The 57059-nt window shown below is 73.2% G+C and carries 53 protein-coding genes (2 of these 53 only partly in view); 26 read left to right on the top strand and 27 right to left on the bottom strand.

What is annotated here, in order from left to right; translation table 11 throughout:
- The 3 genes from C1N91_RS13505 to rimK form a co-directional block, all read right to left on the bottom strand.
- Window positions 1–2658, bottom strand: the 5' portion of a protein-coding gene (locus tag C1N91_RS13505) for an alpha/beta fold hydrolase (protein ID WP_137768142.1). It extends 129 nt beyond the left edge of the window; 2658 of the gene's 2787 nt are visible here — the first part of the coding sequence; it begins with the start codon at window positions 2656–2658; the stop codon falls past the left edge of the window.
- Window positions 2655–3728 (bottom strand): 3-oxoacyl-ACP synthase III, encoded by a 1074-nt coding sequence (locus C1N91_RS13510; protein WP_137768842.1) that lies wholly within the window; start codon window positions 3726–3728, stop codon window positions 2655–2657. Before C1N91_RS13510 ends, C1N91_RS13505 begins: the two co-directional genes overlap by 4 nt.
- Window positions 3729–3796: 68 nt before the next feature.
- On the bottom strand, window positions 3797–4975 hold the full coding sequence (rimK, locus tag C1N91_RS13515; protein ID WP_137768143.1) for a 30S ribosomal protein S6--L-glutamate ligase: 1179 nt from the start codon (window positions 4973–4975) through the stop codon (window positions 3797–3799).
- Between the two features lie 68 nt (window positions 4976–5043).
- On the opposite strand from rimK, the gene C1N91_RS13520 reads away from it, so the two are divergent.
- The 4 genes from C1N91_RS13520 to C1N91_RS13535 all read left to right on the top strand — a co-directional run bounded on the left by C1N91_RS13520 (window position 5044) and on the right by C1N91_RS13535 (window position 9073).
- A complete protein-coding gene (locus tag C1N91_RS13520; protein ID WP_066656091.1) occupies window positions 5044–5505 on the top strand; it encodes an ATP-dependent zinc protease family protein in 462 nt (153 codons plus the stop codon).
- Window positions 5506–5755: 250 nt separating this feature from the next.
- On the top strand, window positions 5756–7606 hold the full coding sequence (locus C1N91_RS13525) for an alpha/beta hydrolase (protein WP_137768144.1): 1851 nt from the start codon (window positions 5756–5758) through the stop codon (window positions 7604–7606).
- A gap of 83 nt (window positions 7607–7689) precedes the next feature.
- Window positions 7690–8277 carry a hypothetical protein gene (locus tag C1N91_RS13530; RefSeq protein WP_137768145.1) on the top strand — a complete coding sequence of 196 codons (588 nt, stop codon included), beginning with the start codon at window positions 7690–7692 and terminating at the stop codon, window positions 8275–8277.
- Between the two features lie 124 nt (window positions 8278–8401).
- Window positions 8402–9073, top strand: a complete 672-nt coding sequence (locus tag C1N91_RS13535; protein WP_137768146.1) for a peroxiredoxin-like family protein — start codon at window positions 8402–8404, stop codon at window positions 9071–9073.
- A 125-nt stretch (window positions 9074–9198) separates the two neighbouring features.
- Here the strand turns inward: C1N91_RS13535 and C1N91_RS13540 are convergent, their stop codons facing one another.
- A complete protein-coding gene (locus C1N91_RS13540; RefSeq protein WP_137768147.1) occupies window positions 9199–9753 on the bottom strand; it encodes a TetR/AcrR family transcriptional regulator in 555 nt (184 codons plus the stop codon).
- 23 nt (window positions 9754–9776) lie between these two features.
- On the opposite strand from C1N91_RS13540, the gene C1N91_RS13545 reads away from it, so the two are divergent.
- The 5 genes from C1N91_RS13545 to C1N91_RS13565 all read left to right on the top strand — a co-directional run bounded on the left by C1N91_RS13545 (window position 9777) and on the right by C1N91_RS13565 (window position 15027).
- Window positions 9777–10958 (top strand): MFS transporter, encoded by a 1182-nt coding sequence (locus tag C1N91_RS13545; protein ID WP_175416030.1) that lies wholly within the window; start codon window positions 9777–9779, stop codon window positions 10956–10958.
- A 10-nt stretch (window positions 10959–10968) separates the two neighbouring features.
- Window positions 10969–12237, top strand: coding sequence for a sensor histidine kinase (locus C1N91_RS13550; protein WP_137768149.1), 1269 nt, complete (start codon window positions 10969–10971; stop codon window positions 12235–12237).
- Window positions 12219–12932, top strand: a complete 714-nt coding sequence (locus C1N91_RS13555) for a response regulator (protein ID WP_137768150.1) — start codon at window positions 12219–12221, stop codon at window positions 12930–12932. Before C1N91_RS13550 ends, C1N91_RS13555 begins: the two co-directional genes overlap by 19 nt.
- 140 nt (window positions 12933–13072) lie before the next feature.
- Window positions 13073–13954, top strand: coding sequence for an ABC transporter ATP-binding protein (locus C1N91_RS13560; RefSeq protein WP_137768151.1), 882 nt, complete (start codon window positions 13073–13075; stop codon window positions 13952–13954).
- The gene (locus tag C1N91_RS13565; RefSeq protein WP_137768152.1) at window positions 13951–15027 is read left to right on the top strand and encodes an ABC transporter permease; all 1077 of its coding nucleotides are present in this window, start codon (window positions 13951–13953) and stop codon (window positions 15025–15027) included. Before C1N91_RS13560 ends, C1N91_RS13565 begins: the two co-directional genes overlap by 4 nt.
- Window positions 15028–15135: 108 nt before the next feature.
- Here the strand turns inward: C1N91_RS13565 and C1N91_RS13570 are convergent, their stop codons facing one another.
- Both C1N91_RS13570 and C1N91_RS13575 read right to left on the bottom strand, forming a co-directional pair.
- Entirely contained in the window at window positions 15136–16200 is a 1065-nt protein-coding gene (locus C1N91_RS13570; protein ID WP_175416031.1) for a YeiH family protein, read from the bottom strand.
- Between the two features lie 28 nt (window positions 16201–16228).
- Window positions 16229–16843 carry an LppP/LprE family lipoprotein gene (locus tag C1N91_RS13575; RefSeq protein WP_175416032.1) on the bottom strand — a complete coding sequence of 205 codons (615 nt, stop codon included), beginning with the start codon at window positions 16841–16843 and terminating at the stop codon, window positions 16229–16231.
- A 172-nt stretch (window positions 16844–17015) separates the two neighbouring features.
- Here C1N91_RS13575 and C1N91_RS13580 point away from each other — a divergent pair, with 172 nt between their 5' ends.
- Entirely contained in the window at window positions 17016–17357 is a 342-nt protein-coding gene (locus tag C1N91_RS13580) for a hypothetical protein (protein ID WP_058727312.1), read from the top strand.
- 97 nt (window positions 17358–17454) lie between these two features.
- Here the strand turns inward: C1N91_RS13580 and C1N91_RS13585 are convergent, their stop codons facing one another.
- Window positions 17455–18312, bottom strand: a complete 858-nt coding sequence (locus C1N91_RS13585; RefSeq protein WP_058749199.1) for an ABC transporter permease subunit — start codon at window positions 18310–18312, stop codon at window positions 17455–17457.
- The gene (locus C1N91_RS13590; RefSeq protein ID WP_137768155.1) at window positions 18309–19229 is read right to left on the bottom strand and encodes an ABC transporter ATP-binding protein; all 921 of its coding nucleotides are present in this window, start codon (window positions 19227–19229) and stop codon (window positions 18309–18311) included. The genes C1N91_RS13585 and C1N91_RS13590 overlap by 4 nt, the downstream gene beginning before the upstream one ends.
- A gap of 227 nt (window positions 19230–19456) precedes the next feature.
- On the opposite strand from C1N91_RS13590, the gene C1N91_RS13595 reads away from it, so the two are divergent.
- Window positions 19457–19915 carry a DUF4383 domain-containing protein gene (locus C1N91_RS13595; protein ID WP_058727314.1) on the top strand — a complete coding sequence of 153 codons (459 nt, stop codon included), beginning with the start codon at window positions 19457–19459 and terminating at the stop codon, window positions 19913–19915.
- A gap of 138 nt (window positions 19916–20053) precedes the next feature.
- On the opposite strand, the gene C1N91_RS13600 is transcribed toward C1N91_RS13595, so the two are convergent.
- Genes C1N91_RS13600 through C1N91_RS13610 form a run of 3 tightly spaced genes read right to left on the bottom strand, consistent with a single transcriptional unit; the run spans window position 20054 to window position 22852 of the window.
- The gene (locus tag C1N91_RS13600) at window positions 20054–20995 is read right to left on the bottom strand and encodes a 3-oxoacyl-ACP synthase III family protein (RefSeq protein WP_137768156.1); all 942 of its coding nucleotides are present in this window, start codon (window positions 20993–20995) and stop codon (window positions 20054–20056) included.
- Window positions 20992–21846, bottom strand: coding sequence for an MBL fold metallo-hydrolase (locus tag C1N91_RS13605; protein ID WP_137768157.1), 855 nt, complete (start codon window positions 21844–21846; stop codon window positions 20992–20994). The genes C1N91_RS13600 and C1N91_RS13605 overlap by 4 nt, the downstream gene beginning before the upstream one ends.
- Window positions 21839–22852, bottom strand: a complete 1014-nt coding sequence (locus C1N91_RS13610) for an NAD-dependent epimerase/dehydratase family protein (protein ID WP_137768158.1) — start codon at window positions 22850–22852, stop codon at window positions 21839–21841. The genes C1N91_RS13605 and C1N91_RS13610 overlap by 8 nt, the downstream gene beginning before the upstream one ends.
- Before the next feature lie 45 nt (window positions 22853–22897).
- Between C1N91_RS13610 and C1N91_RS13615 the strand changes: the two genes are divergently transcribed.
- Window positions 22898–24133, top strand: a complete 1236-nt coding sequence (locus tag C1N91_RS13615; RefSeq protein ID WP_137768159.1) for a glycosyltransferase — start codon at window positions 22898–22900, stop codon at window positions 24131–24133.
- Between the two features lie 56 nt (window positions 24134–24189).
- Here the strand turns inward: C1N91_RS13615 and C1N91_RS13620 are convergent, their stop codons facing one another.
- The 3 genes from C1N91_RS13620 to C1N91_RS13630 are packed head-to-tail and all read right to left on the bottom strand — an operon-like array spanning window position 24190 to window position 27550.
- Window positions 24190–25347, bottom strand: a complete 1158-nt coding sequence (locus tag C1N91_RS13620) for a Gfo/Idh/MocA family protein (RefSeq protein WP_137768160.1) — start codon at window positions 25345–25347, stop codon at window positions 24190–24192.
- Complete coding sequence (locus C1N91_RS13625) at window positions 25344–26186, bottom strand: sugar phosphate isomerase/epimerase family protein (RefSeq protein ID WP_254678262.1); 843 nt, start codon at window positions 26184–26186, stop codon at window positions 25344–25346. Before C1N91_RS13625 ends, C1N91_RS13620 begins: the two co-directional genes overlap by 4 nt.
- The gene (locus C1N91_RS13630; RefSeq protein WP_137768161.1) at window positions 26183–27550 is read right to left on the bottom strand and encodes an MFS transporter; all 1368 of its coding nucleotides are present in this window, start codon (window positions 27548–27550) and stop codon (window positions 26183–26185) included. The genes C1N91_RS13625 and C1N91_RS13630 overlap by 4 nt, the downstream gene beginning before the upstream one ends.
- Window positions 27551–27838: 288 nt before the next feature.
- Between C1N91_RS13630 and C1N91_RS13635 the strand changes: the two genes are divergently transcribed.
- Window positions 27839–28144 carry a putative quinol monooxygenase gene (locus C1N91_RS13635; RefSeq protein WP_137768162.1) on the top strand — a complete coding sequence of 102 codons (306 nt, stop codon included), beginning with the start codon at window positions 27839–27841 and terminating at the stop codon, window positions 28142–28144.
- Between the two features lie 80 nt (window positions 28145–28224).
- Here the strand turns inward: C1N91_RS13635 and C1N91_RS13640 are convergent, their stop codons facing one another.
- Together C1N91_RS13640 and C1N91_RS13645 are read right to left on the bottom strand one after the other, a co-directional pair.
- Window positions 28225–29247: an amidohydrolase family protein gene (locus C1N91_RS13640; protein ID WP_137768163.1), complete on the bottom strand. Its 1023-nt coding sequence runs from the start codon at window positions 29245–29247 to the stop codon at window positions 28225–28227.
- Between the two features lie 184 nt (window positions 29248–29431).
- Entirely contained in the window at window positions 29432–30706 is a 1275-nt protein-coding gene (locus C1N91_RS13645; RefSeq protein WP_137768164.1) for an endo-1,4-beta-xylanase, read from the bottom strand.
- A gap of 285 nt (window positions 30707–30991) precedes the next feature.
- Between C1N91_RS13645 and C1N91_RS13650 the strand changes: the two genes are divergently transcribed.
- The 7 genes from C1N91_RS13650 (at window position 30992) to C1N91_RS13680 (ending at window position 38985) form a co-directional block, all read left to right on the top strand.
- Window positions 30992–33088, top strand: a complete 2097-nt coding sequence (locus C1N91_RS13650) for an ArnT family glycosyltransferase (protein ID WP_137768165.1) — start codon at window positions 30992–30994, stop codon at window positions 33086–33088.
- A 28-nt stretch (window positions 33089–33116) separates the two neighbouring features.
- Window positions 33117–33617 (top strand): GNAT family N-acetyltransferase, encoded by a 501-nt coding sequence (locus C1N91_RS13655; RefSeq protein WP_137768166.1) that lies wholly within the window; start codon window positions 33117–33119, stop codon window positions 33615–33617.
- The gene (mobA, locus tag C1N91_RS13660; protein WP_137768167.1) at window positions 33614–34219 is read left to right on the top strand and encodes a molybdenum cofactor guanylyltransferase; all 606 of its coding nucleotides are present in this window, start codon (window positions 33614–33616) and stop codon (window positions 34217–34219) included. Before C1N91_RS13655 ends, mobA begins: the two co-directional genes overlap by 4 nt.
- Before the next feature lie 4 nt (window positions 34220–34223).
- Window positions 34224–34526: a DUF6457 domain-containing protein gene (locus tag C1N91_RS13665; RefSeq protein ID WP_137768168.1), complete on the top strand. Its 303-nt coding sequence runs from the start codon at window positions 34224–34226 to the stop codon at window positions 34524–34526.
- The gene (locus C1N91_RS13670; protein ID WP_137768169.1) at window positions 34523–35722 is read left to right on the top strand and encodes a molybdopterin molybdotransferase MoeA; all 1200 of its coding nucleotides are present in this window, start codon (window positions 34523–34525) and stop codon (window positions 35720–35722) included. Before C1N91_RS13665 ends, C1N91_RS13670 begins: the two co-directional genes overlap by 4 nt.
- 96 nt (window positions 35723–35818) lie before the next feature.
- Entirely contained in the window at window positions 35819–36685 is an 867-nt protein-coding gene (gene fdhD, locus C1N91_RS13675) for a formate dehydrogenase accessory sulfurtransferase FdhD (RefSeq protein WP_058727334.1), read from the top strand.
- A 38-nt stretch (window positions 36686–36723) separates the two neighbouring features.
- Complete coding sequence (locus C1N91_RS13680) at window positions 36724–38985, top strand: FdhF/YdeP family oxidoreductase (protein ID WP_137768845.1); 2262 nt, start codon at window positions 36724–36726, stop codon at window positions 38983–38985.
- A 258-nt stretch (window positions 38986–39243) separates the two neighbouring features.
- Here the strand turns inward: C1N91_RS13680 and C1N91_RS13685 are convergent, their stop codons facing one another.
- The 7 genes from C1N91_RS13685 to C1N91_RS13715 form a co-directional block, all read right to left on the bottom strand.
- The gene (locus tag C1N91_RS13685) at window positions 39244–39753 is read right to left on the bottom strand and encodes a hypothetical protein (RefSeq protein ID WP_137768170.1); all 510 of its coding nucleotides are present in this window, start codon (window positions 39751–39753) and stop codon (window positions 39244–39246) included.
- Window positions 39754–39883: 130 nt separating this feature from the next.
- Window positions 39884–41695, bottom strand: coding sequence for a choice-of-anchor G family protein (locus C1N91_RS13690; protein ID WP_175416033.1), 1812 nt, complete (start codon window positions 41693–41695; stop codon window positions 39884–39886).
- A gap of 65 nt (window positions 41696–41760) precedes the next feature.
- Complete coding sequence (locus tag C1N91_RS13695; protein ID WP_137768172.1) at window positions 41761–42531, bottom strand: hypothetical protein; 771 nt, start codon at window positions 42529–42531, stop codon at window positions 41761–41763.
- Window positions 42528–43064 carry a signal peptidase I gene (locus C1N91_RS13700; RefSeq protein WP_175416034.1) on the bottom strand — a complete coding sequence of 179 codons (537 nt, stop codon included), beginning with the start codon at window positions 43062–43064 and terminating at the stop codon, window positions 42528–42530. Before C1N91_RS13700 ends, C1N91_RS13695 begins: the two co-directional genes overlap by 4 nt.
- A gap of 77 nt (window positions 43065–43141) precedes the next feature.
- Complete coding sequence (locus C1N91_RS13705; protein ID WP_137768174.1) at window positions 43142–43822, bottom strand: acyl-CoA dehydrogenase; 681 nt, start codon at window positions 43820–43822, stop codon at window positions 43142–43144.
- 255 nt (window positions 43823–44077) lie between these two features.
- Window positions 44078–45658, bottom strand: a complete 1581-nt coding sequence (locus tag C1N91_RS13710) for an MFS transporter (RefSeq protein ID WP_137768175.1) — start codon at window positions 45656–45658, stop codon at window positions 44078–44080.
- 108 nt (window positions 45659–45766) lie between these two features.
- A complete protein-coding gene (locus tag C1N91_RS13715; RefSeq protein WP_217496436.1) occupies window positions 45767–45991 on the bottom strand; it encodes a PLDc N-terminal domain-containing protein in 225 nt (74 codons plus the stop codon).
- A gap of 99 nt (window positions 45992–46090) precedes the next feature.
- On the opposite strand from C1N91_RS13715, the gene C1N91_RS13720 reads away from it, so the two are divergent.
- The 3 genes from C1N91_RS13720 to C1N91_RS13730 all read left to right on the top strand — a co-directional run bounded on the left by C1N91_RS13720 (window position 46091) and on the right by C1N91_RS13730 (window position 48512).
- The gene (locus C1N91_RS13720; protein ID WP_137768177.1) at window positions 46091–46507 is read left to right on the top strand and encodes an HIT family protein; all 417 of its coding nucleotides are present in this window, start codon (window positions 46091–46093) and stop codon (window positions 46505–46507) included.
- Between the two features lie 105 nt (window positions 46508–46612).
- Window positions 46613–47044 carry a hypothetical protein gene (locus tag C1N91_RS13725; RefSeq protein WP_137768178.1) on the top strand — a complete coding sequence of 144 codons (432 nt, stop codon included), beginning with the start codon at window positions 46613–46615 and terminating at the stop codon, window positions 47042–47044.
- A gap of 1 nt (window position 47045) precedes the next feature.
- A complete protein-coding gene (locus C1N91_RS13730) occupies window positions 47046–48512 on the top strand; it encodes an ABC transporter permease (RefSeq protein WP_137768179.1) in 1467 nt (488 codons plus the stop codon).
- Window positions 48513–48578: 66 nt separating this feature from the next.
- On the opposite strand, the gene C1N91_RS13735 is transcribed toward C1N91_RS13730, so the two are convergent.
- Window positions 48579–49007, bottom strand: coding sequence for a hypothetical protein (locus C1N91_RS13735; protein ID WP_058727751.1), 429 nt, complete (start codon window positions 49005–49007; stop codon window positions 48579–48581).
- Between the two features lie 375 nt (window positions 49008–49382).
- Here C1N91_RS13735 and C1N91_RS13740 point away from each other — a divergent pair, with 375 nt between their 5' ends.
- Window positions 49383–52967: a TIM-barrel domain-containing protein gene (locus C1N91_RS13740; RefSeq protein ID WP_217496437.1), complete on the top strand. Its 3585-nt coding sequence runs from the start codon at window positions 49383–49385 to the stop codon at window positions 52965–52967.
- 70 nt (window positions 52968–53037) lie between these two features.
- Here the strand turns inward: C1N91_RS13740 and C1N91_RS13745 are convergent, their stop codons facing one another.
- Window positions 53038–53493 carry a DUF4383 domain-containing protein gene (locus C1N91_RS13745; RefSeq protein WP_058727750.1) on the bottom strand — a complete coding sequence of 152 codons (456 nt, stop codon included), beginning with the start codon at window positions 53491–53493 and terminating at the stop codon, window positions 53038–53040.
- Between the two features lie 160 nt (window positions 53494–53653).
- On the opposite strand from C1N91_RS13745, the gene C1N91_RS13750 reads away from it, so the two are divergent.
- Window positions 53654–54376 carry a tyrosine-protein phosphatase gene (locus C1N91_RS13750; protein WP_137768181.1) on the top strand — a complete coding sequence of 241 codons (723 nt, stop codon included), beginning with the start codon at window positions 53654–53656 and terminating at the stop codon, window positions 54374–54376.
- Window positions 54377–54496: 120 nt separating this feature from the next.
- On the opposite strand, the gene C1N91_RS13755 is transcribed toward C1N91_RS13750, so the two are convergent.
- A complete protein-coding gene (locus C1N91_RS13755; RefSeq protein WP_175416035.1) occupies window positions 54497–55363 on the bottom strand; it encodes an SMP-30/gluconolactonase/LRE family protein in 867 nt (288 codons plus the stop codon).
- 125 nt (window positions 55364–55488) lie between these two features.
- Complete coding sequence (locus tag C1N91_RS13760) at window positions 55489–56517, bottom strand: LLM class flavin-dependent oxidoreductase (RefSeq protein ID WP_137768182.1); 1029 nt, start codon at window positions 56515–56517, stop codon at window positions 55489–55491.
- 59 nt (window positions 56518–56576) lie between these two features.
- On the opposite strand from C1N91_RS13760, the gene C1N91_RS13765 reads away from it, so the two are divergent.
- On the top strand, window positions 56577–57059 hold the beginning of the coding sequence (locus tag C1N91_RS13765) for an ABC transporter ATP-binding protein (RefSeq protein ID WP_137768183.1). The gene runs 1431 nt beyond the window's last position; the window shows 483 of its 1914 coding nt (coding positions 1–483); it begins with the start codon at window positions 56577–56579; the stop codon falls past the right edge of the window.

The following is a 57059-nucleotide window of genomic DNA, read 5'->3' on the forward strand; positions in this document are numbered from 1 at the left end:
CACCCCTGCGGCCGCACGGACCGCGGCGGCGAGGTCGGCCGCCGCGAGCCCCGGACGTCGTGCCGCGGGGACGGTCTCCACGACGGCGACGACCTGCTGGGTGCCCGTGGGACCGATCCCCGCGATGCCCGCACGGCCGACCCCGTCGACCCGCTCGATCCGCTGCTCGGGCCCGACCGGGGTGACGACGCCGTCCGGGGTCGTCACGACGTGCTGCAGCCGGCCCTCGATCCACAGGCGTCCGCCGGCGTCGAGGTGCCCGACGTCACCGGTGCGGTGTCCACGCGGGTCGTCGACGCCGAGCCGCGACACCCGGTCGGTGCGCCAGAGCCGGTCGTACCGGTCGCGGACGTGCGGTGCTGCGACGACGACCTCGCCGGTGACACCGGCGCGGTCCGTCAGGGCACCGGTCGGCGCGCCGTCGTCGTCGAGCGGCGCGATGCGCACGCGGACCCCGGCCGCTGGCCGCCCGACGCAGATGCCGTCGTCCGGAGCGGCGGCGGCCGACCGCACGCCGTCCAGGTCGACGTCGGTCATCAGCAGCCCCTCGGTCATGCCGTAGGGGGTGTGCGCCGCCGCGTTCGGCATCAGGTCGGTCGCCGAGGCGAGGAGCGAAGCAGACACCGGCGCGCCCGCGGACAGGAACAGGCGCACCCGCGCGAGCGACTCCCGGTCGGTGGCGGTCAGTGCCGAGGCCGTCGCCACGACGTTCGCGAGCGCCGCGGGCGAGAGGAACACCACGGTCGCGTCGGCCGCGGCGACCGCATCGGCCACCGCCCGCGCCGTCAGGGTCCTCGGCGCGGTGACGTCCATGTCCGGCGCGACCGACCGGGCGCCGAGCGCGGGGCCGAGCAGGGCGAACGGTGCGAAGCCCGCGACCAGGCCGGTGCCGACGCCGACGCCGTACTGCGCCGCCAGGACGTCCCGCACCGCGGCGAGCTGCCCGTGCGTGTACACGACGCCCTTCGCCGGCCCGGTGGAGCCCGAGGTGAACAGGACGGCGGCGGGAGCGTCCGGCGAGGGCGCTGCGGGCAGCTCCGCACCGGCCGCGAGTCGACGGGCACCGCGTCGGGCGACCTCGACCAGGGTGTGCTCCACGCCGAGCGCCCGCCGCGCGGGCGCCGGGAGCGTGACCGTCGCGATGCGTCGTCCCGGCCAGCCCAGGGCGCGGGCGGCGGCCAGGCCGGGCAGCGCGCCGATCACCCAGTCCGGTCGGGCACCGCGGACGGCGCGGGTCAGGCCGCGGAGGCCGAGCCCCGCGTCCGCGACGACGACGACGGCACCGATGCGGACGCAGGCGTACAGGACGGCCGTCAGGTCGGCACCGGGCGTGACGAGCAGGGACACCCGGTCACCGGGGCGGACGCCGAGGTCGGCGAGGCCGGCGGCGACCTCACGCACCCGACGGGCGAGCAGCCGCCACGAGACCGTGCGGGGCCCGCCGGCGGTCGCCATCTCGACGAGCGCGGGCTCGTCGCTGTCGCGCAGGTCGTCGAGCGCAGCCCACAGCGGGCGGTGGCCGGGACCCGCGTCGGGCGACGCGTCTCGAGCCGCATCGCTCGAGACCGGTCGGACACCGCGAGCCTCGGCGGCGGCGGCAGGAGCACCGGCACCGGCATCGGCCTGGAGGCTCGGCTCGCCACCGTCGGGCGCGTGGCCCTCCGGCAGGCGGTCACCCAGCCAGTCGAGGACGGTCCCCGCGACGTCGGCGTCGTCCGGCAGCAGGTGCCCGGCACCCTCGAAGCGGTGCACGTCGGCGTGCGGCACCCGGTCGATCAGGTCGTCGAGGTAGCGCTCGAGGAACACCGGGTCGCGCGGCCCCCACATGACCAGCGCCGGGACGTCGAGCGCGGCGACACCGGCGGCGATGCGGTCGAGCTCGCCGGCGCTGTGGTGCGTGGCGTCGACGGGGATGTCCGCGACGAACCCACCGATCCCGCCACGACGGGCGGCGCCGCGGTACGGGGCCCGGTAGGCGTCGGCGACGGGCCGGTCGAGCTTCGGGTGCGCGATGGCCAGCGTCGTCTCGAGGAACGCCGGGGTCAGCACCGTCCCGCGCCCGAGCACGTCGGGGCGCAGCGCGAGCCGCAGCGGTGCGGGGATCGGGGCGTCGTCGGGCTGGTGCACGGCGGTGTTGCACGTCGCCACGCCCACCACGAGGTCGGGGTGGTCGACCGCCCAGCCGAGCGAGACGACACCGCCCCAGTCGTGCCCGAGGGTGACGACGGGTCCGGTGAGCCCGAGCTCGTCGGTCAGGGCACCGAGGTCGCGGACGCGGTCGGCCAGGCGGTGCTGGTCAGCGGTGCGCTCCGAGAAGCCCATGTCGAGCTGGTCGACCGCGACCACGCGCCAGGCCGGGCCACCGGCCCGGGCGGCGTCGAGCGTGCGGGCTGCGACGGTCCGCCACAGGTAGGACCACGTGGGGTTGCCGTGCACGCAGAGCAGGGTGCCGACCGGCGTGACGCCGAGCGCGTCGAGCTGACCGGCCGTGTCGAGGAGGTGCCAGGTGCGCGCGGGGCGGGGCGGGCCTCCCGGCCGACCGTCCGTCGACGCGGGGACCGTGACCAGGCGGGACCAGGCCGGGTCGAGTCCGGGCAGGGGCGGCGGGAGCGTCGCCGGAGCCGTGCTGGCGGCGACGCGCGGGAGGCCGGACCTCACCAGCGCAGTTCCATCATCGCCGTGTTGATGCCCGAGCCGACGCCGCCGAGGAAGACACGGTCGCCGCGCGTGATTCCGCCGCGGTCGACCTCGTCGGCCAGGGTGATCGGGATCGACGCCGGACCGACGTTGCCGTAGCGCTGGTACGTGGTGGGGACCTTGGTGCGCGGGATGCCGATGGCCTCGACGAACGCGTTCGTGTGCACGTCGGAGACCTGGTGCAGCACGTAGCGGTCCATGTCCGCCCAGTCGAAGTGCGCCCGTGCCTCGTTCCAGGCGGCGACGACCAGCTCCATGCCGCCCTTGAGCAGCATCTTCGCGTCCGTGAACATGCCGTCCACGCTGCCGACGCACAGGTCGTACCACTGCGTCGCCGCACGGGTGACGCCGCCGATGATGCGGTGCCCCTCGGGGTGGACGTCGGACGGGCCGAGCACGGCGGCCGCGGCACCCGACCCGAGGGTCAGGCTCGCGAACTCGCTCATGAAGTCCTTGCGGTTCCGGCCGCCCTGGTTCAGGCGGTCGATCGTGTTGAGCTGCACCTGGTCGGCGTCCTCGCCGTCGACGATGAGCGCGTACTTGACCTGGCCGGAGTCGATCATCCCCGCGGCGACGCTCATCGCGTTGACGAAGCCGAGGCACGCGTTCGCGATGTCGAAGTTGATCGCCGACGTCGGCAGCCCGAGCCCGTGGTGCAGGCGGACGGCGACGCTCGGCTCGAGGTGCGGACGGGTGACGGAGGTGTTGATGAGCAGTCCGACGTCCTCCGGCCGGATGCCCGCTTCGGCCATCGCGCGGCGGCCGGCGTCGATCGCGGCGTCCTGGAAGGTCTGGTCCTCGCCCCAGTTGCGGCGCTCGGTGACCCCGGCGACCCGCTCGAGCAGACCGGTCGGGAGACGGAGCCGACGCAGGGCCCCGCGGAGCTTCGCCTCGATGTCCGCGGACGTCGTCACGCGGTCCGCGACGGTCGTCGCCACCGACAGGAGCGACACGTTCTGGTGCTTCGCCGTGGCGTTGCCGGGGCGCTCCGGTTCGCTGCTCGTCGACTGGTCGACCGGTCGTTCCGTCATGATCGTCACCGACACATACTTCCGCATCTGACCTGGGTACGCGATCCGGGTGCGCTGGGCGGCACCGGTCAGGCGTCCTTGGGCAGCTTGCGGACCTTCGACCGACGGCGGCGGCGGTCCGGGATCATCGAGCGCATCTCCTCGAGCTTGCCGAAGCAGAGCAGGCGGTCGCTGGCCTGCAGTTCGACACCGCTGCGGGGGTTCGGGATCACCGAGGCCCCGCGGTGCAGGGTCAGGACCGTGATGTCCCGGTCCCACAGCCCGGACTCCTTGATCGTCTTGCCCACCAGGTCGGCGTTCGTGTGCACGAGGAGCTCGGCCACGCCGTAGCCGGTCGAGACACTGAGGCGCTGGCGGACGTCGATCTCCGGGAACGCGACCTGGTTGCCGATGAAGTCGATGATCGCGCCGGCGACGTCGAGACCGGTCGCGCGTTCGATGCCCTCGAGGCCCGGGGACGAGTTGACCTCCATCACGAGCGGCCCGTCGTTGCCCTCGAGCATGTCGACGCCCGCGACGCGGAGGCCCATGATCTGCGCCGAGCGCACCGCCGCCTCCTCGTACTCCGGGCTGAGGGTGACCTTCTCCACCGTGCCGCCGCGGTGCACGTTCGACCGGAACTCGTCGCCCGACGCGCTGCGCCGCATCGCGGCCACCACCCGGTCCCCCACGACGAGTGCGCGGATGTCGCGGCCCCGGCTCTCCGAGATGAACGCCTGGATGAGCACGTTCTGCTTCGTGGAGTGCAGGGTCTCGACGATCGACTCGGCGACCTTCGCCTCGGGCGCCAGGATCACGCCGATGCCCTGCGTCCCCTCGAGGAGCTTGATGACGACCGGCGCCCCGCCGACGCTGTCGATCGCACCGCGGACGTCCGCGCGGCTGTTCACGAAGGTGGTCGCCGGCATGCCGATGTGGTGCCGGGACAGGATCTGGTTCGCCCGGAGCTTGTCGCGGGAGTTCGTGATCCCCGTGGCCGTGTTCGGCGTGTAGACGTCCATCTGCTCGAACTGCCGGACCACGGCGGTGCCGTAGTAGGTGATCGAGTTGCCGATGCGCGGGAGCACGGCGTCGTAGTCGCTGAGCAGTTTGCCGCGGTACAGCAGGTCGGGCTCCTCGCCGGACAGGTCGATGGCGAAGCGCAGCGTGTTCAGCACCTTGACCTCGTGTCCGCGGTCGACCGCTGCGGCACGCAGACGCTGCGTCGAGTACGCGTGCGGGGCGCGCGACAGGATGGCGAGTTTCATCGGGGTTGCTCCACGGGGTCGAGACGTCGACGGCGACGCTCAATCAAAGCATGCGACAGGATGGGCACATGGCCCGGAACCCGACGATCGCAGGATGGCGTGAGTGGGCTGCCCTGCCCGGGCTGGACCTGCCCTGGATCAAGGTGAAGCTCGACACCGGGGCGCGGAGCTCGGCACTGCACGCGTTCGACCTCGAGGAGCTCCCCGGCGACCGGGTGCGCTTCTCGGTGCACCCGTGGCAGGACACCGACGCCGACGCCGTCACGCACGAGTGCGACGTGCACGACCGGCGGATCGTCCGGAGCTCGACGGGGCACACGCAGGAGCGCATCGTCGTGCTGACGCCGATCACGCTCGCGGGCCGCACGATCGATGCCGAGGTCACGCTGAGCAACCGCGACCAGATGGGCTTCCGGATGCTCGTCGGCCGCGAGGCGCTGCGCCAGGGGTTCCTGGTCGACCCCGCCCGGTCGTTCATGGCGGGGCGGGCACCGAAGGAGATCCGGCGGCGCAACCGCGGTCGCGCCTGAGGCGCGGTGCGGCGCGGCGCTCGCGCTTGCACCGAGGGGCGGCGCGCTGTGCTCCCGCACAACGGGAGGCACGCCGCGCCACGTCGTTCCGTGGTGCGGCGTGCTTCCCGTCGTGTGCGCCTCCCAGCATGCGTCCCGCACGAAGGCGGACGGGAGGCGCGGGGCGGGCTGGATCCGCGCCTCCCGTCCCACGAAGGGCCGTACTCCACAGGCTTCGTCTCGCTCTTACTGAAATGCTACGTTTCACACCTTGCCGGTCCGGTCATGGGGGTGGAACGTGGGGTTCGAGTTCGACGACGCCGCAGCTGCGCGGCTCGCAGCGTGCGCTGCGCACGCGGCGTTGGCGCTGCGCGGGAGTGCATGGCCGCGACGGAGCGCTGCCGAAGCAGCGCTGCGGGACTTCGACGGCGGGTACGCGCGCCTGTTCGAGACGGCCAGGACCGTCGAGTCCGAGGACCGGGTACGCCTCGCACGCGCGCTCGACGACCTCGCCGACCAGGTGCGGATCGCCTTGCACCAAGCCTCGCGGGAGCGCCGGCGCCGGTCGGAGCTCGCGGCCTGGCAGCGACGAGCGGCCGACCGCCAGCACGCGCTGGTCGGCGTGGGCGCCGTGTGGGAGCCCGTGCTCGACGCGAGCGCAGCGGTCTTCGATCCGGAGCCCGCCGATCCCCCGATCAGACCGGCGCCCGTCACCGCGACCTTCCGCGCTCGACACCGACGACGGACCGGAGCGCAGTCGACCGGGCGCAGCAGTGCCGATCCGGACCGGTTGCGACAGTTCGCCGCCGCGGCCCAGGCGCAGGACGGCGCGACGGAGCAGGACCTCGTCCGCGTCCGGAACGCGTGGGCGGGGTTCCGGGACCGGTGCGGGTGGGTCCCCGTCGAGGCACCCCCGCTGCCCGGCGGCTTCGGCGAGTACCTCGACGAGAACGCCGAGGACGCCCGGTGGGCGGCGCGGGTCGCCGACGCGTTCGAGGCTGCCGGCGGAGGGTCGGTCGCCGACGTCGCGCTCGACGTCGCCGGAGCGTCGACCCTGTCCCCGGCTGTACAGCGGCTGCTGGACCCGTCCCTGACCCCGGCGCAGGTCGCGGCGGCGTGGAAGGAGCTCGGGCTCACCGCGGAGGACATCGCGGCGCTCCCGCTGCGCACACAGGTGCAGGTGGCGAACCTCGACGGGGTGCCTGCCGTCGCTCGTGACGTGTCCTCGCGGCGGGTGCTCGCCGTGGCGATTCGAGACCCGGAACGGATGTACCGACTCTTCGGCCTGATCTCCACGTACGGCGCGGTGAGCATCGAGGAGTTCACCGCGCAGGTCCGCGCGCTCGCTCAAGGCCTCCAGCGAGCTGACCGGATCGCGGCCGAACTACGCGCTCCGTCGGACGCAGTGGCACAGCTCGTCGGTTTCGGCGTCGCGAACGGCGCCCCCGTCGCCGCGGTCGTGCTGGGCAACCTCGACACCGCCGAGAACGTCACGGTGAGCGTCCCCGGAGCGACGACGACCCTCGGCAGTACGCTTCAGAAGGTTCGCGCTGCGTCGGGACTCCTCGGCTCCGCTGCAGACATCGACGGCGCGACGTCCTACGCGGTCGTGTCCTGGTTCGGCTACCGCGCACCTGCTCTGCCCGAGGTCCCGGCGCAGGGACGAGCTGCCGCCGGTGGGGCCGAACTGGCGTCCTTCCTCGACGGCATCCACGAGAGCCGAGGGGGCGCGCCGCGTCGACTCACGGTGCTCGGCCACTCGTACGGCTCGACGACCGCAGCCGAAGCACTGGTTCAGACCCGACACCGCGTCGACACCTTCGTCACCTACGGATCGGTGGGTATCACGGATGCGACCGAGCCGGAACACCTCAACGTCGACCGCGTGTACGCAACGGAAGGGCAGGCGGACCACACCGCCATCACCGGCAGGATCGGCCGGACCGATCCACGCGACCTGCCGGACGTCGAGGTCTTCAGCTCCGAAGCGGCGGGCGGCCTCGCGGCCGTGACAGGCCACGACATGTACCCCGAGACCGCCGGCCAGGTCGGTTACCTGACCCCCGGTTCAACTGCTCAGGACACCATCTCGCAGATCATCGCAACGGGAGGGCGAGGATGAAGACCATGCGATCGATCAGCGTCCTCATGGCAATCGCCGTCTGCACTTGGCTCCTGTCCGGGTGCACGGCAGGAGGAGACCGCATGCCCGTCGACGCCGCAGGGACAACGCAGGAGGACGTCGCACGGATGTCGCTCCACGAGGAGTTCGACCGGTACCACGAGCGCTACGAGCGGATGCAGCAGGTGCTCGCTGCCGCGCAACGCCAGGTGCACGACGGCGAGTGGCGATGGACCATGGGCGACCGCGTCCCCGGCATCGGCGGTGACGGCGTTGCCCCGTTGGTCGGTTCGACCACCGAGAACAGCTACGACCTGCGCACATCACGCGTCTGGTCCTCCCCCGACGCTGGCAACGACCGTCGTGAACTCCGACCGATGATCGACTACTTCGAGGACCAGGGCTGGCCCTGGCGAGAGCGCACGCTCGGGAAGAACCACGATGTGTGGGCGGTCACCGACGACGGCTGGCACGTGCGGTACCTCATCGTCGACAACGGCCACCACGCGCTCACCGTGTACAGCGGACTCTTCTGGACCAACGACGGACTCGAGCTCACCGAGGCCGTCGGCGGCCGCAACGACGGGGAGTACCCCGAGGAGTCCCTCCCCGGCGAGTACCCGCCGTTCCCGGAGTGGAGCGACCCGATCATCCGACCACCGAAGACCTGAGTGCGCGTCACGCCCCGCTCCGCGGATGACGCTCCGTGACGACGGCCGTTCCCCTCCCGAGGACACCTGCCTACGCTCCACGCACCGGCCCGCTCGCCGGTGACCCGGACCCGAGGAGACCGACGTGACCGACCAGACCATCGCCCGCCAGGTGGACGACTTCAACCAGGGCTTCACCGCCCAGATCGGCCCGGAACTGTCCGCGGTCTTCGACGGTGAGCAGGCCGACCTGCGCGCCTCGGGCGTGCCCGACGGTGTCGTCGGTGTCGGTGAGACCGCCCCGGACGCGCGCCTGGTCACCCCGGCGGGCGAGGAGACCTCGCTCGCGGCGGTCCGCGGCTCCGCCCCGACCGTCGTCGTCTTCTACCGCGGCGCCTGGTGCCCCTACTGCAACATCACCCTGCGCACGTACCAGCAGGAACTCCTGCCCGCCCTGCAGGAGCGCGGCGTGCAGCTCGTCGCCGTGTCCCCGCAGACGCCGGAGGCCGCCGAGCAGTCGATCGCGAACGGCGAGCTCGCCTTCCCCGTGCTCACCGACCCGGAGAACGTGCTCGCCGGACGCTTCGGCATCGTCACCGAGCCGAGCGCCGCTGCGCGGGCGGCGCACACGCAGCTCGGCTTCGACGTCGCCGACAGCAACGCCGACGACACCGCCGCCATCCCGTTCCCGTCGGTCTTCGTGATCGACGCGGACGGCGTGGTCCGCTTCGCCGACGTGCACGTCGACTACACGACCCGCACCGAGGTCGCGGACGTGCTGACCGCGGTCGACGACCTGGTGGTCCCCGCGCACTGAGCGGCCGGCTCGCAGTCGTCACGGACCGGACGGGAGGCGCGGCGCAGGTGACGGACGTCCGTCACCCGCACCGTGCCTCCCGTCCGCATCGTGGGCCGGCCGGCAGGGCAGTCCTGGCCCGACCGTCAGGGCAGGAGTGCGGTCGCGACCGCCCGGGCGGTCGTCGCGTCCGCAGCTGGGTCGCGCAGGCGCATCGCCAGCGACCCGGAGACGACGAGCAGCAGCTGTTCGGCGAACGCGGGGGCACGGTCCCCGACGAGCGGACGCGCGGTCTCCGTCAGACGCCGGCGCAGGGTGTCGGTCTCGCGGTCGAGGACGGCGCGCAGGTCCTCCGGGGCGTCGACGTACTCGGCAGCGGTGCCGAGGAACGCGCACCAGCGGGAGCCCGCCGGGGTGGTCCGGTAGTCGTCGAGGGCGTCGAACACGGCGAGCGCCCGGCCGCGGTCGTCCGTCGCCCGCTCGAGCGCCCGGTCCCACGTCGCGACCCAGTCCTCGTGGCGTCGGTCGAGTGCCGCGGCGACGAGGGCCTCCTTGCTCGGGTACCCGCGGTAGAGCGTCGCCGACGACACCCCCGCGCGCTCAAGCACGGCGTCGATCGGCGTCGCCGCGATGCCCCGTGTGAAGAAGAGCTCCTCGGCAGCGTCGAGCACCCGCTGCTCGGTCCCTGGACGCATTGCCATGCCGCCAGCCTAGGGTCGCAGAAGTGAAACGATCGTTTTCGTTACGGACTCGCATCCTGGTGCTCGGCGGGCTCGGACTCGTCGCCGCGACCTACGGGCTGGTGCGCCTGGCGTACGGGCTCTTCCTGCCGGACGTGCAGCGCGACCTCGGCTTCGGGGCGGACGTCGGCGGTGCGGTGTCCTCGGCCGCTTCCGTCCTGTACTGCGTCGGCGCCGTCGCGGGGTTCCTCCTCGCGGGCCGGGCCGCCCGGTGGCTCGTCGTCGGCGCGGCGCTCACGGCGGGCGTGGGCGCGATCGTGATGGCCGCGAGCACGACGACCCCGGTGTTCGGGACGTCCGCCGTCGTGGCGTCCACCGGGGCAGGGCTGGCGTCGCCGGCGATGGTGCAGCTGGTCGCCGGCCGTGTCGACGGCGCGGTGCGTGACCGGGCACAGGCGGTCGTGAACTCCGGCACGGGGCCGGGGCTCGTCGCCGCCGGGGTGCTCGCGCTCGTGCTCCTGCCGGACTGGCGCACCGCGTGGGCCGTCGCCGGGATCGCGACGCTGCTGGTGGGGGCCGTGGTGTTCCTCGCGGCGGGGACGACCGAGCGCGCGGTCACGTCCGGGCCTGCTCCGCAAGCCGTGCTGCCCGACCGCTCGTGGTTCGGTGCGCAGGTCGCGCCGGTCGTGGTCGCCCTGCTCTTCGGCGCCGGCTCGGCGGTGGTCTGGACGTACGGTCGCTCGGTGCTCGTCGGCGCGGGCGTGCCGAGTGCACTGACCGTCGTCGCGTGGGTCGTGCTCGGTGTCGGCGGGGCCTCGGTGGCGGTGACGGCCCGGTGGACGAGCGGGGTGCCCGCCGCTCGGACGTGGTCGCTGACGACGACGCTCGCGGCCGTCGCGGTCCTCGCGCTCGGGCTGCTGCCCCACCTCGTCGTGGCCGCCCTGGTGGCGTGTGCGGTGTTCGGGTGGGCCTACACCGCGGCGACCGGCGCACTCATCACGTGGACGACCGAGACCGACCAGCAGCACGCGGCCGCGGGCACCGCGCTGCTCTTCGTGGTGCTCGTCGCCGGGCAGGCGCTCGGGGCGGCGGCCGCCGGTGCGCTGGTCGAGCCGGCGGGCACGGAGGCGACGTTCCTGATTGCAGCGGCCGTGGTGGCGATCGCCGCCGCTGTCCCGCTCCTGGTCGCCCGCCGGGGCCTGCGGTCGGCGGTGCCCACCCGGTAGCGTTGCCCGCATGGGGAGGACGACGGAGAGGTGGGCCCGGCTGCCCGTCGGGCCGCGGGAGCACCGCCAGGACGAACTGCTCGCGCTGGTGCTCGGCGTCGGCCTGGCCGTCACGACGACGCTGTACGGCGCCGCGGGCGTGTACGAGGACGAGCAGGCACCGTGGTGGGTCTCGGCGCTGATGGTCGTCGCGAACGCCGCACCGATCGCGTTCCGCCGCCGGTGGCCGATGACGGTCGCCGTCGTGTCCGCGCTGGCGTTCGCCGCGACGCAGCTGCTCCACGTGCCCGAGATCGTCCTCGTCAACTTCACCCTCTTCATCGCGCTCTACACGGTGGGCGCCTGGTGCTCGGACCGCGTCCGTGCCGAGGCGGTCCGCTGGGTGATCATCGGGGGGATGTTCGCCTGGGTGTTCGTCTCGCTCTCGTTCGGGTGGGCGGTGCCGAGTGCCCTGCCGAACGACGAGGACGCGCTCATCCCGCCGTACGTCGCGTACTCGCTGGTCAACATCCTGATCAACGTGCTGTACTTCGGCGGTGCCTGGTACGCGGGCAACCGGGCGTGGGCGGCCGCGGGCGCCAAGCACGACCTCCGAGAGCGCACCGCCGAGCTCGCGGCCGAGCGGGAGCGCACGGCGGCCCAGGCGGTCACCCTCGAGCGGGTCCGGATCGCCCGCGAACTGCACGACGTGGTCGCGCACCACGTGTCGCTGATGGGCGTCCAGGCCGGAGCCGCGCGCCGCGTGGTCGACCGCGATCCTGCGCAGGCGACCGCCTCGCTCACCGTCGTCGAGGACAGCGCCCGCACGGCGGTCGAGGAACTCCGTCGCATGCTCGGCACCCTGCGCGAGGACGACCGGGGTGCGAGCGCGACCGACACGGCACCGAGCACGGCAGGCCTCGGCCGGGTGCCGGAACTCGTCGAGGCCCTGCGGACCGCGGGCCACGACGGCGACCTCGTGGTCGTCGGCGACGAACGCCCGGTCCCGCCGACCGTCGGCGCGGTGGCGTTCCGGATCGCGCAGGAGGCCGTGACGAACGTCGTGAAGCACGCCGGGCCGACCGCCAGGGCCGACCTGCGGCTGCGCTACCTCGACGACGGCATCGAGGTCGAGGTCACGGACGACGGACACGGCGCCCGAGCGGCCCGCAGCACGAGCGGCAGCGGGCTGGGACACGTCGGGATGCGGGAACGCGTCGCCGCGGTGGGTGGACGCATCGAGATCGGGCCGCGTGCCCGGGGAGGGTACCTGGTACGGGCATGGCTGCCGACGACCTGACGATCGTGCTCGCGGACGACCAGGACCTGGTGCGCGCCGGCTTCCGCGTCATCCTGGAGTCCGAGCCGGGCTTCCGGGTGGTCGGCGAGGCCCCGGACGGAGCCGCCGCGGTCGACGCCGTCGTCGCACTGCGGCCGGACGTGGTGTGCCTCGACGTGCAGATGCCGGGCGTCGACGGGCTCGAGGCGGCACGGCGGATCGGTGCGCTGCCGGATCCTCCGGCGGTCCTCGTGCTCACCACGTTCGACGACGACGACGCCCTCTTCCAGGCGCTCGAGGCGGGGGCGAGCGGGTTCCTGCTGAAGAACGCCTCCCCCGAACGGCTGATCGACGCCGTCCGGACGATCGCAGCCGGGGACGCGTTGCTCGCCCCCGACGTCACCCGTCGGGTGATCAGCCGCGCGACCGCCGGTCACGGGCCGGACTGCCCCGGGGCCGACGGCGGCGACGGTGGGACGGCCGCTCCGGAGACCGGCGCGGCCGCGATCGCCGCGGCCGGCCTCACCGAGCGCGAGGCCGAGGTGCTGCGCCTGCTCTCCCGCGGGTACAGCAACGCCGAGATCGCCCGCGAGCTCTTCGTCGGCGAGGCCACCGTGAAGACGCACGTGTCGAACGTCCTGCAGAAGACCGGAGTGCGGGACCGGATCCAGGCGGTCGTCTGGGCCTTCGAACGGGGCGTCGCCTCCGCGAGCTGACGGAGCGCCGACGGAGTCCGCTCCCCCGTGCGGTGGAGCCGAGGCTCCGGGAAGTCCCACCTCGTGCCGGAGGTGGGACGGGCCTGCCGGACCGTAGCGTCGAGACGTCGGCGAGGACCGCCGGCGGAAGGGGACGGGCGATGCTCACCATCGAAGGGGTCACGAAGCACTTCGGCGACCGCCGGGTGCTCGACGACGTGGGGTTCTCGGTCGGCAGCGGTCGGCTGACCGGGTTCGTCGGCGGCAACGGCGCCGGCAAGACGACGACCATGCGGATCCTGCTCGGCGTGCTGCAGGCGGACAGTGGACGGGTGTCGATCGACGGCAGCGAGGTCGGGCCGACCGACCGCCGCCGCTTCGGCTACATGCCCGAGGAACGCGGGCTCTACCCGAAGATGGCGGTCGCCGAGCAGATCACCTACCTGGCGCGTCTGCACGGCGTCGACAAGCGGACCGCCGGGCAGCGCACGGGCGCGCTGCTCGAACGCCTCGACCTCGCGCAGCACGCGGGCGACGCCGTCGAGAAGCTCTCCCTGGGCAACCAGCAGCGTGTGCAGGTCGCCGCCGCACTCGTGCACGACCCCGAGGTCCTGGTGCTCGACGAGCCGTTCTCGGGCCTCGACCCGATGGCCGTCGACACCGTGCTCGGCGTCCTCCGCGAACAGGCCGCCACGGGCGTCCCGGTGCTCTTCTCGAGCCACCAGCTCGACGTGGTCGAACGGCTCTGCGACGACGTGGTCGTGATCGCCGACGGCACGATCCGCGCCGCCGGCTCCCAGGAGGACCTGCGCCGCAGCGCCGGGCCCGCCGCGTGGGAGCTGCTCGTCGACGGCGACGTCGCCTGGCTCCGCGACGAACCGGGTGTTACCGTGCGCGAGTTCGACGGCGGCTACGCCGTGTTCGAGGCCGACGACACCACCGCGCAGCGCGTCCTGCAACGCGCCGTCCAGCACGGCACGGTGGGGTCGTTCGCCCCGCGGGTGCCCCGGCTCAGCGAGGTCTTCCGGGAGGTCGTCCGATGAACAGCTCCTTCGTGCAGGCGGTGCAGCTCGTGACTGCCCGCGAGATCCAGGCCCGCCTCCGCAGCAAGGCCTTCGTGGTCTCGGCGGCGATCCTGCTGGTGGTCGTCGTCGCCTCGATCGTGATCGGCGGCATCGTCGGCAAGGCCACCGCGGACGACACGACACCCGTCGCGGTCGTCGACGGGGTCTCGCTCGAGTCCACCGACGGGTTCGACGTCACCCCGACACGCACGGTCGCCCAGGCCGAGCGCCTGGTGCGCGACGGCGAGGTCGATGCGGCGATCGTGCCGTCCGACGACGCCCTCGGCTACTCGGTCGTCGGGCTCGACGACGCTCCGACCGACGTCGTGGACGCCCTGAGCGTCACGCCCCGCGTGGAACTGCTCGACCCGGGCGCCCTACCCGCCGGACTCGTGTCGCTCATCGGCATCATGTTCGGCGTCGTGTTCTTCGCCTCGGCCGTGACCTTCGGCTCGTCGATCGCACAGAGCGTCGTCGAGGAGAAGTCCACCCGCGTGGTCGAGATCCTGATGGCGGCGATCCCCGCTCGGGCACTGCTCGCCGGCAAGGTGCTCGGCAACAGCATCATGGCGTTCGCGCAGATCGTCGCGATCGCGGTCGCCGGAGTCGTGGCGCTGGCGGTCACCGGGCAGGACAACCTGTTCACCCTGCTCGGCCCGAGCGTGCTCTGGTTCGTCGGCTTCTTCGCGGTCGGCTTCGTGCTCATCGCCGCGCTGTTCGCCGCGTCCGCCGTGCTCGTCTCCCGCCAGGAGGACGTCGGCAGCGTCACCATGCCGGTGATGATGCTCGTGATGATCCCGTACATCCTGATCGTGGTGGCGGCGGACGACCCGACGATCGTGGGGATCATGTCGTACGTCCCGTTCAGCGCGCCGATCGGCATGCCGATGCGGATCTTCCTCGGGACCGCCGAGTGGTGGGAGCCGATCGTGTCGCTGCTCGTGGTCGCCGCGTCGGTCGTCGTCGTGGTCGCCGTGGGTGCGCGCATCTACGAGAACGCGCTCCTCCGCACGGGCGGTCGCGTGAAGCTGGCGGAGGCGCTGCGCGGCTGACGCCGCCGCGGCGGACGGGAGGCACGGGGCCAGCTGGCACCGTGCCTCCCGTCCGTCTCGTGGTCGCGTGGGAGCGTCGGTGGACGCCGCCTGCACGCGCCCTGCCCGTCAGAGCTGGCCGAAGGCCGCCTGCACGCCCAGGCTCGTCCCGGCGACGAGCACCCAGAGCACGATGCCGAGCAGCATCGGCCGGAACCCGGCACGACGCAGGGCCGCGAAGTCCGTCGAGACCCCGACCGCGGCGAGCGCCACCGTGATGAGGAACGTCGCCGCCGTCGAGAACCCCGGAGCGGCCGCCGCGGGCAGGACCCCGGTGGTGCGGAGCAGCACGACGACGAGGAACCCGACCAGGAACCACGGGACCAACCGCAGCACGCGGACGCCCCCGGCGCGACGCGACCCGTCCGCGGTGTCCGGCCGCGTGCGAGCGGTGCGGCGTGCCTCCAGGCCGGCCAACCCGATCACGATCGGGATGATCATCAGCGTCCGGACCAGCTTGACGACGACCGCGGTGTCGGTCGCCTGGCGGCCGTACACCGTGGCGGTCGCGACGACGGACGAGGTGTCGTTGACCGCGGTGCCCGCGAAGACGCCGAACGCGTGCTGCGACAGACCGAGCGCGTGTCCGACGAGGGGGAAGACGAATACCGCAGCGATGTTGCAGAGGAAGATGGTGGACAGCGCGTAGGCGACCTCGGCGCTGGCCGCCCCGACGACGGGTGTGACGGCCGCGATGGCGGAGGCCCCGCAGATGCCGGTTCCGACGCCGATGAGCGTCCGGAGCGTGCTCGACACCCGGAGCAGCCGGCCGATCCCCCACGCGGCGACCAGGCAGACCACGAGCGTCGTGAGCATCACGGGCAGGGTCTCGCCACCGATGCGCAGGACCTCGCCGATCGACAGCTGCGCACCGAGGAGCACGACCGCGGCCTGCAGGACCCGGCTGGACGCGAACTTCACGCCGGGCTGGAGCCCACCGAGGTCGGCGGTCCCGTCGTCCTGCTGGCGTCGACGCCGCACGAGCCACCCCACCAGGGCGCCGAGCAGGACGGCCGGCACCGGACCGCCGACGACGGGGACCGCGCGGCCGACCAGGGTGGCGGCGATGCCGATCACGACGGCGAGGGCGACACCGGGCAGGGCGGCGGTGATCGCCGGGCGGGTCAGGGTCACCCTGACATCATGCCACCGGCACGACGGCTCACGGCGTCGGTGGGACGTCCCCGGACATCACGACCCGGCCGGTGGCGTCGCTCCACGTGTAGGTCGCGGTCGCCCGGCCGGACGGGTCGGCGTTGCTGTCCGAGCCCTGCGGGTACCGGTACTCGACGCGGATCGCGTCCGCCGACTCCCGCGTGACCTGCGGGACGAACGGGTACTGCTCCTTCGTGGCCGTCCCGAGGTACGACCCGTCGTGGAACAGCAGGATCGCGACCGGGGAGCTCGCGGTGGCGTCGGCCACGCTGACGCTCACCGCGGACAGTGCGGCGCATCCGTCGTAGGTCGAGGTGTCCGCGTGCGAGGCGTCCCAGCGCGCGGACTCGAGTCCGGCGGGCAGCGGCAGGTCCGCGATCGGCCCAGCGGCGGCTGCGGCACCGTCGGACGGTCCGCAGGACGGCGTCGCGGTCGGTGCCGACGACCCCGTGGCGGGTGCAGCGCCCGCAGCGGACGAGGCCGACGGCGAGGGTGTGACCGTCCGCGTCACGGTGGCGGTCGGTCCGGCGTCGCTCCCGCCGGTGCACCCGGCGAGCGCGAGGGTGGCTCCGGCAGCGACGAGCAGCAGGCCGACGGGACGGGAGTGACGGGTGAGACGCATGAGACCACCCTGCTCCTCGCGCTGTCCGGACGTTCGTCCCCCGACCGCACCACCGGCTGGAAGCAACCCCTTCCTCCGGCGTACCATCCAGGCGGAAGCAAGGGCGGTTCCGAACACCTCCCGAGCGCCGACCTCACGGGCCGGTCGAGTCAGACACAGATCAGAGCACGCCGTGACCGAACACCTCATCGAGTACGTCGCCCGCGACCGAACGGGCATCACCACCGTCGTCACCACGACCGGTGTCTTCGACGTGGACACCGTCATCGACCACATCCGCGCCGGCCACGCCGGCTACTACGTCGCTGCCGACTCGTGGAAGCGCACGCCGGTCCGGAGCATGTCGTTCATCGGCGGCTCGTACCTGTTCGCGAACTGGGACGGCACGAAGCGGAACATGCTCCACGACCTCGCCTTCCGCATGCCGACGCGTGCGGTCGAGGTCGTCCAGCAGCCACGGCGCTCGTGGCGGCTGACGCGCGCCCTGCGCGGACTGTTCTCACGGGCGGCCTGACCCCCCGACTGCAGACGGACGGGAGGCGCGGTGCCAGCCGGCACCGCGCCTCCCGTGGCGTGCGTGGTCACGTCGTGACCCGTGGGCGGCTCCGTCGTCAGACGTCGCGCTTCTTCACCGCGGCCAGCGCGACCACGCCGATCGCGACGACCCACGCCGCCAGGACCCCGCCACCGGCCCAGCCGTCCAGCACGACGCCCTCGGGTGCAGGCTGCGCGGCGGAGCGTTCGTAGGTGTAGAGCTGGCTGCCGGCCTGGTCGGGCAGGAACCGCGACACGTCGAGGAGCCACTGCTGGTCCACCAGACCGGCGACGAGCTGCAGCACGATCGGCACGACGAGCAGCACGCCGAGCGCGATGGCGATGCCGCCGGCGCTGGAGCGGACGAGGAGCCCGATGCCGAAGGCGAGCAGGGCGATCCCGGTGACGTAGACCGACGATCCGAGGACCGGCATGACGACCGCGGGATCGGCCAGATCGGCGTGCACGCCCTTGTCCGCCTGGAAGAACGCGACGAGCGCGACGCCGATCCAGGTCGAGACGGCGCTGACGACGAAGGTCGCGACGGCGAGGACCACGGCCTTGGCGAGGATCGCACCCGTGCGTCCGGGGTCGGCCGTGAAGGTGGACCGGACCTGGCCGGTGCCGTACTCCCCGGTGATGATGAGGACTCCGAGCACCGCGGCGACCAGGACGGTGAACCCGACGGACGAGGTGCTCAGCAGGACGATCTGCCGGTTCGCGATCTCCTGCGTGACCTCGGCACCCTCTGGGAGTCCCATCACGGGGGCAGCGGCGCCGATCATCGCGCCGAGACCGATCGTGAGGGCGACGATGATGGCGTAGCACCACCAGGTGGACCGGATGCTGCGGAACTTGATCCACTCGCTGCGGACCAGGCGGCCGAACCCGAGGCCGACGCCGCTGGGCATGCCTGTGGCGGTCGCGGCGCTCATCGGGCGACCTCCGCCTGGTACTCGACCTCGTCCTTGGTCAGGGCCATGTACGCCTCCTCGAGGCTCGCACCCATCGGGGTGAGTTCGTGCAGCACCGCACCGCTCTGCGCGGCGATGGTGCCGATCTGCTGCGCGTCGGGCCCGACCACCACGAAGGCGCCGTCCTCGCGCGGGGTGATCGACGACGCTGCGGAGCCGACGGCCCCGAACAGCTGGTCGGGGTGCGGTGTCCGGACGAGGGTGCGTGCACCGCCGCCCTGCCCGCTGCCGGCGACGAACTCCGCGATCGGAGCGTCCGCGAGCACCTTGCCGCGACCGAGGACGACGACGCGGTCGGCGGTCTGGGCCATCTCGCTCATCAGGTGGCTGGAGAGGAAGACCGTGCGCCCCTCGGACGCCAGGTGCCGGGCGAGCTGACGCACCCACACGACACCGTCCGGGTCGAGGCCGTTGACCGGCTCGTCCAGGATCAGGGTCTTCGGGTCGCCGAGCAGTGCCGCCGCGATGCCGAGCCGCTGCCCCATGCCGAGGGAGAACCCGCCGACGCGCTTCTTCGCGACCGACTCGAGCCCGGTGAGCTCGATGACGTGGTGCACGCGGGACTTCGGGATGCCGTGCGTCGCCGCGAGCGAGAGCAGGTGGTTGGAGGCGCTGCGCCCCGAGTGGACGGCCTTCGCCTCGAGCAGCGCCCCGACCTGGCGGAGCGGGTCGCGGAAGGACCGGTACTCCTGCCCGTTGACCCGCACGTGACCGCCCGTGGGCGTGTCGAGGCCCATGATCATCCGCATGGTCGTGGACTTGCCGGCACCGTTCGGGCCGAGGAAGCCGGTGACGATGCCGGGTCGGACGACGAAGGAGATGTCGTCGACGGCGGTCTTGGCGCCGTAGCGCTTGGACAGATGCTCGATCTCGATCACGTCGTCCACGCTATTTCCGCGGGCCCGTCGAGCGCGTCCCCCCACGGGTGGAGACCCGAGGTCATCCCAGCGGAGGACTCGCGCGTGCCCGACCGCGCTGGACGACCACCCCGACGCCGCACCAATCCGGCTGCGCAGCTGCTCCGAAACCCCTGTACGACGACGACGCTGCCCCTGTGCGGTGACCTCGAGACGCCGTCGTGGAACGCATTCGGAAGGACAGCACCATGACCAGCAACGCAGCATCACCCCGCACCGGGTTCGCTTCGACCCTCGTCCAGAAGGGCGCCCTGCTCTTCGGCGTCGTCTTCCTCATCGTCGGCATCGCCGGCTTCATCCCCGGCCTGACCATGGACATGGGCACCATGTCGTTCGCCGGCAACAGCTCGATGGCCATGCTCCTCGGGCTCTTCCAGGTGTCGGCCCTGCACAACATCGTCCACCTGCTGTTCGGCATCGTCGGCATCCTCGCCGCCCGATCCGCAGCCGGCTCGCGTTCCTACCTGCTCATCGGCGGCATCATCTACGCCGTCCTGTTCGTCTTCGGCCTCTTCGTCGCGAACATGGCGGGCGCGGCGAACTTCGTCCCGCTGAACAGCGCGGACAACGTGCTGCACGCGCTGCTCGCCGTCGCGATGATCGTCCTCGGCGTGCTGCTCCCCCGCGCGGGTCGCACCGCGCGTTGATCGACCTCGGTGGGCCGTCCGGTGCTGGGCGGTCCGCCGGACCAGCGGTGGCCTCCCCGGGGATCAGGGGCCATCGGGCGCCCCCGTCGCAACAGCGGCGGGGGCGTCGTCGTGTCCGGCAGCCAGGCTCACGAGACGTCAGAGGCGCAGCGCGAGGGCGTTCGCGGTCAGGCCCGCCGCCGTCCCGCAGAGCAGCACGGTGTCACCGCGACGGAGTCGTCCGTCGTCGAGGCACCGCGCGAGCATGAACGGCACCGACGACGACACCGAGTTCCCGAACGCCGCGACCTCGTCGACGTACTTGTCCGTCGGGATCCCGATCCGGCGCATCGCGAGCCCGATCGCCCCGCTGGCCTGGTGCGGGACGACCAGGTCGACGTCGTCGAGCCCGAGCCCGCTGCGCTCCCAGAACCGCGCGAAGAACCCGGGCAGGACCCGGAGCATCCCGGTCAGGGCACGGCGGCCGTGCATGTCGAACAGGTAGTCCGCCGGGTCTCCCTCGGCGTACCGCTGCGCCGGGTACCGGGACAGACCGCCCCGGAGCTCGGTGTCGTGGGCGTGCTCCGGCCAGGTCTGCTGCAGCGCCGAGAGCACACCCTGCGTGCCGTCCCCGCGCGTGAGCACCACGGCGGCGGCGGCGTCCGAGAACAGCTCGGCGGACTCGCGCTGCGTCGGGTCCAGGAAGCGCGACCCGACGTCACCGGACACGACGAGCACCCGCTCGTGATCGCCGTCCTCCAGGTAGCGGGAGGCGACGTCGAGCGCCGTGATGAAGCTCGTGCAGGTGGAGTTGACGTCGAGGGCGGCCGCCCGGGCGTCGGGTGCGACCCGCTCCATCACGAGTGCCGCCGTGCACGGGATCGGCTGCACGCCCGCGGCGCAGGCGGCGATCACCAGGTCGAGGTCGGCGGCGTCGATGCCGGCGCGCTCGATCGCGCGCGAGGCTGCCTCGGCGAGCATGTCGAGCTGTGACACGTCGTCGGCGATCCGGTAGCGCGTGACGGTCCGGGTGCCGCTGCCGTAGGTGACCCTCCGGTCGGGCAGTGCCGTCCCCCAGCCGGCGATGGCGCAGTGCTTCATGGTCCCCCTCGGTCCTCGTCGTCGTCGGCGAGCAGGTCCACCCCGGTCCGGTGCTCGTCGTGGCTGAACAGCAGTCTGACACCCGCGCGCTCGAGTGCGAGCAGGCGCTCGGCGGTGTCGCGCTGCGCTCCGGAGTCGTGCGCGACCGCGCGCGGCAGGAGACGCAGGTCGTGTTCCCGCCCGAGCAGGTCACGGCTCCACGCGGCGTCGCCCGCGAGCAGCACGCGGTCCTCCACCAGCAGGCCGAGGTGTCCGTCCGCGTGTCCGGGCAGGCGGACGAGGCGGGTGCGACCGTCCCCGAACGGGTCGGCCGTCGCGAGTCCGGCCCCGGCGAGCGGACCGGTCGGGGCGGGGCCGAAGGCGCTGTCCGGGACGACCCGGAGCCGGTCGACGAGCCCCTCGGGCAGCAGTCCGCGCAGCTGCCCGGCGAGCAGCCGTGGGCGGGCGACGCTGCGGGCGATGCCCTCGGTGACGAACACCGTGGCGTGCGGGACGGCGGCGAGTCCGCCGACGTGGTCGGGGTGCAGGTGGGACAGGACGACGTGCGTGACGGCGTCCGTGTCGACGGCGTCGGCGAGCGTGCTGCCCGTCGGGACCACGGGTGGGAGCAGGCGTCGGTACGCCCACCCGGCCGCACCGGTCCGCCACGGCAGGGGTGCGTACCCGGTGTCGAACAGGACGGTGCGGTCCGGACCGGTCCAGGTGAAGACGTTCGCGGGGAAGACCCGGCGTCCGCGCGGGGCACCGCGGACGAGCCCGCGCAGGTCGTGGGTCGTCCACCCGCAGGCGGCGGCGCGCAGGACGCCGCGCGGGCGCTCCGCCACGCGACCGTCCGACGGACGCTCAGTCACGCGGCTGCTCCCCCACGCGACGGCCCCGCTGCCCGGCGACGGCGTAGCTCGCCAGTGCCGCGTCGAGCCCGACGACGGGCTCGTAGCCGAGCACCCGCCGCGCTCGGGTCAGGTCGAGCGTCTGCGAGTGCGTGATCGTCGACACCGTGTACCGGGTGATCGGTGGTTCCGGCTGTCCGGGCAGCACCGTGCACACGGCCTCGAGCACGGCGGCCAGCGCGGACACCGGCCCGGCGGGCAGGCGCAGGTACCGCGGGCGCACCCCGAGTCCGGTGAGCAGCTGGTCGAGGAGCTCGACGAACGGGCGCGGGTCCCCGTTCGTGATGTTGAAGGCGAGCCCGGCGGCCTCCGGTACCTCGGCGGCGAGCCGGACGGCGTGTGCGACGTTCTCGACGGCGGTCAGGTCGACGAGTCCGCGTCCGCCGCGCAGGAGCGGTACCCCGACCCGGTCGTGCACGCGCAGCAGCCTCGGCACGAGTCCGGTGTCCCCCGCGCCGACGATGCCGCGGGGGCGCAGGACGACGATCTCGGGTCCGTCGGGGTCGCCGCTCGCGGCACGGAGGAGTGCCTCCGCGTGCAGCTTCGAGCGGATGTAGTGGTTCATCGGGCGGCTCGGGTCGACCTGGTCCTCGCGGATGTCCAGCCGGTCGCGGGGTGCTGCGTAGATGCCGGGCGACGAGACGTGCACGAGCCGCCGCGCCCCGACCCGTCGCGCGTACTCGAGCACGCGGGCGGTGCCGGTGACGTTGGCGTGCTCGAAGGCCGACCAGGGCCCCCACGGCGAGCTGAGCGCGGCACAGTGCACGACGACGTCGGCGGGTACGTCCGAGCGGGCGAGGTCGTCGAGGGCACCGACGTGCACGTGACCCGCGGGCAACGCCTCGGGCCGACGGCCGGAGGCGGTGACGCGGTACCCGTGCGACCGCAGGGTCCGCACGACGTGACCGCCGACGAACCCGCTCGCCCCCGTGACCAGCGCGCGCTCTCCGCTACCCGTCGCCCCCACGGTCCCGATCCTACGGGCCGGCCGGGCGGCCCCTAGGCTCGGCTCGTGCGCATCGCGCTGGTCACCGACTACTACCTGCCGACGCTCGGGGGCGTCCAGACGGCGGTGCGCTCGCTCGCCGAGGCCCTCACGACGGCCGGGCACGACGTCACGGTCTTCTGCCCCGACGACCCGGCCGGCCCCGCCCACACGCCCGGCGGCGCAGCCGCGCCGGCTGTCGTCGGCCTGCCCGTGTCCCCCGTGTTCCGTCCGGACGGCTACCCCTTCGCCTGGTCCCCGCGTCGCGTCCGTGCCCTGCTCCGCCGCGAGTTCACCGCGCGCCGGATCGACGTCGTGCACACCCACTCCGAGATGTTCGCCGCGCTCGGCGGGCTCCGTGCCGCGCAGGACCTCGGCATCCCGGTGGTCCACACGATGCACGGCCGCATCGACGTCTACACGCGGAACGTCCTGCCCGTGCCGACCGTGACGACCGCACTGCTCGCCGTCCTGCACGCGACGCAGGTCCCCCGTCGGGGCGTCCACGTCGCGGCCGATGCCCCGTACACCCGCACCCGGACGGCACGTCGGATGTGGCGGGTCATGCTCGCACAGTCACGGGCGAGCGACCACGTGGTGGTCCCGTCGCGGCACTTCGCCGACAAGCTCGTCGACCGGGGCGTGCGGACCCCGGTGTCGGTCGTCTCGAACGGCATCGAGCCCGCGGTCCTCGACGCGATCGGGCCGGCGTCGGTCCGGACCCGGGCGGTCGACGAGCCGCTCCGGGTGCTCTGGGTCGGCCGGCTGTCGCCCGAGAAGCGCCCGGAGGTCCTGGTCGAGGCCGCCCGCTCGTTCCCGCCCGGCACCGAGGTCGACGTGCTCGGCGACGGCGTCGCGCGTGCCGCGGTCGCTCGGGCGGTGGTCGGCACCCCGGTCCGGCTGCACGGTTCCACCCCGCACGACGAGGTGCTCTCCGCCATGCGACGCGCGCACGTGCTGGTGTCGAGCTCCGTCGACTTCGACAACCAGCCGATGGTGATGCTCGAGGCCGTCGCCACCGGCCTGCCCGTGGTGCACTGCGACCCGGACCTCGCCGAGGTCGTCCCCGAGGGCGGCGGCTTCACGACACCGACACCGGATGCCGCAGGCATCGCGGCGGTCGTGCGGCGGGTGCACGAGGAGCCGGAGCTCCTCGAGCGGGCGAGTGCCGCCCTGGTCGCGGCCCGCGGCCGCGTCGAACAGCGCGTCGACGGACTGGTCGCGGTCTACGAGAGCGTCCTGCGCCCGTCCCGCACCACGTGACGGCCTGGAGGCTCCCCACCATCCGGCACCGAGCCTCCAGACCGTCGTGTGGCCGGTCAGACCGTGGCGGACGCAGCCTGCAGGGTCGCGGCGAGCGGGTCGAAGTCCTCGGGCAGCGACGCGATCGGCGCGACCGTCGACGCGACCTCGACGAACGCGCGGCGCGCGACCGACTCCTCGACGGCCACCATGGTGTCGAGCACGTGGTAGCCGACCTCGCCGGTCGCGATGTGCGCACCGCCCCCGCGGATCGCCCGTGCCATGTCGAGCACGCCGAGACCGCGGCCGACCGTCGGTTCCTCGTCGGACAGGGTCTCCCACTCCTGCTCGATCGGGAACGACACGTCCGCGCCGAGCGGTCGGGCGATGCGGATCGGGTGGCCTCCGCCGAAGGTGTTCGGGTCAGGGAGCACGATCGTGCCCTCGGTGCCGTTCACCTCGAAGACGCCGTGCCGGAAGAGCGGGGTGTCGAACGACAGCAGCGACTGCGCGTTCCCGCCCTGCTCGAACGACGTGAGCACCGAGAGGTGCGTCGGGACCTCGACCGGGAACTCCTGCCCCGCGTTCGGTCCGACCACCAGCTGTCGGGTGTCGCGCGACCGGGTCCCCGTCGCCACGACCGACGCGACCGGGCCGAGCAGGTGCACGAGCGCCGTGAAGTAGTACGGCCCCATGTCGAACAGCGGGCCGGCGCCCTTCGCGTAGAGGAAGGACGCGTTGGGGTGGAACACGTCCGGTCCCTGCCACTGGAAGCTCGTGACGGCGGTGAGCGGCGTGCCGATCGCGCCGGCCTCGATCGCGCGCTTGGCGGTCTGCCACCCGGCGCCGAGGACGGTGTCGGGCGCGATGCCGAGGCGCAGGCCGAGCTCGTCGGCGAGCGCCACGAGCCCGGCGGCGCTCGCGCGGTCGACGCCGATCGGCTTCTCGCTCCAGACGTGCTTGCCGGCGCGGAGTGCCGCCGTGGAGACCTCGACGTGCGTGGCGGGCAGGGTCAGGTTGACGACGATCTCGACGTCGGGGTCGGTGAGCACCTCGTCGCCCGTGCCGGACGCGGGGATCCCCCACTTCGCCGCCGTCGCCGCGGCGCGCTCGGTGTCGATGTCACCGATGCGGACCACCTCGACGTCCGGGAAGGTCGTGAGGTTCGTGAGGTACTGCTCGCTGATCATCCCGGCGCCGATGAAGCCGACGCCGACGCGTCCCGTGCGGGTCATGCGGACACCCCCGTCGTGGCGGTCGCGTCCGATCCGGCGAGCGTGGCGTGCAGCCAGCGGTACGACTGCTCGACCCCGTCGAAGATCTCCCCGTCGAAGCCGTCGAACTCGATGACGGCGTACTCGAGCGCGGTCGCCGCGGCCAGCGCCTCGGCCAGACGGACGTCGCCCTGCCCGGCCGGGGTCTGGTCGGTCGGCACCTGCGCGGTGGAGATGCCCTCGCGCATCGGGCCGTCCTTGACGTGCACGGCGACGATGCGGTCACCGAGCTCCTCGACGAACGGCACCAGGTCGATGCCCGCGGCGGACGCCCAGTACAGGTCGAGTTCGAGCACGACGCGGGGGTCGAGCAGGTCGGCGAGCACCCGCAGCGCGGGCTTCCCGTCGATCCGGGGCCGGAGCTCGTGGTCGTGGTTGTGGTAGCCGACGCGCAGGCCGTGGGCGGCGGCTTCCTCGGCGGCGGCGTTCAGTCGGGCGGCGACCCGCTCGACGCCCTCGCGGGTCGTCCAGTGGTCGGGCCCGACGAACGGGTCGATGACGATCTCGAGCCCGAGGGCCGACGCCTCGGCGAAGGTCTCGGCGTGCGACGGTGCGGTCATCACGGTGCCGTCGGGCAGCGGGATCGTCTCCTCGACCAGGAAGGCGTGACCGGTGCGGGCGCTGATGCCGTGCGCGTCGAAGGCCGTCCGGAGCTCGGCGGCGCGACCGACGAAGGCGAACGCCTCGACGGTGTCGAACCCGATGGCGGCGAGGCGTGCGACGCCTCCGTCGAGGTCGGGCGCGAGGGCCTTGTCGACCGTGTAGAGCTGGAGCGAGATGCGGGGTGCCACGGTGGTCACCGGACCTTCTTGATCGGGAGGATGACGAGCGCGCCGAGGAGCACGGCGACGCCGGCGCCCCAGAGCATGAGCGTGTAGTTCTGGCCGCCGCCGATGCCGAGCAGGAAGAGGCCGACCGCCGGGGCGAGCGACTGCGGCAGGGCGTTGGCGATGTTGATCACGCCGAGGTCCTTGCCCGGGCGCTCCGGGTCGGGGAGCACGTCGACGACGAGCGCGGTGTCGATCGCGGCGTAGATGCCGTAGGCGAAGCCGAGCACGATCTCGGCGAAGTAGAACCCGCCGACCGACTCGACGTGGGCGAGGATGATGAGGCCGACGGCGGTGAGCGCCGTGGAGCCCCAGACGAACACCTTGCGGCGACGGACGCGGTCCGACACCCAACCGGACACCGCGGCGCTGACGAGCAGGGCGACCGTGTAGAGGAGCACGCCGAAGGCGACGGTCGCGGTGGCCTCGGCGACGTCCTTGATCCCGATCTGCTCCTGCATGTAGAGCAGGCGGTAGGTCGTGAACATGAACGTGCCGAAGGTGATGAGGAACCGGCCCCACCAGGCGAGCCCGAAGTCGGGGTGCTTGATCGGGTTGGTCCAGAACGACGCGATGAGCGTGAGCCAGCTGAAGGGCTTGGTGGTGGCCGGGAGCTCGTCGCGGGCGACGACCGCGTAGACGAGGATCACGACGATCGCCAGGATGCCCGGCGCGATGAAGAGCACCGGCAGGTTGCCGACCAGGTACACGGCGAGGTAGAGGCCGGCGAGGATCGCGATGTTCTGCGCGAGGGCGATGACGCTCGAGGCCTTGCCGCGCTGGAACTCCGGCACGTTGTCGGCGAAGCTCGCGGTCAGCGTGGCGAGGACGGCGTTCGCGGCGACCTGGGCGAGCACCCACGCGATGGTGAGCTGCAGCACGTCCGGCGCGAACGCGAGCCAGGCGAGGGCGACGACGAAGACGACGACGCCGATGACCATCCACGGCCGACGACGACCCCAGCGGGTGCGGGTGCGGTCGGAGAGCGCTCCCGCCAGCGGGTTGGCGAGCAGGGCGCCCAGGGCACCGAACGGCAGGACCGAGCCGACGATCGTCTCGGGGCTGTCCGGGTCGAGCACCGTCGCCTTGATCGACATGCTCACGAACACCGGCGTGAGCAGTGCGGCGAAGAGGCCGAACTGGGCGAGGCTGAGCGCCCAGAGGTACTTCGGGCCGACCCGGACGGTGCTGACGCTCTGCGTGAGGCCCTCGACCGAGAACGCCCGCGATGCCGCTGCGGGGTCGGCGCTCGTGGCTCCGGCGGCCGCGGTGACCGGCGGGTTCGCGGTACCGGCGAGACCGGACTGCGGTTCTTCCTTCGACGTCGGTGTCGACATGACTCCTCCTCGAGCCATCGGGGGCGGGTGCCCTCTGAATACCTAGTGCTGGTAGGTGAGCAGGACAGTAACACTCAAAACCTTCCTGCGGAAGCTTTTTCTCGACATGTGTCGCGAGCGCCTCCGCGGGACGCAACCTCGGCGGTTCCACGCAACGGTCCACCGCTGCGGACCGTCGCCGACGTTGCGTTCTGCACTTCCCCGGAGCGACGCGGAACACCGCGCCTTGCTCGCGTGTTGGGTCGTGCGACGCCCGATCGACGGGCGCCGCTGACGGAAGGTGCACCCATGACCCAGACGGTCCTCCTCGAGGTCCAGCTGCGCGACGACGTCGCGCAGGACACCATCGAGTCCGCGATCAGCGAGACCCTCGCCCAGACGGCCACCTTCGCGGGCAACGAGTCCCTCGAGGTCCTGGTCGACGACACAGACCCGCTGCACCTCGTCGTGCTCGAGCGGTGGACGACCCCGGCCGACCACGACGCCTACGTCGCCTGGCGCGCCACCGACGAGGGCGCCCCGCGGGCCCTCGCCGCGATCGTCGCTGCTCCGCCCGTCACGCGCACGTTCAGCCGGGCGCTCGACCTCGGCTGAGCAGCGCTCCGCGTGAGCGTCGCTCGACTCGGCTGCGCGCCGCTCCGCGGCGACCGCAGGAGCTCCGCGCACCTGATCCGTCATCCCTGGTCGCCGAGCCCGAACAACCGCCGCGCGTTGCCCGACGCGAACGCCTCCCGCGCCGCGTCGTCGGGGAGCTCCGCCAGGAACCCGTCGACCTGCTCGCGGGTCGGTGACTGGAACGGGTGGTCGGTCGAGAACACGAGCCGGTCGACCGACGTGACGGCGAGTGCGTGCCGCAGCAGCGCCGGGTCGAGCATGCCCGACGCGGTGATCCAGACGTTCTCGCGCAGGTAGTCCGTGACCGACCGGTCGAGCCCCGCCGTCCGTGCAATGCCGTCGGCCCGACCGTGCCAGAAGAGCAGCAGTTCACCCCAGTGCCCGAGCACGAGCTGCAGGTCGGGGTGCCGGTCGAGGGCACCGCTCGCCATCAGCCGGAGTGCGGCCGTCCCCGCCTCGAGGTGCCAGCCCCACCCGAACGTCGCGAGGGCGAGGTCCACCGGTTCGCCGAGCCCCGAGTACGCGGCTCGGCGGACGGCGCCGGGCGGCACCTGCGGGTGGATGAAGACCGGCTGGTGCAGGCGCGACGCCACCGCCCACAGGTCGTCGTACCGCGGGTCGTCGGGCGTCACGTCGCCGACCCGGCCGTAGGTCATCACGCCCGTCAGCCCGAGCGCGACGGCTCGCTCGAGCTCGGCCGCGGCGGCTGCCGGGTCCGCGAGCGGGAGCGTCGCCATGGCCCGGAACCGACCGGGGTGCGCACGGATCGCCTCGACGACCTCGTCGTTCGCGTCGCGGGCGAGCGCCACGGCGTCGGCGGTGCTCGGGACCTGTGCGCCGGGCGGGGCCAGCGAGAGCACCTGGACGTCGACGCCCTGCTCGTCCATCGCGGCGAGCCGCCGCTCCGCCAGGTCGGTCAACCGTGCACGGACGTCGCCGTGGTCGTTGAGCACGAGGCTGGCGTCGCGGTCGTCACCGGTCATGCCCCGGAGCGCTCGGTCGACCGGTTCCGAGATCCAGTGCTCCTCGATGCCGATCAGTCGCGCCGTGACCAGCCCGTCCGTTCCCGCGTCCCCGGACATCCCGTGTCTCCTGTCCGACGCGCGGCCGCCGCGCGCCACGACGGACGGTACGCCGGAGGCGACGACGCGGTCGGGCCGGGCCGGTCCGGGTCAGATCGGGTCGGTCGGTCAGCGCGAGCGGTGCCGGACGGGAGGCGCGTGGCGGGCCCGCCCCGCGCCTCCCGTCCGTCACGTCGTCACGTCGTCACGTCGTCGGCGCGACCACCTCGTGCTCCGTGGCGTCCCGTCCGACGGCGAACGCCGTCGACGCGCCCCGCGCGTCCGCCCGGTAGTCCCCGCGGAACCCGCGCACCCGCACCTGCCCGCGCTCGTCCGTGCGGAGCACGGTCGGCCCGGTCCACCACTCCTCCTTGACGAGCCGGCGCACCGCCTCGTAGGACGGCTTCGGCGTCCCGTCCTCGCGCACCAGCCCGATCGGCGCGCCCAGCCAGGCGCCCGCGTCGGTGATGCCCCAGTAGGTCACCGCCTCGACCGCGGGGGGCCCGACCAGGCTCCGGTAGTGCCGCTCGACCTCGTCGGCCTGCCGCGCCTCACCCTCGGGCGTCGACGGCCACGAGTCCACCCGGTGGTCGTTCAGGTCGACGACGTGCGCGGGCATGAGGTCGCCCGACACGAGCGAGGTCTCGGTCAGGTGCAGCGGCAGGCCGTACCGAGCGAACCGGTCGACCATCGCGAGCATCGTCTCCTCGCCCCAGTAGCCCTGGTGCATGTGGGTCTGCAGCCCGATGGCGTCGATCTGCACCCCGGCCTCGAGCACGCCCTCGATCAGGCACTCGTACGCGCTCGACAGGTCGAAGTCGTTGAGCAGCAGGGTCGCGTGCGGGTTGGTGGCGCGGGCCTCCTCGAACGCCATCTGGATCGTCGGGATGCGGCCCTTCGCCCGGGCGAGCGGGGTGATCGCGTTGTCGCCGTTGTCGAACACGGGCATGATGACGACCTCGTTGATCGCGTCCCACGTGTCGACCAGCCCGGCGAGGTCGGAGACCTCGCGGCGGATGCGCTCGCGCTGCAGCCGTTCGACCTCGTCGAGGGGCAGCCCGAGCAGCCAGTCCGGCTGCACGGTGTGCCAGACGAGCGGGTGGCCCTTGCGCGCGATCCCCCGCTCGCGGAACCACTCGGCGGTGCGGCGGAGCCGGGCGGTGTCGGGTCGTCCGCGCTCGGGCTCGAAGGTGCCCCAGTAGAACGGGAGCGTCGCGGTGGTGAACACGTCGGTGTACAGGTCGGCGAGCCGTTCGAGGTGCTCCCGTTCGTCGCCGTCGACCTCGTCGTTCGCGAGCGCGACGAAGTCGAAGCCGATGTTGCCGAAGCCGAACGCGTGCCGGGTCTGCTCGACCGTGACCCCGACGTCCGGCAGCGGCGTGCCGTGGTGGTCGACGACCGTCAGGACCGTCGTGCCCGTGCGGTGGGCGATCGACTGCTGGGTGTCCGACTGCTGAGAGTCCGACTGCTGGGTGTCCATGGCTGCTCCCCGGCACCCGTCGACGTCGATGTCGATGGGATTTGTTGTGCGGCCGAACATAGCAGGACGGTGTCCCGGTGTCAGGAGCGCGCTGTCCCGTCTGTCCGTCGAGCGCTGCTGCCGACCGCGCCCGCCACCACCGCAGCGAGCGACAGCACCACGGCGAGCGCCGACGACCCCCCGAACACTACCGACCGGCATCCTGGTACCGCTCCTGAACGAACCGGAGTCCTGGGGACCGGCTGCCCCAGGCTCCTTCATCGACTCCGGCGCGATCTTCAGCGCATGGACTCGACTCACCCCGCCCCGACGTCGGGCGACCGCGCCACCGCACGCCCTGCTCGGTGGTGGCACCAGACCGTCGCCCAGCGGGCGACCCTCGTCGCGATCGTCGTGCTCGGCGCCGTCCTGTCGAGCTGGAACCTCGCCCGCGGCGGCGACTCGTCGTTCTACGCCGCCGCAGCACGCTCGATGTCCGAGTCGCTGCCCGCGTTCCTGTCCGGCTCGTTCGACCCCGGTGCGACGGTGACCCTCGACAAGCTCGCCGGCTTCGCGGTGCCCCAGGCGATCAGCATCCACCTGTTCGGCATGTCCACGGCGTCGCTCGCGCTGCCCCAGGTGATCGAGGGCGTGGTCACGACGCTCGCCGTCTCCGTGGTCGCGCTCCGCTGGCTCGGCGCCCGAGCCGGCCTGGTCGCCGCCGCCCTCGCCGCGAGCACCCCGATCTTCGTGTCGATGTTCGGCCACCCGATGGAGGACGGCCTCCTCACCATGTCGCTCGCCGTCGCGCTGGTCTGGTGGCAGCGCGCCGCGCTCACCCGGACGTGGTGGCCGCTGCTGCTCGCCGGGCTGTTCGTCGGCGTCGGCTTCCAGGCGAAGATGCTGCAGGCCTGGTTGGTGCTGCCCGCCCTCGTGCTCGCCACGGTGGTCGCCACCGCCGGCTCGGGACGGCGATGGCGCCGCGCCGCGGGACACGTGGCCGCGCTGGTCGGTGCCGCGGTCGTCGCGAGCCTCTCCTGGTCGGTGGTGCTCGGGCTGCTGCCGACGGGCGACCACCCCTACTTCGACGGGTCGACCGACGACAGCGTCTTCGCGATGGTCTTCGGCTACAACGGCGTCGACCGGTTCCTCCCCGGACTGTGGCCCGGAGCGGTCGGCGCGCTCGGCGCCGCCGTCGGACACGCCGGCACGCACGTCGCGGACGCGTGGCGCACGGCGACCGCCGGCCGGGGCGGTGGCGACCACTCGCTGCTCCAGCTCTTCTCGCCGCGGTACGCGTCACAGGTCGGCTGGTCGTGGCCCGCAGCGCTCACCGGCATCGGCATCGGCGCGGCCCGGTGGTGGCGTCGTCGGCCCGGCCGGGAGGCACTGCTCCCCGCCGCCACGCTCGTCGCCCTGGTCGTCTGGCTGGTGACCGCGGTGGCGGTGCTGTCCGTCCTGCGACTCCCGCACACCGCGTACGTCGCCGGGATCGGCGCGCAGCTCGCGGCCCTCGGCGCGCTCGGCTGGTGGGGCGCAGCCGGGTTCGTGGACGCGGCCGACCGCCGGCTGCGGCTCGTGCCCGTCGGCCTGCTCGTGGTCCAGGGCGCCTGGTGGGCGTGGCTGGCGCGGGCCTCGTCCGAGCCGGCGCTCCTCGGCACGATCGCCGTCGGCGTGACCGTCGTGGCGCTCGTGGTGCTCGTCGTCCGCTGGCGTCGGAGCGACCCGACGGCGCCGTCGACCCGCTGGCGTCGGACGGCGGCCGGCGTACTCGTGGCCGCGGTGGTGCTCGGGCCGGCGTGCTTCTCGCTGCAGGTCCTCGACGCGGCGCGGGACGGCAGCGGCGGCGACGCGTCGGTCGGCGTCGGGCAGGGTGCCTTCGCCCGCGGCGGTGGCACCCCGGACCGGGCGTTCGCGCTCGGCCGCGGCGGCACCGGCGGCTGGTCGGCCGGAGGTCGGTCGTCCGGCCCTGCGCCGTTCACGATCTCCGCACCGGACGTCGTCGGTGGCCACACCCGCCTGCCGTCGGACGAGGCAGCCCTCGTCGATGCCGCCGAGCGCGCAGGCGGCGGTCAGGACGGGGCACCGCTGTTCCTCACCGACTCGTGGCGGATCGCCGCCGACGTCATCGGCGACACCGGCGACGAGGTCCTGACCGACGGCGGGTTCTCCGGCCGGGTCCCGGTGTTCACCGCCGCCCAGGTCGAGTCGATCGTCCGCTCGGGCAGGACGCACCTGCTCGTCGTCGCGTCGGGCACGGCCGCTACCGACCCGGTCCGCCGTGCCGGTGCCGACCTCGGTTGCCGGGTGGTGCAGCGCTGGGGCTCGACGTTCGCCGACGCGGCGTCCGGCAGGTCCTTCGGCGGTGGCACCACGTCCTTCGCACTCGAGCGCTGCTCCTGAGACGACGCGGGTAGGGCAGGATCGAGCGATGGAGATCCGCGTGGCCGACCTTGACGACGCCGAGGCAGTCGCGGCCTTTCAGGTCCGGGCATGGGAGCAGACGTACCGGGGGCTCGTCCCCGACGCGTTCCTCGACGCCGCAAGGTCGCGCGACCGACGTGCGCGGTGGACCGAACGGATCCGCCGCGGCGAGCGTCGCGTCGTGCTCGTGCGTGCCGAGGACGTCGTGGTCGGGGTGTCGAGCACAGCGCCGTCGGCGGAGCCCGGTCTGCCCGCGACCGAGCTCTGCACGCTCTACCTCGATGCGGCCGTGCAGGGCACCGGGGTGTCGGACCAGCTGCTCGAGGCTGCTCTCGGGCGGGCGGCTGCCCACCTGCTCGTCTTCTCGGTGAACGGACGAGCCAAGCGCTTCTACGCCCGCCACGGCTTCGCACCACAGGGTTCACCGCAGGTCGACCCCGGCACGGGACTCGACGAGGAACGCTGGGTGCGCGGCGGCAGCGGAGCGGTGCGGAGCGTTCCCGCATGACCGTCCCGGGAGTCGTGCCGCACGACGCCGTGCTGCTCGCCGGGGGCCGAGCGTCACGGATGGGTGGGATCGACAAGACGGCCCTCATCGCCGACGGCCTGGCGCTGTCGGACCACGCCGTCGCCGCGGCGGCCCGCGCCCGCATCGTCGTGCTCGTCGGGCTCCGGGACGGCCGGACCGCACCGGACGGGGTCGTCGTCACACGTGAGGACCCGCCGTTCGGCGGACCGGTGGCCGGCATCGCCGCAGGGCTCGCGGCGGTCGCCGCGCCAGCGCCGTGGACGCTCGTGCTCGCGTGCGACCTCGTGCGCCCCGAGCGGGCGGTCGACGCGCTGCTCGGGGCGGCGGACGACGAGGCCGACGTCGACGGCTTCATCGCCGTCGACGAGGACGGACGTCGTCAACCCCTGCTCGCGCTCTACCGCTCGGACGCCCTGCGTGCCGCGGTCCGGGAGCTCGGTGACCCCACCGGCGCAGCGGTCCGACGGCTCACGGCCGGCCTGCGGCTCGTCGAGGTCCCACTGCCCGCCGATCTCTGTGCGGACGTGGACGAACCGGCGGACGCCACGCGGGCCACGGCGACCGCCCGACTGCTTGACTGACCGCATGACCACTGACGACGTCCTCGCCGCTTGGACCGCCGAGCTCGCCGAGGCGCTCGGGTTCCCCGAGGACTTCACGCTCGACCGCGACGTCGTGCTCGACCTCGCCCGCGACGCCGCCCACGGGGTGGCCCGGCCGGCCGCCCCGCTCACGACCTTCCTGGTCGGGTACGCAGCAGGGCTCCGCGGCGGGTCGAGCGCCGACCTGGCCGATGCCGCCGCGACCGCGACCCGGCTCGCGCTGGCACACGGGGCCGCAGCGGACTCCGCGGACGCTGACGGCTCCACCGGGCCCGACGCCCGGTGACGCTGGTCCTGCCGTCCTGGTCCGAGGCCCGACGCGCGGCACACGAGCAGGGCGCCCGTCTGGCCGCCGACACCGCGGGCGCCGACCCCGGGTCGGGAGCGGTCCGACTCGACCTGGCATCGGCGCTCGGACGGACGCTCGCCGCTGACCTGCTCGCCCGTGCCGACGTGCCCGGCCACGACGGCGCCGCGATGGACGGGTGGGCCGTCGCAGGGCCTGGGCCGTGGGTGCTCGGCGCACCGATCGTCGCGGGCGCGGTCCCCGCTGACGAGCCGCTCGCCGTCGGGCACGCCCGTCCGGTCACGACCGGGGCGCCGGTACCACCCGGCACGGAGGCCGTGGTGCGTTCCGAGGACGCCTCCGTCGACGACGACGGCCGCCTGGTCCGCCACACGTCGTCCGCGCGTCGTCACGTCCGACCGGCCGGCGAGGAGGTCTCCCGCGACCAGGTGCTGTTCCCCGCCGGCTCCGTGCTGACCCCGCCGCGTGCAGCGCTGGCCGCGGCGTCCGGCGTCGACGACGTGCTCGTCGCGCCCGTCCCGACCGCGCGGGTCGCGGTGCTCGGTGACGAGATCGTCGCCGCGGGCATCCCGCGACCCGGACAGGTGCGCGACGTCTTCACCCACACCCTGCCGTCCGTGCTCCGCACCTTCGGGGCCGACCCGGTCGCCACCGAGCGCGTGGCCGACGACGCCGACGGCACCGCCCGGGTGCTCGACGCCGCGCAGGAGCGGATCGTCGTCACGACCGGTGGCACCGCCGGCTCCTCGACTGACCACGTCCGCGGCGCGCTCGCCCGCATCGGCGCCGAGCTGCTCGTCGACCGCGTCGACGTCCGGCCCGGGCGCCCGATGCTGCTCGCCCGCCGGGGCACCACCGTGTACCTCTGCCTGCCCGGCAACCCGATGGCCGCGATGGTGGGCCTCGTGCTGCTCGGCGGACCGCTCGTCGCCGGTCTGCTCGGGCGACCGCTCGAACCGACGGGGTCGGTCCGGCTCGCCGTGGACGTGCCGAACGACCGACCGGGCGCACTGGTGCTCGCCCACCGGACGACACCCGAGGGTGCCATGCCGGCGTCCCACCAGTCGTCGGCCATGCTGCGGGGGCTGGCAGACGCGGACGGACTGATGATCGTGCCGGCCGGGGGCGGCGTGGCGGGCGAGGACGTGCCTCCCGTCCGGCTGCCGTGGGTCTGACGGTTGCGGACCCGGCGGTCTGAGGACCGGCTCAGCCGCGCTGGCGGGAACCGCACCGCCCTGGCGGGTGCCGGGCAGGGGTGGTAGACCCGGAGCATGAGCCGGATCACGGCGCGGAAGCGCGTCACCCGCATCACCGTCGCGACGTCCCGGTCGGTGCGTGACGACCTGCTCGCCGTCGAGGAGCCGCTCGAGATCCGCGTCGGCGGGAACTCGCTCGCGATCACGATGCGGACACCCGGCAACGACGTCGACCTCGCCGCCGGGTTCCTGGTGTCCGAGGGCGTGATCGCCCGCGGTGACGACTTCGCCGCCGCCCGGTACTGCGCGGGTGCGACGGACGAGGGGCTGAACACCTACAACGTGCTCGACGTGACGCTCGCCCTCGGTGTTCCTGCACCGGATCCGAGCCTGGAGCGGGCGTTCTACACGACCAGTTCGTGCGGCCTGTGCGGCAAGGCGAGCATCGACGCGGTGCGGACGACCTCGCAGCACGCCGTGCACCACGACGACCTCGTGCTCGACCCGGCACTGCTCGCGACGTTCCCCGATCGCCTGCGCGAGGCCCAGGACGTGTTCGAGAAGACCGGCGGGCTGCACGCGGCGGCGCTGTTCGACGGCACGACCGGAGAGATGCTCGTGCTCCGCGAGGACGTGGGCCGGCACAACGCCGTCGACAAGGTCGTCGGGTGGGCCGTGAAGGAGGGGCGCCTGCCCCTGAGCGGCACCGTCCTCATGGTCTCCGGTCGGGCGAGCTTCGAGCTGACCCAGAAGGCGTCGATGGCGGGCATCCCGGTGCTCGCCGCCGTGTCCGCCCCGTCCTCACTCGCCGTCGACCTGGCGAAGGAGGTCGGCATCACCATCGTCGGCTTCCTGCGCGGCCAGAGCATGGTCGTCTACAGCCGCCCCGAACGCATCACCGAACCAGCACCCGCCCCTCGAGAGACCGTGAGCGCACCGTGACCGAACAGCCCCCGAAGGACGACGTGACCGACGCCGAGATGACCGTCGGCGAACCGAAGGACTGGGCCGCCGGCGTCCCCGGGGTCCTGCACTCGATGGGTCCCGCGCTCGAACAGCTCGGCGCCGCCCGCACCGCCAAGCTCATGCTGTCGCTCAACCAGAAGGGCGGCTTCGACTGCATGAGCTGCGCCTGGCCGGACCCGGACAAGCGGAAGACCGCCGAGTTCTGCGAGAACGGCGGCAAGGCGGTCGTGTGGGAGGCGACGCCCGTCCTGGTGCCCCGCACCTTCTGGTCCGAGCACTCGATCCACGACCTGGCGGACAAGACCGAGTACTGGCTCGGGCAGCAGGGACGCCTGACCGAACCCGTGTGGAAGCCCGCGGGCAAGGACCACTACGAGCCGGTCAGCTGGGAGCGGGCCTTCCGGATCATCGCCGACAAGCTCAACGGGCTCGACTCCCCCGACCAGGCGTCGTTCTACACCTCCGGGCGCACCTCGAACGAGGCCGCCTTCGTGTACCAGCTGTTCGTCCGGGCGTTCGGCACGAACAACCTGCCCGACTGCTCGAACATGTGCCACGAGTCGACGAGCCTGGCGATGGCCGAGGTCGTCGGCATCGGCAAGTCGACCATCGCCTACGACGACTTCGAGCACACCGAGCTCATCATCGTCATGGGGCAGAACCCCGGAACGAACCACCCGCGCATGCTCACCGCGCTCGAGGACGCCAAGAAGAACGGCGCCGAGATCGTCGCGGTGAACCCGCTGCCCGAGGCCGGCCTCCGCCGCTACAAGAACCCGCAGCGCGTCCGCGGCGTCATCGGGCACGGCACCCAGATCGCCGACCAGTTCCTGCAGATCCGGCTCGGCGGCGACATGGCGCTGCTGCAGGCGCTCGCGAAGCGCGTCGTGCTCGCCGAGCAGAAGACACCCGGAGTGGTGGACCACGCGTTCATCGAGGCGCACACGAGCGGGTACGAGGCGTTCGTCGAGCACATCCTGCAGGTCGACGACGACGAGGTCGTCCGCGCCACCGGGCTCACCATCGAGGAGATCGACGAGCTCGCCGAGCGCTACCTGCACTCCGAGCGGACGATCATCACCTGGGCGATGGGCATCACCCAGCACACGAAGGCCGTCGACACGATCAAGGAGATCATCAACCTCCTGCTGCTCCGCGGGAACATCGGCCGCCCGGGCGCCGGTGCGTCGCCGATCCGCGGGCACAGCAACGTGCAGGGCGACCGGACCATGGGCATCTGGGAGCAGATGCCCGACAGCTTCCTCGACGCCCTGGCGGAGGAGTTCCACTTCGAGCCGCCGCGGGAGCACGGCGTCGACGCGCTCAAGGGCATCGAGGCCATGCAGCGCGGGGACATCAAGTTCTGGATGGGGATGGGCGGCAACCTCGTCGCCGCGATCTCGGACAGCCAGCTCGCAGAGGCCGCGTTCCGCGGGACCGAGATGACCGTCCAGGTGTCGACGAAGCTGAACCGGTCGCACGCCGTCGTGGGCGAGGAGGCCCTGATCCTGCCGACGATGGGCCGCACCGAGATCGACGTGCAGGCCGCCGGCCCGCAGTTCGTCTCCGTCGAGGACACCGTCTGCTCCGTGCACGGCAGCCACGGGCAGGTCCCGCCGGTCGCGCCCGGCCTGCTGTCCGAGGTCGCGATCGTGTGCGAGCTCGCGAAGGCCACCCTCGGTGACCGCGTGCCCGTCGACTGGCAGGCCATGCGCGACGACTACGACGTGATCCGCGACCACATCAGCCACGTCGTGCCGGGCTTCGACGACTACTCCCGCCGCGCCGGCAGCAAGGAGGGCTTCGTCCTGCCGAACGGACCCCGCGACTCGCGGACCTTCGCGACGGAGACCGGCAAGGCGATGATCACCGTGAACGAGCTCGAACACGTCGATCGCCCCGAGGGCACCCTGCTGCTGCAGACCCTGCGCTCGCACGACCAGTACAACACGACGATCTACAGCCTGAACGACCGGTACCGCGGCATCAAGAAGGGCCGACACGTCGTCTTCGTGAACCCGGACGACCTGGTCGAGCTCGGGCTGGCGGACGGGGACACCGTCGACATCGAGACGGTGTGGCACGACGACGTCGAGCGGGTGCTCCGGGACTACCGGGTCGTCGCCTACCCGAGCGCTCGCGGGTGCGCGGCGGCGTACTTCCCCGAGGCGAACGTGCTCGTGCCGCTCGACAGTGCGGCGAAGGGCAGCAACACCCCCGTGTCGAAGGCCGTGCCGGTGCGGCTGACGCGGGTGGCGGTGCCCGCCGGCGTGTGAGGCGCGGGCGGTCGGCGGCGCGGGTACTGCGACAAGACGGCTGTCGTTCGACAACGGTCTTGTCGCCTCATGCACACGCACACGATGCGTGCGCACCCTGCGACATGACGGCTGTCGTTCGACAGCCGCAACGTCGCGGAACGTACGTCGAGACGGACGGGAGGCGCGGTGCCAGCGGGCGCCTCGCCTCCCGTCCGTCGCGGTGCCGGTGAGCCGGCCGTGGTCGGCTCTGCAGAGGCGCTCGCGAGCGCGACGGCGTCAGCGAGGGTCGGCGACCTCGTGCGGCTCCGTGATCCGCTCCCCGGTCTGCGGGTCCCAGCCGATGGTCCTCGGCTCCTGCACGCGCGGGCGTCGCTCGGTGCGGGGGAACCAGGGACGTGCCGACGGCAGCCAGAGCAGCACGGCGGCGGCGATCACGGCGACCGCCTCGAGCGTCAGCCAGCTCGCGTTCCCGGTGAGCGTCACCACGACCACGTTCACCACGGCGAAGGCTCCCATGACCCCGAGCCAGACGCGCGCGGTGCCGGAGCCGCGCCACACGAGCAGCGTGGCCCAGGCGAGGAGCGCGCAGATGCCCAGGCCGAGCACGCCGCCGAAGAGTGCCGCGGGCAGCGCACCGGGTTCACTGAGGGCCAGGTGCACCGCACCGATCGCGACGGTGACGACCCGCACGACGAGCACGACCGCCCAGATCGCCACTGCCGCGGTGACCACCGGCGGTCGCCGCGTCGGCCGGCCGGTCTCCTGCGCACGCTCGTCCGTCGTCACGGTGCCCCCTCTGGTCGATCGCAGACCCCACGGTCCGCGTACCGCGACCGTAGCGGAGCCGGGACGCCGTCGGCCAGCCCCCGTGCCGAGCCCGTCCGCCGACGCCGGGCCACCACGGCGGTGAGCACCGTCAGGACCGCGGGGCGCCGAGGTCGACGAGGTTCGGCCCGACCGTCGACGACGCCAGGTCCACCTGGGCGAGCGGGGTGCCGCTGCCCGCTCCGAGCACTCCGATGCGGATCGCCGTCACGGAAAAGCTGCCCGTCCGGGCGTACCGACCGTCTCGGGATCCCGGGACGTCGCGCTGCACGTTGACCTGCACGGACAGCAGCGCAGGGAGTGCCCGGAGTACCGGGGTCACACCGGCCACGAGGGTTCCTGCGATGTTCACGAGCGTGGTCCCGAGCGGAGCGGCCACCGCGACGAGGGTCCTCGCTGCGGAGCTCACGACGTCGCGGAGCTGCGCCGTCAGCGCGTCGAGCACGCCGGGGAGCAGGGAGATGCCGATCAATCGCGGCGTGACCGTCAACGGTGCAGTACCCGACAGCACTGCCCCGAGCGACGCGTCCAGGCGCAGCTCCAGCTTGAGCGCCTGGATCCCCAACACCTTCACCGACCCGACGTCGAGCTGCACCTGGACCCGTGCCGACGCCAGGAGTGACGTCACCTGCTCGATGACGCGCTTCGTCCAGCCGTCCAGCAGCGTGCCGACCCGACCCGACAGGTCGCCGACCATCCGGTCGTCGAGCACGAGCTCGGTGTTCGGTGGCAGGCCGTTGAGCCCGGAGCCCGGGCTCCCCGCGAGGTGTGCGAGGTCGACTCGGACCTGCCCGGAACCGAGGTCGACCGTCACGACGCCGTCGGTCAGCGTCTCGCGGAGGACCGGTGCGAGCACCGTAGCGAGGTCGGGGGCAGTGATCGACGCCGTCCCCTCGACCAGACCGATGCGGACGATCCCCGCGAGGCCGACCTCGACCTCGTCGGTCAGGAGACCGGCGAGACCGCGGCTCTGTTCTGCGACGGCGGCATCGAGCGTCCGGACCGTGGCGTCCACTGACGACGTCAGCGATCGCACGAGCGGGCTGTCGATGCGCAGGTCGAGGCTTGCGATCCCGTAGTCACGTGTCACCCGCTGTGACTCACGGTCAGCAGCAGCAGCAGTCGTGGTGGTCCCCGTCGCCGCGAGCAGTGCGGGTCGGACAGTGGGCGCGTCGGGAGCGGTACCGCTCGCGGTCCCCCACACCTCGTCCTCGAGCAGGTCGCAGCCGTCGAGCTGCGCCGACGAGCCGACTGCCCCGACCTCGAGTCCGGCGTCCGAGATGTTCTGCAGGTCGGCGACCCCGGCCAGGGCCTGCCCGAGGTCGAGCGTCGCCGGTTCCGGCAGCGCCTCGGTCGGTGTGGTGTCGGTGACGAGCACGCCCCCGGAGTCGCTGACGAGCCCGGACGCGGCCACCGACCTCCCCGTGGCGACGGACGTCGCGACCTGGTTCACGGCTCCGGCCGATCCTCCGGGCAGCCCGGTGCCGAGTCCGGTCAGGTCGAGACCGGCGACGCTGCCGAGCACGCCGACGTCGAGCGGGTTGCCGTACGCGGCGGTGGTCTCGGTCCGGGTGATCTCGGGCGCGGTCGCCGGGCTGACGGCGACGCCCTGCGTGCCGGTCTTCGTGACGTCGAGTCCGCGCAGGTCCGCGACCGCCCCGAGGTCCTGCCCCGCCACGCTCCCGCCGAGGAACCGGCTGGAGGAGTTCGCCGTGTAGCCGACGTCCTCGCCGCACGAGAACGACGAGGTCCCGATCGCACCGTCGCCGTGCACCCACTCGGCGTCCTGCCACGAGGCGGTCGTCGACGTGGGGGCCGGGATCACCACGGCGGCGGTCGCCCCGACCACCGCCAGGATCGCCACCAGCACGGCGCCAGGACCACGGCGCAGGTCACGCAGCACCGCTGGACGCCGAGGGGCACGGTGGCGAGGGCTACGGCGGCGCGCCCCGCGTGCTCGTTGGGGCCTCATCGCACGCCCCCGTCGCCGGATGCCGCCGTCCGCCGCAGCCGGACCGCCACTCCGACGAGCACGAGTGCCGCCGCGACGAACAGCGGCGCCGCAAAGGCCGCACCGGTGAACGCCAGCGAGGTGAGCGACGCCGATGACGTCGACGCCGTCGATCGTCCTGGCCGCCCTGCGTCGCGCCCGTCGATCGACGACGAGCCGGCGACGGGGTCCTCCGCACTCGCGGTCACCCCGAGCCCGACGGACGCCTCGAGCCCCATCAGTGCGTCGTCGGCCGATGCGCCCACGGTTCCGGCGACGGCGAGCTCGACGAGCAACCAGGTCGATCCGTCACCGTCGGGGTCGGAGACCGGCACACGGAGCGAGTCGGGCTCCCCGGGCTCGATCGACAGGACCCGCTGTCCGTCGTCGCAGACCGGCGCGGCGTCGAGTCCGCGCCACGGCCGCTCGCACGCCGTCACGGTGACCCGCAGCCCGTCCGGGTGCTCCACGAGGGCACCCTCCCGACGGAGCTCGACCTCGGTGCTGATCGGTCCGGCCCGGTCGACCCGGGTGTGCACCTGCCAGAACGCCGGTCGTCCGGGTCGCAGATCGGGTGCGTGCAGCGGGTACGGCGAGGCCTCGAGCACGAGTCCGCCGGGCTCACCGGTCTCGGGGACCGCCTGCCAGCCCGCCGCGACGGCAGCACCGCCGCTGCCGAGTCCGAGGACGGCGCAGAGGACCGCGCCGGCAGCCGCAGCACCGGCACGGGAGCCCGGCCGCGGACTCATCCCCGCGCTCCACGCTCGTCGTCACCGGGACCGTCACCGGGACCATCACCACCACCGGCTGCGCGTCGCGCCGGCCAGAACGACCAGACGATGAGCAGGCCGACGGTCGCCACCGCGAGCCCACGGGCAGCGGGTGTCGAGGACCACTGCAGCACGTGCCCGAGCACGGGAGCGGAGGCGATGGTGCGTCGGGCCTCCCGGACGACCGACGGATCGCGGTCGACGGTGTCGTTCGCGTCACCCCGTGTCGTCAGCGAGCGCGCGGCGGTGTCCCCCGGCACCCGGTCGACGGCGACCACGCGGTGGGTCACGGGCAGCGGCGACCCCGGCCGCGGCACGGTGACGACCTGCCCCGGACGGACGTCCGCCGCCGCGACCCGTTCGGTCACCACGACCGCCCCTGCGGGGATGGTCGGGCTCATCGACCCCGTGGTGACGACCACGAATGACAGTCCCGTGGTCGCCGCGACCGCCCACCACCCGACGCAGAGGAAACCGACGATGCCCGCCACCGCGACGACGACGGCGCGCACCCGGTGCAACAGCGTCGGCCGCTCGCGCGGAGGAGTGTCCCTCGACGCTCCCGCTGCGCTGACTGTTGCTGCCCGGGTCATTCGGACTCGGCGGAGAACTCCCACGCGGGCGTCACCGCGAGGCCCTGCAACGCCTCCACCGGCACGCCGGTTGGCATACGCGGTGTCTGCGGCAGTGAGATCTCGAAGCAGTACCGCTGCGGCGACGTGTTGGCGGCTCCGAGCCGCTGCGCGGTCGAAGCGACCGACGTGGCGAGCGGCCCGTCCGCCACGACGGTGGCGGTCGCGAAGGTCGAAGCCGCGCAGGCGGTCTGCGGAGCGGTGGCAGCGACCCGAACGTCGAGTGCCTCCCAGAGGAGTCCGGCATTCGCCGGGCCGCTGGCGACCGGCATCGACCGGACCGCCGAGAGTCGCACCGTGCCCGCGATCGAATCCTGCGTCGTCCGCAGCACCACCGAAGCGTAGGTGGTGTCGCCCGGCGAGAGCGCGATCGCGTCCGGTGTGAACGTCATCTCCTGCCCGGGAGCGGTCTCCGCCTGCGTCCAACCCGTATCGAGCGCACCCGTGACGTTCTGCTCGACCTCGAAGGTGGAGGTCGCGATCCCCGGTCCTCCGGTCCCGTTGCCGCCGAACACCCACTCGGTGTCCGTCCACGACGCGAGCGTGTACCCGACCCCGCCGACGACGAGGGCGCCGCCGGCGACGAGCGCCGCGACCTTCGTGCGCCGTGAAGCGGGCGCGCTGGACTGTCCTGACATCGTTGCTCCTGATCCGTGCGTGCGGACGCCGGTGGTGGGCCGGTCCGACACGGCGGGAGCTGGTGAGGTCCCCCGTCGGCGGCTGTCCGCTCTTCTGGGGACATGCTGGCGGACCGCCGCTAGGAAGACAAGCAGTCCACGAGGATTGCTCCGGAAACGATGCGCACGCACGCACCCGACGGACGGGAGGCGCGGCACCTGCTGGCACCGCGCCTCCCGTCCGTCAGCCGCTCACCGCGCGGCGGCCCCGTCCGCTCAGACGGACGCCTCCGTCCCGCGGACCCTCCCCACCACGACATCGACGATCCCGGCGACGAGCGCCGCTGCCACGAACACCAGTGAGACCCCGAGCCCGAGCGGGAGCCCCTGCGAGTAGTCGCCCTTCGTGCTCGCGAGCGACGAGTAGAACACGCTGCCCACGGCGGCGATGCCGATCGCTGAGCCGACCCGCGCGCCGACCTGGATGAGGCCGCCCGCGGAACCGCCCTGCTGGACGGGGACCTCGGAGAGCGTGAGGGTCTGGTTCGGCGAGATGGTCAGGCCGGACCCGATGCCGGCGACCAGGAGCGGCAGCACGAGCCACCAGCCGAGGTCCGGCCCGTAGTGGTCCGCGACGACCCAGATGACCGCGCCGAGCCCGATGAGGACGAGCACCGTGCCGACCACGATGAGCTGCCGCCCGAAGCGGTGCACGATCCGACCGCCGATCGTCGACGCGATGCCGGAGCCGATCGCGAACGGCACCGACGCGACACCGGCGAGCAGCGCGGAGTACTGCAGGCCCGACTGCAGCGCGAGGGTCAGGACGAAGAAGAGCGGGGTGAAGCCGGCGAAGTAGACCGTGGCCAGGCCGACGCCGAGCGAGAACGACCGGCGACGGAACAGGCCGAGGTCGATGACGGGCTCGTGCTCCCGGCCGTAGCGGCGCTCCCAGAGCACGAACAGGACCGCGAACACCACCGCGGCGACGACGAGCCACCACTTGGCGTTGCTCTTCCACTGCTCGGACTGCACGAACGGCAGCAGCAGCGCGACGACCGCGGCACCGAGCAGCAGGATGCCGACCGGGTCGAAGTCGTGCTTCCGCCCTCGTTCGGCCTTCGGGGTGGTGGGCAGGTACCGGAAGGCGAGCAGGATCGTGACGAGCCCGACGGGCAGGTTCACGAAGAAGACGAAGCGCCACCCGTTCTCGGTACCGAACGCCGTGATGAGCAGGCCGCCCACGAGCGGGCCGATCGCGGTGGCGATGCCGACGGTCGCACCGAACAGACCGAAGGCCGTGCCGCGTTCCTTGCCGCGGAACAGCTGCTGGATGAGCGCGGTGACCTGCGGGGTGAGCAGACCGCCGGCCAGACCCTGCACGAGTCGTGCGATGACGAGCACGAGCCCGTTCGGGGCGAAGCCGCAGAGCGCGCTCGCGAGGGTGAACAGCGCGACACCGGCGACGAACATGCGTCGGCGGCCGACCGCGTCACCCAGACGACCACCGGGGACGAGCAGCAGTCCGAAGGCCAGGGCGTAGCCGGACAGGATCCACTGGACGGCCTCGGGGGTCGCGCCGCTCAGGCCGCTCGAGATGGACTGCAGCGCGACGTTGACGATCGACACGTCGAGCAGGACGATGCCACCGCCGAGCAGGCAGATGACGAGCGCCTTCCAGCGGTTCGGGTCCGGGGCGTCGCCCTGTCGACCCTGGTCCTGCTGCTCGGGGTCCTGCTGCTGGCGGGAGTCCTGCGGCGCCGACGGGTGCTCGGCTGTCGCGGCGTGGTGCGCGGTGTGGTGCGCGACGGTGGGAGCCGCATCGGGCTCGACGGGTTTGCGGTGTTCGGCTGCCATGACGATCCCACGCTAGGCCGCGCCCCGAGCCCGATCCGCAGGCTGTGCGGTTCTTGTCCCCCGGTCCGGGACCACAGCCCACCGGTGCGGTCCGGACCGGTGAGGTGGTCAGCGGTTCGCGCGCTGCAGACCGTCCGCGGCCTTCCCGAGCAGCCAGTTCACCGCCCATCCGAGCACGCCGACGACCGGCACGAGGACGATGACGAGCGTCCAGACGATCTTCACCGCGTCGCTCCGGCGTCGGTCGCGCCAGACCTGCACCAGCGCCAGCACGTCGAGGGCCAGCAGCAGCGCGATCAGCAGCAGGTGGGCACCTGCGAAGTTCTCGAACACGTGGTCCTCCTCCGTCGTCGAGCACCCCACGCTAGGACCGGCACCGTCACCCCGCGTCCACCGAGCGGACGACATCGCGTCGTCCGTCAGACTGGGGCGATGGAGTCGTGCACGTTCTGCAGCATCATCGCCGACCGGAGACCGGCCACCTGGGTGGAGCGCGAGGAGCACGCCGTCGCCTTCGCCCCGCTCCCGGGGTCGGCCCTCGCTCCCGGGCACACGCTGGTCGTCCCGGTCGCGCACACCGCGGACCTGCTCAGCGCCGACCCCACCTCGCTCGCGGCCTGCACGGCACTGGCGCGGCGGGTCGGCCTCGCCATGCGCGGGGCCCTCGGCGCGACCGGGACCGTCCTGCTGCAGGCCTCCGGAGCCGACGCCGGGCAGAGCGTGCCGCACCTGCACTTCCACGTCGTGCCCTGCTGGCCGGACGACGGCACGACGCACTGGCCGGAACCGCCGTCGGCGCACGTTCACGAGGGCGACCCGCACGCCGACCTCCGGGCGATGTTCGAGTAGGCGCAGTGCCGGATGTCATCCCGGAGGAGCACGTCGGTCCTCCGCTGTGCCGATCCCTGCGGATGGTGGATGCGCTGTGATCGGGTCAGACACGAAAGGCTCGACATGCTCCGCTCCACGATCACCACGCCCCTGGCCCTCGGTGTGCTCGCCCTCGGCGCGCTGACACTCTCCGGCTGCTCCGCCCTGGGCGACGTCGCCCACGACCGGGTGACCTCCGAGGCCGCGACCCGCGCCGACCTCGACGCGGCGCCGGACTGGCTGCCCGCTGACGCCCGCGACATCACCTCCGTCGCCGGCACCGGCGGCAAGGCCTCCGACACGACCCCGACCACGCTGGTCTTCACGAGCACCGACGGTGTCACCGACGACGCCTGCAGCACCGCCCCGCGGCAGTCCGCACCGACGATGGACGTCGAGGACGCGCCGGACGTGTACGGAGCGACCGAGGTGCTGCGCTGCGGCCCGTGGTCGATGACGTCGACGGGCGACCGGTGGATCGCCTGGACGCCGAACCCGGGCGACGGCGGGTCCTGACGTGTCTCGCCCGCGCGGCCGCCACCGAGCGGTAGACGGTCGACCTGCGGCGACGGAGCGGGGCCGCCGTGCACCCGGACACGCACCCGGGCGCGGGGAGCACCGGGCGACCGTCGGCGTCGCGGCCCTCTCCGCCGGTCTCGGCGCCGTCGTCGTCACCGGCGCCGAGGCCGCTCACCGCATCGTCGAGCTCGGCGCGCGCACGGGGTCGAGCGCCACGGTGGCCGCGATCCTGCCCGTCGTGGCGTGGGTGTTCATCGGCATCGCGCTCTACGTCAGCTCGGTCGTCGCGTCGAACACGTGCGCGACGGTCATCGCCGGCCGCACGCGCGCACTCGGGCTGCAGCGCGTCCTCGGCGCCACCGGGCAGCACCTCCGCTGGCAGGTCACCCGGACCGGAGCAGCCTGCGGTCTCGTCGGCGCCGCCCTCGGCACGGTCGTCGGGACCGCGGCCGCCGACGCCGGGCTGGCGGTCGCCGCGGTCTCCGGCACGCTCCCGCCGCTCGGGGTCGTGGCCCCGCCCTCGCTCGTCCCGATCGGACTCCTGGTCGCGGGCATCACGACGGTCGCGTTCCGCATCGGCTCCCGCGCCGTGCTCACGATCTCCCCGCTCCGTGCGCTCGAGGCCGAGGTCGAGGCCCCCGCCGGCGCCACCCGCTCGGTCGGGCGCACGGTGACCGCGGGCTCGCTCGTCCTGCTCGGCACGGTCGGGCTCGGCGGCGCGGTGGTCCTCGGCGCGACGACCGTCGACTCCCTGCTCCTCGCGGTGGCGTGCGGGGCGGTGTCGTTCACGGGCGTCGTCGTCGCGGCGCCGGTGCTGCTGCCCGCCGTGCTGCGTCTCGCGGCGGCTGCCGCGAGCCGGTCGGTCGTGCCGGCGATGGCCGCGAGGAACGCGCTCCGGGCACCCCGACGAACCGCCCGGGCGACGGTCGGACTGCTCATCGCGGTGACGCTCATGGCGACGTTCTCCGTCGGGTTCTCGACCTACGCGGTGATGCTCCAGGGGCAGGCCGCGGACGACCCCGAGTACTACCGCGGCATCCAGGAGCAGTTCGACCAGCTCGCGGTCATGTTCACCGGCCTCGTCGGTGCCGCCGGGGTCATCGCCGCTGCCGGGGTCGTCGTCGTCACGGCCCTGACGATCGCGCAGCGCGGGCGCGAGCTCGGACTGCTGCGGGTCGTCGGTGCGACGAGGCAGCAGGTCCGTGCACTCGTCCTCGCGGAGACCACGATCACCGTCGCGGTCGCGGTCGTGCTCGGCGGGCTGCTCGGCACCGCGTACGGCTGGGCCGGCGCGTACACGCTGCTCGGCGCGACGAAGGGCGCGGAGCTCATCGCCCCGGTCGTGCCGGCCTGGCTCGTGGTCGTCGTCGTGGTGGGCGCCGCCGGCACCGGGCTCGCCGCGGCACTCGGGCCGGCGGCACGCGCCGTCCGCGCAGCCCCGGTCACCGCGCTCCGCTACGAGTGACGGCCGGCGGGGTCAGCGCGCACGGCTGCAGCAGCGGGCGCCGCTGCACCGCCGGGCGCAGGGGCGTCAGCCGGCAGCCCGGCGCACCAGCTCGCGGAGCCGCTGCTCGACCTCGTCGGTCCACTCGACGACGGCGAACGAGGTCGCCCACATCGGCCCGTCGTCGAGCCTGGCGTCCTCCTGGAAGCCGACCGTGGCGTACCGCGCACCGAACTTCGACGCCGGCTGCACGAACGTGACGACCTTGCCGTCCCGTGCATAGGACGGGAACCCGTACCAGGTCTTGGGGTCGAGCTCCGGGGCGACCTCGGTCACGAGGACGTGGTACCGCGACGCCAGCGTCTGGTCGAAGCCCTCGAGCGCCTCGATGGCCGCGGTGCAGGCCTCGCGCTCGGCCTCGCGCTTCGCAGCGCCCTTCAGCCCGCGCGTCGCCTTCCGTTCCTCCGCCGCCTGCTGCATCGCGGCGCGCTCCGCGTCGCTGAACACTCCGGCCATGTCCGTCTCCCTCGCCGATCCCGTCCCGAGCGCCGGTCGGGGGGACCGGTGCTGACGGAATCCTGGCACCGCGGGTACGCCGAGCACCACCCACCGGACGGGAGGCTCGGTGCCGGCCCGCCACCAGCCTCCCGCCCGGCGCACGGTCACGGCCTGCACGGCGCCGCCCGCCGCCAGCCTCTCGTCCGGCGTACGGTCGCGGACCGCGACCGGAGCAGGCCACAGAACGAGCCGCGTCGATGATGACCCTTCCTCGGGGGCCAACGAACCCCTATGGTCTACAGCGTTGTAGAACGGGGGCGTCGATCGGGCGGTCCCGCTGGTACCGGCCGGAGCACGGCCCGATGGACGACGACGTCCACGAGGAGCACACACTTGCGACCACTCTCCCTGCGACCCCGAGGGCGGCGGCGTGCGCTGTCCTCGGCCGTCGTCGCCGCGACCGCACTGGGCATGCTCGGCATCGCGACCCTGCCCGCCACCGCGGACCCCGCAGCCGCACGCACCGTCGTCTCCGGGCAGGCCCGGTTCGAAGTGCTCTCCCCCACCCTGATCCGCACCGAGTACGCCGGGGACTCCCGCTTCACCGACGGCAGCACCTTCAACGTCGTCGGTCGCGACGACTTCGCGCCCACGCGGTTCACGAAGACCGAGCAGGACGGGTGGCTGACCATCGACACCGGATCGATGGTGGTCCGCTACCGGGAGGGCTCCGGGCCCTTCACGCAGGACACTCTGCAGACGAGCCTCACCCTGCCCACCGGCCAGCACGTCACCGGCACACCCTGGGTGACCACCCCGAGTCCGTCGTGCGCGGTCGGCGCGCTCTGCGAGGCCGAGTCGCTCGGGCTCAGCGGCCTGTCGCTGGCCACGGACCACGGCGACTACACCGGCGCCGGCTTCGCAGCGGGCTTCGAGTCCGTCGGCAACGCGCTGACCTTCCGCACCACCACGGCGACGGCGGGGCCGGTCGACCTGCTGCTCCGCTACGCGAACAACCAGGGCGGCGATGGCAGGGTCACGACCCGGACGCTCACCGTCACGGTCGACGGCCGAGCGGCGCAGACGATCAGCCTCGCCCCGGGTGCGAACTGGGACGACTGGCGCACGACGACCGCGACATCGCTCGACCTCGGTGCCGGCGAGCACACCGTGCGCATCGAGCGGACCGCGGACGACTCCGGTCAGGTGAACGTCGACAGCCTCGCCCTGGTGCCGACCGGTGCTGCCTACCCCGCTCCCACGGCCACGGCCGTCGGCGAGGACTGCGCCTTCGGCGTGGTGTGCCAGGCGGAGGACGCGGCCCTCGACGCTCCCGCCACCGTGGCCACGGACCACAACGGCTTCGCCGGAACCGGGTTCGTCGCCGGGTTCGAACGCGCCGACGCCCGCGCCACCGCGCACGTCACGGGTGTCCCGGCCGCCGGCGACTACGCCCTGCAGGTGCGCTACGCCAACGGTTCACGGAAGATCCCGACGCTGACGGTCGCGCCGACCGGACGCACGGCCACGACAGCCGACCTCCCGACCACGAGCAGCTGGGACTCCTGGACCACCGTCAGCATCCCGGTGCACCTCGCCGCGGGGACGAACGACGTCGTGCTCGGCTGCCCGACGACGGCGGGCAACTGCAACGTGAACCTGGACACGGTCGCGGTGGTCGCCGCCGACGCGCCCCTGCTCGCCGCGCACGCTCCACTCGGCGGCTACCGGCGTGACCTCGACACCGCGAATGGCCTGGTGAAGACGAACCCCGGGCTGCTCTACCAGGACGGCTGGTCGCTGCTCGACGACAGCGCCTCGGCCGGGTACGACCAGGCGGCCGGCGACGTCGCCCCCGCGAGCGACCACGGCGGCGAGCCGTACCAGGACGGCTACGTCTTCGGCTACGGCACCGACTTCCGGCACGCACTCCGGGAGCTCGCGGTCCTGACCGGCCCGACGAAGCTGCTCCCCCGGTGGGCGTACGGCGTCTGGTACTCGGAGTACTACGACCGCTCGCAGGCCGACTACGAGGCGATCGCGAAGCGGTTCGCGGACGAGCGGGTGCCCGTCGACGTCATGGCGATCGACACCGACTACAAGACCGGCAGCACCACGAACCAGGACGACAGCAAGTGGGACGGCTGGTCGGTCGACCCGGCCAGAATCCCCGACATGACGCAGTTGCTCAGCGACTGGCACGCCGAGGGCATCCACAACACCCTCAACATCCACCCGACGATCTCGAGCCAGGACCCGGAGTTCGCCCGGGCCCAGGCCACCGCGAAGGGGAAGCTCACCAAGGGCGACGGGGACCGGTACCTGTTCGACTGGTCCGATCCCGACCAGTTGCGCGCGTACTTCGAGCTGCACGAGTCGCTGCAGCCCGAGGGCGTCGACACGTGGTGGCTCGACTGGTGCTGCAGCGAACGCTCGCGGTACTCGGCGAACGGCGTCACCCCGGACGCGTTCATCAACGAGCAGTACGCCCGGCACGTGGACGAGGCCCTGGACGGGCGCGGCTTCGCGTTCTCGCGGGCGTACGGCTCGCTGACCGCGGGCGGCTACGGCAACCCGCAGGCGGTCCCGACCGGTCCGTGGGCGGACAAGCGCACGACGGTGCACTTCACCGGGGACACGACCTCGTCGTGGGACATGCTGCTGGCCGAGGTCGGGTACACGCCCGGTGAGTCCGCGGCGACAGGGCTGGCCGCGATCAGCCACGACATCGGCGGCCACAACGGCGCGCAGTACGGCATCGCGGGAGCGGAGCCGGGCACGACCCAGCTGCCCGAGGACCTCTACGCTCGATGGGTGCAGCTCGGGACGTTCCAGCCGATCGACCGCCTGCACAGCAACCACAGCGACCGGCTGCCCTGGCAGTACCCGGCGGCGGCGAACGCGTCGGCGAAGCAGTTCCTGGACCTCCGCGAGGACCTGCTCCCGCTGACGTACACGCTCGCCGCCCGGGCCACCGCGACGGGCGAGCCGATCGTGCAGCCCCTGTACCTGCAGTACCCGGAGGCGCAGGAGTCCTACGCCGAGGCCGGGTCGGAGTACCTGTACGGGCCGGACGTGCTCGTCGCCCCGGTAACGACCGCGAACGACGCCTCCGGGACCGCCACCCGCTCCGTGTGGTTCCCCGCCGGCAGCTCCTGGACCGACTGGTTCACCGGGCGGACGTACGCCGGCGGCACCTCCGCCGACGTGACGACGGGTCTCGACGCCATGCCGGTGTTCGTCCGGAGCGGCGGCATCGTGCCGACGCGATCCCACTACGTGCGGAACGACGCGGCGCCGCTCGACGCGGTCACGCTGACCGTGGCGTCGGGTGCGGACGGGTCCTTCGACCTGTACGAGGACACCGGGGCCGACGCAGCCCCCACCGTCCGGGCGTCCGCAGCTGCGGCGGCGGACAGCGCTTCGACCGCCGTCCGGTACACGCAGCAGTCGACCGGCGGGACGCTCGACATCGCCCCGGCAGACGGGTCCTTCACGGGACAGGTCCGGGACCGGTCGTGGACGGCGACGTTCACGGACACCGACCTGCCGCGCTCGGTCACCGTCGACGAACGGGCCGTCCCGGCCTCGGGCTGGTCGTACGACGCTGACACGCGGACGCTCTCCGTGCCCGTCGACGAGCGCCCCGTCACCCAGCGCACGGTCGTGCGCTTCAGCAGCGTGGCCGTGACGGTCCCGCCGACGACGGGACCGACGCCCGGCGACGGCACCCCCGGTGGTGCCGGCCCCGTCGCCGATCCGGGCGCGGGCACCCCGAGCACCGTGCCCGGTGCCGGCGGGACCGTCGCCGACGGAGCCGGCGGCGCTCCGACCACCGGTGCGACGTCGGACCGCCGCGGCGGACCGCTCGCCTGGACCGGTGCGGACGTCGTGCCGCTCGGCCTGCTGGCGGCGGCACTGCTCACGACCGGTGTCCTGCTGACGCTGCGGCACCGCCGGCGCCGGTCGCTGGACTGACGCCTGGCACACGACAGGAGCGCGCCGGTCCGAGGACCGACGCGCTCCCGTCAGCGCTGGACGGGGTGGGTCAGCGCGCGGTGCGACCGGCGCGGGGCAGGAGCACACCGAGCAGGATCATCGCGACGGCGAGCAGCGCGTGCAGCACGTTGTCGGCGCTGTTCAGCGGGACGAAGTTCGCCGCGCCCGCCATGTTCGCGACGAAGAGGCCGAACACGAACAGCACGGCGTAGATGATGCCGCCGACGAGCAGGTACGAGCGCGAACCCGCGGCCGAACGGGCGGCGAGCAGGCCGACGATGCCGAACAGCAGGTGCACGATGTTGTGGAGCACCGACACCTGGAACAGGCCGAGGAGCATGGCCATCGAGCTGTTGCCCGCGAAGGACAGCGTGCCCATGTCCATGGTCAGGCCGGGGATGAAGCCGGCGATGCCGACGATGAGGAAGACGATCCCGAAGAGCAGTGCGCCCTTCTGGACGAGGGTCGAAGCGAAACCGGTACGGGGTGATGCTGCGCTGGACATGTGGTCTCTCCTTGTGTGCGAGGACCGGGTCGTGGTTCCGGTCGATGCGGTGACGGGTGTCACGCGCGGTTGCGCTTCACGGTAGACATGCAGCCCGCTCTCGGTTTCCCCCCGTCCGGGGGGACGCGTCGAACGGACAGACGCGTCGTACGGTGACAGGGTGCGCGAACTCGACTGGGACGGCTACCGGAACGTGCGCGACCTCGGTGGGCTCCCGACGCCGCTGTCGCCGACGGGCGCGACGCAGTTCGGCCGGGTGGCCCGCGGTCCGCGCCGCGAAATGCTGACCGATCGCGGATGGCAGGATGCCTGCGCCTGGGGTCTCCGCTCCGTCGTCGACCTGCGGTGCGCCGACGAGGTGGGCCGGCGCGACGGCGATCCGCTCGTCGCTCCGGACGCCCTGGCCGGGATCACCGTCGTCTCGGCCCCGACCGAGGACCAGGACGACCCGGACTTCCGCGAGGTCTGCTTCCCGATCCTCGACTCCCCCGAGTACTGGCGGCACAACTGGCGGATCCTGCCCGACCTCGTGCTCGGCGCCCTGCGTGCGATCGCGGACGCGCCGGCCGGCGTGCTCGTGCACTGCAGCGCGGGACGCGACCGCACGGGCATGGTCAGCACGCTGCTGCTCGCGGACGCCGGGGTGTCACCGACGGTGGTCGCTGAGGACTACGCGGTCTCCGTCCGGGCGATGGCGGGCACCGGGACACACGCGCCGGGCGACCGGCAGGCGTCGTGGGACGCCGAGCGGGTGACCGACTGGCTCGCCACGGTGGTGAAGATCGTCGAGGACGTCGCCGCCGACGTGGACGCGGCGTTCACCGCGGTCGGTGCGGACGACGACCTGCGCGCGCGGTTGCGCGCACGACTCACCACGCCCTGATCGAGCGGGTGGCGGCGGTCAGGCGGGTGGCGGCGGTCAGGCGGGTGCCATCGGACGGGAGGCTCGGTGCCGGCCCGCGCCGCGCCTCCCGTCCGTCGGCGGCTCAGGCCGGGCGTGTGGTCACGGCCCGGGGACGGTGACGCGGACCGCGCTGATCCGGCCGGCGCGCGTGCGCGCCGTGGTGGCCGGGTCGTAGCTGTCGGCGGTGGCCAGGTAGAGGGTGCGGCCGTCCTCGCCGCCGAGCGCGCAGTCGATCGCGCACAGGCCGGGGGCGTCGACGCGGTCCGTGACCGCGCCGCCCTCGACGATCCGGAGGAACTCCCCCGTGTCCACCGAGCAGACCCAGATCGCGCCCTCGGCGTCGACCGTGCTGCCGTCCGGCGTGACACCGTCGGGCAGCGCTGCCCACTCGCGGCGGCGCGTGAGCGAGCCGTCCGGTTCGATGTCGAACGCCGTCAGGCGGCCGCCCCACGTCTCGCTGACCACCAGGGTCCGGGTGCCGGGGAGCACGTTCGCGCTGTTCGGGAACACCAGGCCGTCGGCGGCGAGCCGGGCCGTTCCGTCCTGCTCGACGACGTAGAGCGGGCCGGGGCCGAGTTCCTCGCCGCCGTACAGGTCGTAGCCGAACGCGCCGACGTACGTCCGACCGGTCGCCGCGTCGACGACCAGGTCGTTGAGGAGCGAGGGCTCGATCGACGACAGGTCGGCGAAGGGCTCGTTCGACCCGTCGGGACGGACGACCTGGATCGTCCGCGCGTTCATGGCACTGACGATCAGCCGGCCGTCGGCGAGCCACCCGAGGCCCGACGACTGCCCGTCGATGGTCGTCTCGAGGTGCGGCTCCGCGTCCGGAGCACCGGGGTCGACCGAGAACACCTCGCCCGTGTGCATGTCGGAGTACCAGAGCCGGCCGTCGTGCCAGCGGTTGCCCTCGGGGAAGCGGATGCCGGAGACGACCTCGGTCGCGGAGTCGATGGTGGTGTGCACCCGTCCAACCTGCCAGCCGGGACTGGCCGGGCCCTGGTGGTCGACGGCACTGGCGGTCAGCGGTCGCCGGCGCTGGCGGTCCGCGGTCGCCGGCGCTGGCGGTCCGCGGTCGCCGGCGCTGGCGGTCAGCGGTCGCCGGCGGCCGGCGTCCAGCCGAGCTCGGGACCCAGCCGCGCGGCCATGTCCTCGATGATCTGGGCGTAGTCGTCGGGCGCGAACGAGAACGGCAGCGCGAAGGCCACCTCCGTCGCCACCTGGTACCCGGCGTCCGCGCGGAGTCGGTCGGCGATCTCGGCCGAGCTCCCGACGAGGTCGGCGGCGAACAGCAGCTTCCCGGGCCCCTGCGGCACCCCGACCCGGCCGGCCCTGGCCTCGGCGTAGGCCCGGTAGCGCGCGACCTGCTCCGACGTTGCCGAGTCGGTCGGGATGACGACGAGGCCCTGCGACACCCGCGCCGCAGCGGGGTCCGGGTGCGCGTCGAGGTAGGCCTCGACCTGGGCGCGCTGGTTCGTGGCGAAGTCCGCGCCGACCTCGCTCCGGGTCACGCTCGAGGTGAGCAGGTGGAAGCCGTTCTCGGCCGCCCAGACCGCGGACCTCGTGCTGCCGGTCCCGTACCAGAGCCGGTCGGCGAGCCCGGGGCTCTGCGGCTGCACGGTCGTGGCGAACTCCTCGATCCCCCGGTGTTCGGCGACCGCGGTCACGGCGTCGCCGCGCACGAGGTCGCGGAAGCGCAGCAGCCGGTCGTTGCCGAGGTCCTCGTGCTCGGCGGTGTCCGGGTGGATCGCGTCGCGGTACAGGTCGTAGTGCATGGGCGTCCCGACCGAGAACCCGGGCTGCAGCCGGCCGCCGAGCAGCACGTCGACGGTGCCGAGGTCCTCGGCGAGGCGGAACGGGTTCTCGGCACCGATCGGGGTGACCGCGGTGCCGAGGGCGATCCGCGACGTGCGCTGCGAGGCGGCGGCCAGGATCGCCACGGGTGACGAGATGCCGTGCTGCAGGTGGCGGTGCCGGAGCCAGGCGCTGTCGAAGCCGAGGGTCTCGGCGCGCTCGATCACGCGGAGCGTCTCCTCGTGGCCGACGGCGGGACGCGCGGGGTCGAACGAGCCGATGGTCAGGAAGCCGAGGCGCGCGAGGGGACGGTCGTCGGAGGGCATGACCCGATGGTGGCAGACCGGGGCGCGGGGCGTCGGTGGTCCCGACGTATCCTGGCCGCATGAGCATGGAGGGCGCGGCCTGGAGCTCGCTGTACAAGATCTCGTCAGCGAAGGACGCCGGGCGGGGCTTCTCGCGCGAGTCCCTCCGTCGGATCATGACCTTCGCGGTGCCGTACCGGGCGCAGCTCGTGGTGTTCATCGCGCTGTCGGTCGTCGGGGCGTTCCTCGCCGTCGCGACCCCGGTGCTCGCCGGCCAGGTCGTCGACGTCATCGCCGCCCGTGGCGCCGTGTCGACGATCGTCTGGCTCGCCGTGGTCATCGCGCTCGTGGCCGTCGCCGACGCCGCGTCGTCGCTGCTGACCCGCTGGTACTCGGCGCGCATCGGCGAGGGCGTGATCCTCGACCTCCGGACAGCGGTGTTCAACCACGTGCAGAAGATGCCGATCGCGTTCTTCACGCGGACCCGCACCGGCGCCCTGGTCAGCCGGCTCAACAACGACGTGATCGGCGCGCAGCAGGCCTTCAGCGGCACGCTCTCGGGC

This window comes from Curtobacterium sp. SGAir0471 (genome assembly GCF_005490985.1).
Lineage (GTDB): Bacteria > Actinomycetota > Actinomycetes > Actinomycetales > Microbacteriaceae > Curtobacterium.

Excerpts from the sequence above, each read along its gene's own strand:
- C1N91_RS13510 (WP_137768842.1), bottom strand. The coding sequence starts at position 3,728 with ATGACGGAACGACCGGTCGACCAGTCGACGAGCAGCGAACCGGAGCGC.
- rimK (WP_137768143.1), bottom strand. The coding sequence starts at position 4,975 with ATGAAACTCGCCATCCTGTCGCGCGCCCCGCACGCGTACTCGACGCAG.
- C1N91_RS13520 (WP_066656091.1), top strand. The coding sequence starts at position 5,044 with ATGGCCCGGAACCCGACGATCGCAGGATGGCGTGAGTGGGCTGCCCTG.
- C1N91_RS13530 (WP_137768145.1), top strand. The coding sequence starts at position 7,690 with ATGCCCGTCGACGCCGCAGGGACAACGCAGGAGGACGTCGCACGGATG.
- C1N91_RS13540 (WP_137768147.1), bottom strand. The coding sequence starts at position 9,753 with ATGGCAATGCGTCCAGGGACCGAGCAGCGGGTGCTCGACGCTGCCGAG.
- C1N91_RS13550 (WP_137768149.1), top strand. The coding sequence starts at position 10,969 with ATGGGGAGGACGACGGAGAGGTGGGCCCGGCTGCCCGTCGGGCCGCGG.
- C1N91_RS13555 (WP_137768150.1), top strand. The coding sequence starts at position 12,219 with ATGGCTGCCGACGACCTGACGATCGTGCTCGCGGACGACCAGGACCTG.
- C1N91_RS13560 (WP_137768151.1), top strand. The coding sequence starts at position 13,073 with ATGCTCACCATCGAAGGGGTCACGAAGCACTTCGGCGACCGCCGGGTG.
- C1N91_RS13565 (WP_137768152.1), top strand. The coding sequence starts at position 13,951 with ATGAACAGCTCCTTCGTGCAGGCGGTGCAGCTCGTGACTGCCCGCGAG.
- C1N91_RS13575 (WP_175416032.1), bottom strand. The coding sequence starts at position 16,843 with ATGCGTCTCACCCGTCACTCCCGTCCCGTCGGCCTGCTGCTCGTCGCT.
- C1N91_RS13585 (WP_058749199.1), bottom strand. The coding sequence starts at position 18,312 with ATGAGCGCCGCGACCGCCACAGGCATGCCCAGCGGCGTCGGCCTCGGG.
- C1N91_RS13595 (WP_058727314.1), top strand. The coding sequence starts at position 19,457 with ATGACCAGCAACGCAGCATCACCCCGCACCGGGTTCGCTTCGACCCTC.
- C1N91_RS13600 (WP_137768156.1), bottom strand. The coding sequence starts at position 20,995 with ATGAAGCACTGCGCCATCGCCGGCTGGGGGACGGCACTGCCCGACCGG.
- C1N91_RS13620 (WP_137768160.1), bottom strand. The coding sequence starts at position 25,347 with ATGACCCGCACGGGACGCGTCGGCGTCGGCTTCATCGGCGCCGGGATG.
- C1N91_RS13630 (WP_137768161.1), bottom strand. The coding sequence starts at position 27,550 with ATGTCGACACCGACGTCGAAGGAAGAACCGCAGTCCGGTCTCGCCGGT.
- C1N91_RS13635 (WP_137768162.1), top strand. The coding sequence starts at position 27,839 with ATGACCCAGACGGTCCTCCTCGAGGTCCAGCTGCGCGACGACGTCGCG.
- C1N91_RS13640 (WP_137768163.1), bottom strand. The coding sequence starts at position 29,247 with ATGTCCGGGGACGCGGGAACGGACGGGCTGGTCACGGCGCGACTGATC.
- C1N91_RS13645 (WP_137768164.1), bottom strand. The coding sequence starts at position 30,706 with ATGGACACCCAGCAGTCGGACTCTCAGCAGTCGGACACCCAGCAGTCG.
- C1N91_RS13650 (WP_137768165.1), top strand. The coding sequence starts at position 30,992 with ATGGACTCGACTCACCCCGCCCCGACGTCGGGCGACCGCGCCACCGCA.
- C1N91_RS13655 (WP_137768166.1), top strand. The coding sequence starts at position 33,117 with ATGGAGATCCGCGTGGCCGACCTTGACGACGCCGAGGCAGTCGCGGCC.
- mobA (WP_137768167.1), top strand. The coding sequence starts at position 33,614 with ATGACCGTCCCGGGAGTCGTGCCGCACGACGCCGTGCTGCTCGCCGGG.
- C1N91_RS13665 (WP_137768168.1), top strand. The coding sequence starts at position 34,224 with ATGACCACTGACGACGTCCTCGCCGCTTGGACCGCCGAGCTCGCCGAG.
- fdhD (WP_058727334.1), top strand. The coding sequence starts at position 35,819 with ATGAGCCGGATCACGGCGCGGAAGCGCGTCACCCGCATCACCGTCGCG.
- C1N91_RS13680 (WP_137768845.1), top strand. The coding sequence starts at position 36,724 with ATGACCGTCGGCGAACCGAAGGACTGGGCCGCCGGCGTCCCCGGGGTC.
- C1N91_RS13695 (WP_137768172.1), bottom strand. The coding sequence starts at position 42,531 with ATGAGTCCGCGGCCGGGCTCCCGTGCCGGTGCTGCGGCTGCCGGCGCG.
- C1N91_RS13705 (WP_137768174.1), bottom strand. The coding sequence starts at position 43,822 with ATGTCAGGACAGTCCAGCGCGCCCGCTTCACGGCGCACGAAGGTCGCG.
- C1N91_RS13710 (WP_137768175.1), bottom strand. The coding sequence starts at position 45,658 with ATGGCAGCCGAACACCGCAAACCCGTCGAGCCCGATGCGGCTCCCACC.
- C1N91_RS13720 (WP_137768177.1), top strand. The coding sequence starts at position 46,091 with ATGGAGTCGTGCACGTTCTGCAGCATCATCGCCGACCGGAGACCGGCC.
- C1N91_RS13725 (WP_137768178.1), top strand. The coding sequence starts at position 46,613 with ATGCTCCGCTCCACGATCACCACGCCCCTGGCCCTCGGTGTGCTCGCC.
- C1N91_RS13735 (WP_058727751.1), bottom strand. The coding sequence starts at position 49,007 with ATGGCCGGAGTGTTCAGCGACGCGGAGCGCGCCGCGATGCAGCAGGCG.
- C1N91_RS13745 (WP_058727750.1), bottom strand. The coding sequence starts at position 53,493 with ATGTCCAGCGCAGCATCACCCCGTACCGGTTTCGCTTCGACCCTCGTC.
- C1N91_RS13760 (WP_137768182.1), bottom strand. The coding sequence starts at position 56,517 with ATGCCCTCCGACGACCGTCCCCTCGCGCGCCTCGGCTTCCTGACCATC.